This is a genomic window from Glycocaulis albus (assembly GCF_014639075.1).
GTDB classification, from domain to species: domain Bacteria; phylum Pseudomonadota; class Alphaproteobacteria; order Caulobacterales; family Maricaulaceae; genus Glycocaulis; species Glycocaulis albus.
The window spans coordinates 166,894-222,476 of the sequence record NZ_BMFS01000004.1; the positions used below are offsets into that span (position 1 = coordinate 166,894).

A 55,583-nucleotide genomic window follows, 5' to 3' on the forward strand; every position below is an offset into this window, starting at 1 on the left:
CGCGATGATGGCCTGTTCCGGTGTCATGCCGGCTTCGACCATCAGTTCAAACTCGCGCGCATTGTCGCCATGACGGCTGACGCCTGAATCCGTGCCGAAAGCGATCTGTACCCCGCCACGATGGGCGCGGCGCAGCATATCCACCATTTGCGGGCCGACCTGCAGCGCCTTGGCGCGCTGGAAGGGCGTCATCCAGGGCGCATTGGCTTCGGCCTCCAGGGTTACGAACTCGCCCGCCATGACGGTGGGGACGAGAAAGGCGCCGGAGCGGCGGAACAGGCGGATCGATTCCTCGTCCAGGAATGTGCCGTGCTCGATCGAATGCCCGCCTGCAGCCAGGAAGGCGTTGACACCGGTCACGCCGTGGGCGTGCGCGGTAACCCGCCGGCCCATCATCTCGGCCGCCTGCACGATCGCGGTGAGTTCATCGTCCATGAACTGTACTTCGAGACCGGCTGCGGTATTGGACAGAACCCCGCCTGTAGCCGTGATCTTGATCGTATCCACACCGGCCTGGACAAGCGAGCGGACCGCCCGCGCGCAGTCCGCCGGGCCGTTACACGCGCCCGGGCTGGAGAAATTCCGGATAACCTGCTGGTTATAGCCGTTCACATCGCCATGTCCGCCGGTTGGCGTGATGGAGGGGCCTGCGACGCGCATGCGCGGACCGGCCGCATCGCCGTTACGGATGGCGTTGCGCAAGGCGAGGATAGCCTCCAGATCGCCGCCCACATCCTGCACGGTTGTGAACCCTGCCTCCAGCGTGCGCCGGGCATGACGCGCGCCGACAAAGGCGCGGTCCGCGCTGGAAAGGGTGAAGGTGTCGAGCCGGCTGCTGGCTCCGCGCTCGCTCAAGAGGTGGACATGGGCATCAATGAGCCCCGGCAGCACCCAGTGGGCTGTCAGGTCGATGATCTCCGCGCCATCGCGCGTTACATAGCCGTCCTCGATCGTGTCGATGCGTCCGTCGCGGATGATAATCGATGCGCCTTCGCGCACCCGCTCGCCGGGCACCGCAATGAGATGGCCTGCATGGATCACCGTGACGGAGGAAACGTCGTTCTCCGCCTGTGTGACGGTGCCCGCAGACACCAACATCCACGCCGCCAGCAGCGCGCTCGCCAGTCCCGTCATGTCAGCCTCCCCGCAACGGTTTTTCGTTGCGCGCTATTTCGGCGCCCCGGGGGCGGGCTGTCAAACAGGTGATAACATAACGGGCGGGCGGTTGCGTTCGCCGCACCAAATTAGTTGCAAATGATACTAATTTCCGGCAGAAAGGCCGGGAGTTTGCCGGACGGGAATGGCGGCTGCGCCTCGTCCCGGCTCCGGCCCGACCCCCAAAGATGAAGGAGCCCTGCCATGGCTGACCTGTTCGAGAACCCGCTGGGTACCGATGGTTTCGAGTTTGTCGAGTATACCAGCCCGGAGCCGGAAAAGCTCGACAAGCTGTTCAGGCTGCTGGGCTTCACGGCTGTCGCGAAACACAAGACCCGCGACATTGTCCGCTACAAACAGGGCGACATTACCTTCCTGGTAAACCGCGAAAAGACGGGCCAGGCGGCCGATTTCCGCGCCGAGCACGGCCCGTCTGCCAACGCCATGGCGTTCCGGGTGCGCGATGCGAAGCAGGCCTATAAGGACGCGATTGCGCGCGGAGCCGAGCCCTATGGCACCCCGCTCTGGGGCGATGACCAGAACCTGCCGGCCATCAAGGGTATTGGCGGCTCGGTGCTCTATCTGGTCGACCAGTATGGCGCCAGCACCATCTATGACGAGACATTCGAGCCGATCCCGGGCGCTGAAGACAAGGGCGGTGCGGGCCTCGAAACCCTCGATCACCTGACCCACAACGTCTTCATGGGCCGGATGAACCATTGGGCGAGTTTCTACGAGAACGTCTTCAACTTCCGCGAAATCCGCTATTTTGACATCAAGGGCGCCCATACCGGCCTGCTCTCGCGCGCCATGACCGGCCCGTGCGGCAAGCTGCGCATCCCGCTGAACGAAAGCTCCGACGACAAGTCCCAGATTGCGGAATACCTGCGCGAGTATAACGGCGAGGGCATCCAGCATATCGCCCTGACGACATCGGACATCTATTCCACCGTCGAGCAATTGCGCGCCAATGGCGTCGAGTTCCAGTCGACACCGCCGACCTATTACGAGCTCGTAGATGAGCGTGTGCCTGGCCACGGGGAAGACCTTGAGCGCCTGAAAAAGAACTCCATACTGGTCGATGGTGACCCGGAGAGCGGGCAGGGCCTGCTGCTGCAGATCTTCACCACGACCAATATCGGGCCGATCTTTTTCGAGATCATCCAGCGCAAGGGCAATGAGGGCTTTGGCGAAGGCAATTTCAAGGCGCTGTTTGAATCGATCGAGCTCGATCAGATCCGCCGCGGCGTGCTCAAGCCCGACGCGGCCGAGTAGGCTGTCATGACGGGGCGGGCAGACAGGGCAAATCCCGTGCCCGCCCTCGTTCTTTCCGAATATTTGCCTTACCGGCTGTCGGTCGTGTCCAACAAGGCGTCCGGCCTGATCGCGCGCGCCTATCAGGCCCGGTTCGGCCTGAGCATCTGGGAATGGCGCGTGATCGCGGTTCTGGGCGGGGGCGAGGCTATTACGGCCCAGGCCATCTGCGAAGCCACCGCCATGGACAAGGTGACGGTCAGCCGCGCCTTGCGCGCCCTGGCCGAGCGGGCGCTGGTGCGCCGCCGCACCAGCCCTTCGGACAAGCGCGCCGCGCTGGTTTCCCTGACACCGGAAGGTCAGTCCATATTTGACGAGATCGCCCCGCTGGCGATGGAATGGGAACGCTCCCTGCTGGAAGGTTTCAGCGCAGAAGAAAAGCGCCAGCTGGGCGGCCTGCTTGACCGCCTCTGGCAACGTGCCGACGAACTGGCCCGCAATGACGGCGGATTGCCCTAATCCTCGATATCACGCTGGTCGTCGCTATATTCGGGCGTCTCGATGCGTTCCGGCTCCGGCGCTTCTCCGGTCAGAAGCTCCACGGCCTGGTCGGCCGCGTCCTGGAACGGAAAGAGGATCAGGTCTGCTCCGGCCTCCTGGAGACGCTCCAGCGCGGCGCCGCGCTGGCTGGTCACGGCAATTTTGCCAGCAAAGCCGAACTTGCGCAGCGTGGAGATCATCGCGATGCGGGTGTCTTCATGGGTGACGCCGGTTTCCAGGTCCGAGGTGGTCGAGATGACCCAGCGCACCTGGCTAAGCGGCAGATGGGTAAGAAACTCCTGATCTGTCAGATCGCCATAGACCGCGTCCAGCCCCCGTTCGCGCCAGAGCTTCACCGCTGAAGGATTGAAATCCACTCCCAATGTGGAAACCCCGCGATTGAGAAGGCGCTGCGCAATCGCCCCGCCATAGCGGCCCAGCCCGAACAGGACAATGTCATGGTGCTTCTGCGCGGTTTCGCCATTATCCGTCTCGGCGTGATTGATATTGCGCCGTTCAAAGGGCGAGAGCAGGGGTTCGACCAGCGGATAGAGCCGGTGGGAATAGGTGATCATGTAGGTTGAGGCCGCAATCGTAATCAGGCCCACCAGCGTGACCAGACCCAGCGCCTGGTCATTGACGTGGCCGAGCGACAGGCCCATCGCCATGAATATGAGCGAAAACTCGCTGATCTGAGCCACGGTGAGACCGGCCAGAAAGCCGGTGCGGCGGCGATAGCCCATCACGCCCATGATGATGACAACGATCAGCGGATTTCCGATCAGTACGAAGGCGGAGAATATCGCCGCTGCAGGGATGTTCTCGCCCAGCAATGAAAGATCGAGGCGCGATCCAAGGCCGATGAAAAAGAACAGGAGCAGGAAGTCGCGCAACGGGGCCAGCCGGGCCGACACCGCTTCACGGTAGGGGGTGGACGCAAGCGCCACGCCTGCCAGCAGACCGCCCAGCTCCTTGCCGAGACCGAACAGGTCACCCAGCGCCGCAAACATCGCTGCCAGGGCTATCGCAAACGACAGCAGCAACTCAGGTGACCGCGCAAGGATGGCTGTGAGCGGGTTGGCAATGAAGCGGATAAACACGATCACGGCTGCGACCATGAGTATGCCGGCCAGCAGCACGCCCAGCAGCGCCCCTGCACCGCCATTTTCCGCGCCGCCTATGCCGATGGCTGACAAGACGATCATGGCCAGCACGACGACGAGGTCCTGAACGATCAGGAAGCCCAGCGCGATCCGCCCATGCAGGGAGTCGATCTCGCGCTTGTCGGACAGCAGCTTCACGATGATGATTGTCGAGGAGAATGTCAGTGCCACGGCGATATAGATGCTGGTGAGCGGGTCAAACCCGAGCCCCAGCGCGATGGCAAAGCCGATGATCGAGGTAAAGGCGACCTGTCCCAGCCCAGTGGCGAGCGACACCATGCCGAGAGACTGGATCAGCTTCACGTCCAGCTTGATACCGACCAGAAACAGCAGAAGTGCAATGCCGAGCTGGGAGAGCAGCTCTACATGGTCGCTGGAGCGTACCAGATCTAGCCCGGCCGGGCCGACCAGAATGCCGACCAGAATGAAGCTGACGATCAAGGGCTGGCGTAACATGTGGCCCGCGAGACCGACTGCCGCCGCTATCACCAGCAGGACCGCGACCTCGTAAAAGACCGATGCAGAAACCAGATCGGCCAGCATGCGCACGCCCCTGTCAGCCAGATGCCTGAATCACCAAGTCACCACAATGACATGGGGCAGACCAGCGACCAAGCAGGATCGGGTGTCCGCCTGTCCGGCTCTCTGCCTACCCCGTCACCGCGATCAGCGAGCGGGCGTCGTAGGCGTTGGGAGCGTCCGGTGTTTCGCCGTGCCGGGCGATAATCTCCAGACTGACCAGCGTGCGCCCTTCCTGACCGGGGCTTATGCTGATGCCAAGCCCGACGCCGGATGCCCGGTAGCCGCGCGAGCCGACACTCGTACCGGCCGAGCCGCCAACCCGCACCGGATTGCGTCCGGTGGTGGATTCAATCCGGCGGTCGGTGATCTCGAACCAGTCATAGCCGTTTTCCAGCGTCAGTTCTGCCGCCCGGCGCAGGGCAAGGCGCTCTGCACCGGCGGTGGAAACATCTGGTCCCGCAGTGAAACTGACGCGCCAGCGATTGTCGGTGATGCGAAGGGAGTCAAAGCCGATGGCCTGCCCCGCCGGTCCGGTGGCCGGGCCATAAGTGGTTTGCGTTGGTGAACAGGCCGCCAGCGCGGCGGCGCCAAGGGTGGCCAGAACGGTGAGTTTCATGGTCATGGGGAGCGCTCCTGATGGCGTGGCCGTTCGGGCAACAACTATAGCAGGGATTACGCGTTGACGCCCGGAACGGTTTCGCTTGGCGCGGTATCGGTGTAGCCGAGCTGTCCGATAAACCAGCCTGCCATATAGCCGGCGATCAGTCCTGCGGGCAGGGTGACGAGCAGGGCGATATCCGGGTTCTGTCCGACATCCTCCATGATCAGCCGACCGTTGAAAAGGTACAAAACGGCAAAGATCAGCCCGGCACCCGACATGGCCAGTCCCATTCCCAGCGGTGTCCGCCATTTGGCGAAATGGGCGATGGCCCAGGCCGCCAGCATGACCGGTGAACCAAACGCATAGCAGACGAAAACGGCGATGATCACGCCGAAGATCGACGTGACCAGTCCCGTACGCAGGGTTTCGAGAACGGTGAAGTCGGCCAGAAGCTGAAAGCTGAGCCCGAACGATACCAGCATGCCGCCAAGAAATCCCGCGATCAGCGGCGACAGGGCCATGGCGAAGGCCAGTTGGAGCGGAACGGGTTTGCGCATCTGCTTAGCGGCCGGCGCGCTCAAGGCTGGTGAAGACCAGTCCTCCAATGGCGCCTGCCGTAATGCCGATCAGGGGCAAGGCGAGGCTGAAGAGGCTTTCGGCCAGGGGCAGTTCGCCGAGCGGCACACCGCCCGTCAGCTGCATTTCCAGATCAGCGCCATAAATGCGATAGAGATAGGCGAGCATGGCCACCAGACCCGCCGCTGCGCCTGCCAGAAGGGCTGTGAAGCTGCCCCAGAGACGCAAACCCCTCAGGATGAGCCATAACGGCGCAAACAGCGCGATGGCTGCCGGGTAGGCAAACATCAGGGCCGAGAACCACACGCTGACGGCCATGGAGGCATAGTCGGCCAAAGGTACGTCTGCTGCTGCCGGATCCGTCAGGTGAAGATGTCCGATAAGACCCAGTACGGCCAGGGCGGCGGCGAAGGCCGGCGCTATGGCAAAGGCAGCAAACATGCCGCCTGGCGTGGCGGACATTCTCATCTCCGCTTGCCCCCGATTTCACTGCAAGACATTGCAGTCCCCCTTTCCCCGCTCGGTCCTTACTCAAGCGCGCGACTGCGCCTGACGCAAGGCCCATACCCGGCACGCGCTTGCCAGGCCCGCATCATCCCCCTTCAGGACACGTTCCTCGTCAATCTCGCCGATCAGGCTCGCCAGCGAGCGGCCCTGCGCGGCGCAGGCGGCGTCGAGCACCGCCCAGAACTCCGGTTCCAGCGCAAGACTGGTGCGGTGCCCGGCGAGGGACAGGGAGCGTTTGATCTGGCTCATCGTTTGAAGAAGATCAACGCTGCGCCCGCCGCAATCAAGGCAAAGCCGGCAAGATGGCGTAATGTGACAGGTTCTTTCAGGTAGATCGCCGCAAAGCCGACGAACACGGTGAGCGTGATCACCTCCTGCATGGTTTTCAGCTCCGCGGCAGAATAGACGCTGTGGCCCATCCGGTTGGCAGGCACGGCCATCGTGTATTCCACGAAGGCGATCAGCCAGCTGAAAAATATCACCATGAATATGCTGGAGCCGATCAGCAGGATGACCGGGATGATATGGGGCCAGGAGATGGTTGGCATGGCAGGACCGGGGCAAGGGCAGCGGGACGTGCTATTGCACAGCACCGCGCGGGCCTGTCCATAAACAAAAAAAGAGCCGGAAGGCGCATAGGCGCTCTTTCCGGCTCAGTCTTGCATATCCGTTCGGGGAGGAGACGGTATGCGAACTCGAAACGGGGAAAACCGTTCGCGGCTGATATGACGCTAACGCCCGCCCGCTTCAAGGCGTTCCAACGAATATCAGCTATGCAAAAATGCAGCATTACGGCTTTGCGAAAGATATGTGACGCAATGCTGGGCGCGGAAAGCCGATATTATTCAGCCGCCTCCGCTTTCCAGGCTTTGGCCGTATCGACCAGAAACTCCCGGAATGCGGCAACTCGCCGCGACCCCTTCAGCTCTTCTGGAAACACCACATAGACGTCGAAAGTGGGGCCATCAGTGTCAGGCAGTACGCGCACGAGGCCGGGATTTTCCAGCGCCACATAATCGGGCAGGCCGCAAATGCCAAATCCCGCTTCGGTAGCGCGCATCATCGCCTTGATCGTGTTGGCCTCAATGATGGCTGGGCGCGCCGGCGAGCCAGGTTCGTGGCCGATGGTCAGTTGCCAGTTCAGATTGGGGATCGGTGCCAGCTTCTTTGGTCCGTACGCGATAAAGCGATGGCCCTTGTCCAGATCGGCTAGCGTCTGCGGAGTGCCGCGCTCGGCAAGATATTCAGGCGCGGCATAGAGATGCTGCTCCACCTGCATGAGGCGGCGCTGCACCAGCTCGTTCTGGGTCGATGGCCAGGGGCGTATGGCAATGTCGGCCTCCAGCCCGGCCAGATCCAGTTCATGGTCCGCCAGCAGCAGCTTGAGCTGAATCTTCGGGTAGAGGAGCTGGAACTGCTTCAGACGCGGGATCAGCCAGATCGACCCCAGCGCGGTGGGGGCGGTGATACGCAAGGCCCCTGTCGGCTTGTCGCGGCTGTCCTGCACACGCGCTTCGGCCACGGCTACCCGGTTGGCAATCTCGCTGGCGGCTTCAAACAGCAGCCGCCCCGGCTCGGTCAGCAGCAGGCCGCGCGCATGGCGGTGGAACAGCTTGATATCCAGCTCGGTCTCGAGCGCGGATATCTGGCGGCTCACTGCCGATTGCGACAGGCCCAGCGTATCGGCTGCCCCGGTCAGTGACCCCGCATCCGCCGCAGCATGAAAGGTTTTAAGCTTGTCCCAATCCATTCGCAGACGTTAGAGCGCTTCGCCGCCCCCGTCAGGTGCGAATTGTCATTCCGTCTGCCAATGAATTGCGGAAAGCGGCCCAGGCGGGAATGAAGCCGAGAACGGCAGATGCGCCGGTCACCACACCGATGAGCGCGAGATCGTAAAGGCCGGGCAGCGTATCGCCCAGATGCACGCCATAGCGCTGCTCAAGCACGGGCGCTCCGAGTGTCAGGGCCGCGTAGGTGAGGCCCGTGCCGATAATGGCCCCAGCCAGCGCCAGAAGGGCGCTCTCGCTGACCAGCAGCACGAAGATGTGGCGGGGCCGGGCGCCCAGCGCACGCAGTATGGCCATCTCCCGGCGGCGCTCGTTGAGGCTGGTCAGGATTGCAGTGAGAATGCAGATCAGGCCCATCAGGACGACGAAGGCGGCCACCGCCGCCAGCGTACGCTCGGCAACGCCGACCACACCCCAGAGCTGGGACAGGGCAACGCCCGGAATGATCGCTTGCAAGGGCTCCACCCGGTAGGTGTTTATCTGGCGCTGCAGGCGCAGCGCGGCTACCGGCGTTTCCAGACCGACCAGAAAGGCGGTGATCTGGTCAGGCGAGAGGTCCATGGCGCGCAGCTCGTCCATGGAAAGGCTTGTGCCAGCGCCCGTGGGCCCCTCCATGTGGATGGCCTCAATGGCTTCGAGACTGACAAAGACAGACCGGTCCACCGGCGTGCCCGTCGGCTGCAGAATGCCGACAATGCGAAACGGGTTGTTGTCATGCTCGACAAAGCTGACCCGCCCGGTGCCGTGGGCGACGACGATTTCCTGATCCAGCAAATAGCCCAGCTCACGCGCTACACTGGCACCAATCACCGTGTCGAACAGATCGTCCAGCGGGCGGCCAGCCGCAAACTCCAGCTGCCGCCGGCCGGCATAGCGGTAATGCTCGAAATAGCGGTTGTCGGTGCCGACCACGCGGAAACCGGCATGGGAATCGCCCAGCGATATCGGCACGGTCCAGGCAACACCCGGCGCGCCTGCAACCTGCTGATAGGTTTCCCAGGTGATATTGTTCGTCGCATCGCCGATATGGAAGATCGCGTAAAGCAGCAGGTTTACCGGGCTGGAGCGCGCGCCGACGATCAGGTCTGTACCTGAAATCGTGTTCTCAAAGCTCGCCCGCGCGCCATGGCGCACCTTCTCCACCCCCAGAAACAGCGTCATCGCGATGGCGACGGTGAGGATGGTCAGAAGGGCCGTGCCGCGCCGGTTGGCGATGGAGCGCCAGGCCAGCGATAGGATGGGGAAGCGGTTCATGTGCCGACCCTCGCGGCGTTGAGCTCGGACAGGTCAACCGCGCGGTCGAACTTCGACGCCAGTGAACCATCATGGCTGACGAACAGCAGGGCCGCGCCGCTCGCCGCGCATTCCTCGATCAGGAGGGACAGGAAGGCATCGCGCGCGTCTGCATCGAGCGCCGAGGTCGGTTCGTCCGCCAGTACCAGGCCCGGACGCCCGATCAGCGCGCGCGCAGCGGCCACGCGCTGTTGCTGGCCCACCGACAACTCGGTCGGCGGGCTGGACCAGTACTGCTTCGGGTCAAGCTGCAGGCGGCTCATCAGGCGGCGCGCCTCGGCCTCTGCGCCGCCAGCCACCTTGCAAGCCTCGTTGCGCCGTGGCGAGAAACGCGCAGGCAGCATCACATTCGCGCCCGCAGGCAGATAGGGCAGCAGGTTGAACATCTGAAAGATGACGCCCAGCCGTTCGGCGCGCAGCGAGTCGCGCCGGCCGCCGGAGAGCTTTGACATGGGCCGGCCCAGCACATCGATGCGTCCTGCTGTTGGCGCCATGATACCCGCAATCAGGCCCAGAAGGGTGGATTTGCCCGATCCGCTCGCCCCCTTGAGGAACACTTTCTCGCCGGCCGCGACTTCGAACCGGTCCATGTCGAGCACGACAGGGCCTTTGCGCGCATAGGAAAAGCGCACACCGTCAAGGTATATGGCGGGTTCAGCGCTCACGCGGCGTCGGACTTTGCGGCTTTGCCTTCGCTCGCGGCGTGATGTTCCATCTCGGCCAGCCAGCGCTCAGCTTCCAGTGCCGCCATGCAGCCCATGCCGGCTGCCGTGATGGCCTGACGGTAAACATCATCGGTCACATCGCCCGCGGCGAACACGCCGGGCACCGAGGTGAGGGTGGTACCGGGTTTGGTTACCAGATAGCCGCCGTCCTTCATCTCCAGCTGGCCTTCGAAGAGCGAGGTCGCGGGCGCGTGCCCGATGGCGATAAACACACCATCGGTGGGCAGCTTCGTTTCTTCGCCGGTTTTGAGGTTCTTCACCCGCACGCCGGTCACGCCGGGCACGTCACCTTCTGCGAGGATTTCCTCCACCACGCTGTCCCAGATGACCTCCACCTTCTCATTGTCGAACAGGCGGGCTTGCGCGATTTTTTCGGCCCTCAGGCTGTCGCGGCGGTGGATCAGGGTCACCTTGCTGGCAAAGCGGGTAAGGAACAGGGCTTCCTCGACGGCCGTATTGCCGCCGCCGACCACAACCACTTCCTTGCCGCGATAGAAGAAGCCGTCACACGTAGCACAAGCTGAAACGCCAAAGCCCTGCAGGCTCTGCTCGCTTTCAAGGCCCAGCCATTTGGCGCTCGCGCCGGTCGCGATAATCACGCTGTCTGCAGTGTATATAGCGCCGCCATCCCCCTTCATCGTGAAGGGGCGCTTGGAGAAGTCGGCCTCGACGATGATGTCGGCAATGATCTCGGCGCCGACATTTTCGGCCTGCGCCTTCATCTGCTCCATCAGCCAGGGGCCTTCGATGACGCTGGCAAAGCCTGGATAGTTCTCCACTTCGTGCGTGATCGTCAGCTGGCCGCCCGGCTGCAGCCCTGCGATGACAATCGGCTCCAGCATGGCCCGCGCTGCGTAGATGGCCGCGGTGTAACCGGCCGAACCGGACCCGATAATGACAACTTTGGAATGACGGGTTTCGGTCATGGCAGGCTGATGTCCTCTGGCGTTGGCTGTACTGGCTTGTTCGCCCACGGGCGACGAAAAGTTACTGGGCGGATTCGGTGCCAGGCGTCTCTCCCAGCAGACGTGACAGGAGGTCCTGATTCCATTCGCGTTCCGGGTCGATTGTGTGGAGCTGGTCGCGGGTAATGTTGCCGGCCCGGATCTGGCTGGCGGCATAGACATGGCTGGCGCGCGTTGCGCTGGCGCAATTGATGATCACCGGCCCGTCGGTTTCCGCCATGATGCGGGCCACCGCGTCGGCCGCCTCGGTCCCTGTCATCCGCCCCACTGGCACGTGCGCGTAGATCATACCGTTCTGCATGACACTTCCGGCATAGTCGAACTCGAGCGCTTCAATCTCCGGTTCGGTCAGCAGGTTGATGACCGTGGTGTGGCCTTCACGTGCCCAGCTGCGCGCATCTGTAGCGTCAGGCCGCGCCTCGAAACGAACATCGCCGGGCAGTGGCGTCATCCGGCTTTCCTGCGCGATGGCATGAAAACACGGTGCGGCGGTCAAAAGCGTGGCAGCGAGAATGGAGCGGAGCATGTCGGGCTTCCTTCGGGCGCGCAAAAACCTGTCAGCGTTCAGATGTCGCCTTTGCGGGCCATGATTTCAAGGACGCGCTGCGCCGCCCTCTCGGTTTCGTGAAGCGGCCGGTAGGTCCAGCTATCCAGCCGCCCGAGAAAGGGCCGGACCGCTCCGTGTGCTTCCAGCGCGCTGTATAGCCGGGCGAACTTGCCGGGTTTGCCGTCCAGAAGCAGCCGGTAGACCGGCATGCCTGTGGCTGCAGCCTCGGTGAGCATGTTGGTGGAGTCTTCGGTGACGAATATCCAGTCGGCACCGGCCAGAAACGCGAAATACGGGTTGGGCTCGCCGCCCGTGTGCAGCCAGACCCCGTCATCGGTTGCGAACGCTTCACCAAGCGCCGAAACGAAATTCTCTGGTGTGCGGCGGGAGGTGGTGATCATGAGGCCGATGCCGTCGCCGCGAAGGCGCCTCAACCGCGCCAGAAGCTCTCCGGCGACTTCGGGCGTGAAGCGGTGGTGCCGGGAATCGCCGCCGATAAGGACGGCTGCGCGGGGGGCGGGCAGGGCGGCAATCTGCCCCGCGAAGGCGCGTTCGGCGGCGGCCAGCCTCTCGCCCGTGATGCGGTTTGGCGATCCGGTGATGGCAAACACATTGGCGCCGCGCATCCGGTCATGCTCGGGCGGTACGACGAGATCAAAACGATGCGCCGCCATTTTCGGGTCCTGCACATAGACAAAGACCGCGTCTGGAAAAGCCTTGCGGTGCTCGCTAGCTGCGCGGACAGCTGCCATGCCGCAACCGATCCACAAATCCGGTGCAATCGGTCCGGGGTCGGGCAGATCGCCGGTGCGCGGCACCTGGACAGGCAGAATGCGCATGGGCGTCAGCCGGGCCACGGCTTCGGCCAGGCCCAGCGCCTGATTCTCCATGCCCCGCCGCCCGTCAGTGACGACAAAGCAGGCGCGTTCTGCGTGTGTGGTCTGATCCGCCATGGTTCCAGTTAGCCTGTGCCCGTGGCGCACGCCAAGGGGGAAGCGGCAGGCTGAAAGCCCGAAACGCAAGAAGCCGGCGGAGCGATCCGCCGGCTTCGGTCATTTCACGCAAGGGCAAAACGCGGTTCGCCTATTTCCACTCGACTTTCAGGATTTCATAGGTCTTAAGCCCGCCAGGTGCGTTCACCTCGACGACATCACCCGTTTCCTTGTTGATGAGCGAGCGCGCGATGGGCGAGGACACGGAAATCTTGCCCGACTTCACGTCAGCTTCGTCATCGCCGACGATCTTGTAGGTGGCTTCAGCCTCGGTGTCTTCGTCCAGCACGGTCACCGTGGCACCGAACTTCACCTGATCGCCGCTCATGCGGGACACATCAATGATCTGCGCGCGCGCCAGCTTGTCCTCAAGCTCGACGACACGGCCCTCAATCCAGCTCTGGCGCTCCTTGGCCGCGTGATATTCCGCGTTCTCTGACAGATCGCCATGGTCGCGGGCTTCGGAGATCGCCTGGATCACCGCCGGGCGCTCAACCGATTTCAGATGCTTCAATTCTTCGTCGAGGGCCCGGTGACCCTCGGCGGTCATAGGGATTTTTTGCATAGGGAAGGACTCGTTTCTTTTTACGCCTGCGAGCGTAAGACCCAAATGATCCCGCTATCAAGCGCTCTTTGCGTTCTCCTGGAACGTTCTAATAACGATAGGATTGCAGAGCGCGCGGTTCAAGCTCTCCTGCATCAATCGTCGCGATCGCCTTCACCGCGGCGCGGCTGGCCGAGGCGGTCGTGTAGCAGGGAATTTTCAGCTCCAGTGCCGTGCGGCGGATGGAATAGCTGTCGATCTGGCTCTGGCGGCCCTCAGTGGTGTTGAAGATCAGCTGGACCTCGCCATTCTTGATCGCGTCGACAATGTGCGGACGGCCCTCGAACACCTTGTTGATGCGCGTGACGGGCACCCCCGCATCCTCCAGGGTCTTGGCGGTGCCGCCCGTCGCCAGCAGGGAGAAGCCCAGCCCGGTCAGCTGACGGCAGGGCTCGATCATCTGCGCCTTGTCGGACTCCTTGAGCGACACAAACACGGCGCCAGACCGGGGCAGGCGGACACCGGCGCCAAGCTGGGCCTTGGCGAAAGCCGCCTCAAAGCGCATGTCGATGCCCATTACCTCGCCGGTTGAGCGCATTTCCGGGCCCAGCACCGGGTCGACCCCCGGGAAGCGGGCAAAGGGCATGACGGCTTCTTTCACAGCCACGTGCTCGGGCGTGTCATTCCACATCTTGAAGCCGGACAGCTTCTCGCCAGCCATGACCTTGGCCGCGATACCGGCAACGGGTGCCCCGATGGCCTTTGCCACAAACGGTACGGTGCGGCTGGCGCGCGGATTGACCTCCAGCACGAAAATCTCGCCGTCCTTGACCGCGTACTGCACGTTCATCAGGCCCTTCACGCCGATGGCCTTTGCCAGCGCGACGGTTTCGGCGCGCAGTTCGGCAATCGTCGCTTCCGGCAGGGAATGAGGCGGGATGGAGCAGGCGCTGTCGCCGGAGTGAACACCGGCCTCCTCGATATGTTCCATGACGCCCGCGATGCGTACCTCGTCACCGTCGCACACGGCGTCTACATCGACCTCGGACGCGTCGGTGAGATAGCGGTCGAGCAGAAGCGGGCTGTCGCCGGAGACATGAACCGCGGCGCGGATATAGCGCTCCAGGCTTTCCTGATCGCGCACGATCTCCATGCCGCGCCCGCCGAGCACGAAGGAGGGCCGCAAGACCAGCGGGAAGCCGAGTGCCTTGGCCGTTTCCAGCGCCTCTTCTTCTGAACGTACGATGGCGTTCGGCGGCTGGCGCAGGCCCAGCTTGTCCAGCAGGGCCTTGAAGCGTTCACGATCCTCGGACAGATCGATCGCGTCCGGGCTGGTGCCGAGGATCGGTATGCCCGCCTTCTCAAGAGCGCCGGCGAGCTTCAGCGGGGTCTGGCCGCCATACTGCACGACGACACCCAGCAGCGTGCCATTGGCGCGCTCGGTCTCGATCAGCTCCAGCACGTCCTCATCGGTCAGCGGCTCGAAATAGAGCCGGTCTGCCGTGTCATAGTCGGTCGAGACGGTTTCCGGGTTGCAGTTCACCATGATGGATTCAATGCCCATCTCGGCGAAAGCAAAGGCCGCGTGGCAGCAGCAATAGTCGAACTCGATGCCCTGGCCGATCCGGTTCGGACCGCCGCCCAGAATGATGGCCTTCTTCGCCTCTGTCGGGCGGCTTTCGCAATTGCCGGTCTCGTAGCTTGAATACATGTAGGCGGTGGGCGTCGCGAACTCGGCGGCGCACGTGTCCACCCGCTTGTAGACCGGGCGGACATTCAGCGCGCGGCGCGCCTCGCGCACCTTTGCTTCGGTGGATTTCGTCAGTTGGGCCAGGCGCTGGTCGGAAAAGCCCATGGCCTTCAGGCGGCGGAAGGCCTTAGCGTCGGCCGGCAGGCCGAGCGTGGCGATATCCTCCTCTGCGTGGACGATCTCCTCGATCTGGCGCAGGAACCACGGCTCGTAGGCGCAGGCCGTGTTGATCTCGTCCACGGAGAGGCCCTCGCGGAAGGCCTGCGCGATCACGCGCAAGCGGTCCGGCGTCGGGCGGGCGAGGGCGGCGAGCACTGCCTGACGGCGCCCTTCCGGCCCGTCGGCGGATTCAAAGCCCTCGATCTCGATCTCGTCAAAGCCGCAAAGCCCGGTCTCCAGGCTGCGCAGGGCTTTCTGCATGCTCTCCTGGAAGGTCCGGCCCATTGCCATCGCCTCGCCGACCGATTTCATGGAGGTGGACAGCAGGTTCTGCGCGCCCGGATATTTTTCGAACGCAAAGCGCGGGATTTTCGTGACCACGTAATCGATGGACGGCTCGAAGCTTGCCGGGGTCGCGCCGCCGGTGATGTCGTTGTCGATCTCGTCGAGCGTGTAGCCGACCGCCAGCTTCGCGGCGACCTTCGCAATCGGGAAGCCCGTAGCCTTGGACGCCAGCGCAGACGAGCGCGAGACGCGCGGGTTCATCTCGATAACGACCATGCGGCCATCAGCCGGGTTCACCGCGAACTGCACGTTCGATCCACCCGTTTCCACGCCGATCTCGCGCAGGACCGCGATCGAGGCGGTGCGCATGCGCTGGTATTCCTTGTCGGTCAGCGTCAGGGCCGGGGCGACGGTGATGGAATCGCCGGTATGCACGCCCATCGGGTCGATATTCTCGATGGAGCAGACGATAATGCAGTTGTCTGCGCGGTCGCGCACCACCTCCATCTCGAACTCCTTCCAGCCCAGCACGCTTTCTTCCACCAGCACCTCGGTGACCGGGGAGGCGGCAAGCCCGGTGCCGACGATCTCGCGGTATTCCTCAACATTGTAGGCGATACCGCCGCCCGTGCCGCCCAGCGTGAAGGAGGGGCGGATGACAGCCGGAAGGCCCAGCTCGTCGAGCACCGCCTCGGCCTCAGCCAGCGAATGCACGGTGCGTGATTTCGGGCTTTCCAGGCCGATCTTGTCCATCGCATCGCGGAAGCGCTGGCGGTTTTCCGCCTTGTCGATGACATCGGCCTTCGCGCCGATCATCTCCACGCCGAAGAGCTCCAGCACGCCGCGCTTTTCCAGCTCCAGCGCGCAGTTGAGCGCGGTCTGCCCGCCCATGGTGGGAAGCAGCGCATCAGGGCGCTCCTTCTCGATGACTTTCGCCACCATTTCCGGCGTGATCGGCTCGATATAGGTGGCGTCCGCCAGGCCCGGATCGGTCATGATCGTGGCGGGATTGGAGTTCACCAGTATGACCCGGTAACCCTCTTCCTTCAGGGCCTTGACCGCCTGCACGCCCGAATAGTCGAACTCGCACGCCTGGCCAATCACGATAGGGCCGGCACCGATGATGAGGATGGAGCTGATATCGGTGCGTCTGGGCATGGGTGTTGCTCCGTTCGTTGCGCGCGCGTATCCGCGCTGCCGGTCTTGTGGGGCAAGTCCGGGCGCGGGTCGACTCTGATTACATGCTAGAAGCGGGTGTTAGCGCCTATTTGCCGTCATGGCGAGGGGGTAGGTGTCGGGAAGCTGCGGATTGCAGCTCGGGTGTAATCATTTGCCTCGCTAGAACGAGGACACCCAATCGTCGTCGCGGTCCCAGTTGCCGGTGATTAACGCCTTTAGGTGCTGGGCTGGTAGATCGTTTAGCACCGGTGGCCGAACGTGCAGGTGCTCGCAGATGGCCGAGACGACGCGATGGCAGCCTCGTATATAGGCCTCTATTTCTTGTGCGGTAACACCGGCCTTCTTGAACGAGTCGCTATAGCTTTGCTGTCGAGATCGGTGGCCAATGGCGTTGTTGCGGATAATCGCGATCTTTTTATGTGTCTCTACGATAGTTGCTAGGTCGCATTCCAATCCAGTTTCTTTGGCTATTTTTCCGAGATGGGTAGCATCTCTCGGCTTATCCAACATCGCATGACAATGAATTATCATGGAACAAAACTGAGCGTGGGAGTCAAAGCAATAAAATTCGCTGTGCTCTTGCATCCTGTCCAGTAGGCCGGCCCGCGTTTCGGCACCCTCGTAAAGCCACCAGCATGTGTAGAAGATGTAAGCTCGTTCAACGAGCTTTTTCAGGTTTTCCACTCGCTCTTCTAGGGGCAATAATTCGCCGGATCTCTTAACCATCACCCCAAACTCAAATCCCGCCAGAGCTGGGGCTGCAAGGTCTCGTCCCGGCGCCTTACCCGGTCGGAAATCATCCAGAAGGCCCGCTCGTGCAGCAGGGGCACGTTGCACTGGTACTCCAGGAACACCGCTTCGGCCTCGCGGTGAACGGCGATGCGTTCAGAGCGCGAGACACGTCCGCGCGCCTCTTCCATCAGCTGCGCGAAGCGATTCCGGCCCGGCCCGGACCAGCCGGTATCATCGGCAAATCCGCCCGGTGCGAACGGCTCCAGCATGAAGTCCGGCTCCGATTTCAGACCCCGGTTGAAATAGCCCAGCGTCATGTCGAACTCGCCGCCCGCGACCGCCTGATTGATATCATGCGGGTAGGAGGAGAGGATTTCGATATCGAGGCCCGCATTGCGCAGATCATCGGCGATGGCAATCGCGATGCGCTCCCGGCTTCCGGACGATACCCGCAAGACCAGCCGCAGCGGATTGTCCGGCCCGTATCCGGCCTCGGCCAGCAGCGCGCGGGCGGCATCGGCGTCAGCTCCCGGCGCGGTCTGCCCGTTTTCCCCCAGCGCCTGCGCGGTGATCACATGAATGGTGGGCGTGGCCTCGCCGCTGAAGAAGTTCTCCGCCAGGAATTGCCGGTCTACGGCTAGCGACAGGGCACGGCGCACGCGCACATCATCGAGGCCTGGGCGCCGGTGATTGAGCTTGAGATAGGTCAGGATCGGAGCATCAAAGCCGTGCAGCCGGTCGCCGATCTCGCGGCGCAGAAAGCCGATCTGTTCAGGTGGCGGCCGGTCGGCCAGGTCCAGATCACCGGCGCGGAACAGGCGCGCCCGCGTGGCCTCGTCCTCCACTACATCGACGCGGATGCTTTCGATGGAGACGCTACCGGCGGCATGAAAGCGCGGGTTTTTCACCAGCAGATAGGTCAAGGCGCTGGCCTGGCGCAGGGTGTATGGCCCGGCGCTGACCCAGTTTTCAGGGCGCACCCAACGATCCCCGCGCGCTTCCACCACATGCCGGGGCAGGGGGTAAAACTCGCGCATCAACACGGGAAATGCGCCGACAGGCGTATCCAGCTCAAAAAGGATGGTGCGCGCGTCGATGGCAGTAACCCCGATCTCGCTGGCCGGTGCCCGCCCGGCAAGGGCGTCGCGGGCGCCGCGCACAGCGAAGAAATCGCCCAGATTGGCAAAGCCGGTGCGGGGGTCTACCGCACGCTGTGCCGTCCACACCACGTCGTCAGCCGTCAGCGGCATGCCGTCGGACCATTGCAGGCCGTCCGCCAGCCGGAAGCGCCAGATGCGCCCGTCTTCAGACCGCCAGCTCTGTGCAAGGCCCGGGGCCAGCCCGCCGGACGGGCTGTACTCGGTCAGCGGCGCGTGAAGCTGCTTGTAGAGCAGGGCGGAGGACGCAAACTGGCCTTTCAGCGGATCAAGACTGTCCGGCTCGGTGTCGATGGCGACGCGCAGAAGACCATTGTCCTGGCCTCCGCGCGGCGTGCAGGCCGCAATAGCCAGCGCACTGGCACTGGCCGCGCCGCCGAGAAGTGTCCGCCGTGAGAGCGGCAGAAGGATTCGATTGCTCATGCCCGCAGTTTTGCGGGCTGGAACCGGCTCTGGCAATGCCTACCAGCGCGCGCGGATCGCCGCCCAGCCAAGGCCTTCAGATGGCGCATTGGCAACATGGCCCGGCTGGTCAGTAAAACGCGCGGCGAAGGTGACGTCGACGCGATCGGTCAGATCGCGCCGCCAGGATGCCTCCAGCGACATTTCCCGGCCAGAGGGCGAGAGCGAAGCGGTTCGCTCCTCGTAGACATAGGCGTAGTCCTCATCCAGCCCGACGGGCACCATCACGCTGACCGCGCCGCGCTCTATCCGTAGCGGCTGGTTCAGGGTCAATCCGAACTGGCCTCCGGCAAGCGGGCGTTCAGCGCCCACGCTCCACGCGCTGGCACTGATATCGCGCGTCATCGCAATACCGTCGGGAAGGCTGGCATCGGCGCTAGCCTGCTCGAAGCGCGCAGACGCCTGCCAGCCACCGCCTGCCGGTCCAGACCACATCCAGGCAATGAAGCGGGTATCGGTTTCGTCCCGGCCGCCAAACCGGCTGGCCAGCGGCCCGCCCAGTGCGCGGAACGCTTCCTGAGAACTGCCGGTTTCAAACCCGAGCGTGTGACCACGGTGGTTCAGGTGAAAGCCTGCTGCCGAAAACGAACCCAGCCCGGAGCTGGACGTGCGGGCCGAAAAGCCCAGCATTCCTGTATCAAAGCGCACTGACGACCATTGCTGGCTGCCCGTGAGCCCTGCCACTGCGCCCGATGCCGGGGTGCGTGACAGGACCGAGCCACCAGCCATCCGCACGGGGGCTTCAGCGGTAAAACCGCGCCCGGCTGCCAGAGATAGCCCGCCCTCGCTATAGCGGAACGAGATGTCAGGCTGGCTCGCATAGGTTTCGGCGGGCAGATTGGCCAGTACGTGCGGCCGGTCAGGCTGTATCCGCAGACTGACGTTGGCCGGCCCCATTTGCATGCCGCTCACGCGCGCCAGCGCGTTTTCTGCAGCCGTCTCGAAGGCGCCCAGCGCGCTGTCACCACGGGTGCGGGGCGCTGCCAGCTCGAAACTGAAGGCGCGGCCGTAGCGATCTTCCAGAAGGGCGCCGTCAAGAAGACCGTCTGCCCATATCCAGTCACCACCGGCGCCACCGGGGTCGTCGAGGAGTACATCCACCGGAACGGGTGCTGCCGCAGTCCCGGCGAACGCCACGCTGGTCGTGCCGACCGGCTGGAAGGCCGCTTCAAGGTCGACAAGGCCCATGCCGTATTCGGCATCCGGACCCGGCGCGCCCAGATCCAGTGCCGTGTCGAACAATATCTGGAGCGCATCATTGCCGCTCAGGTTGGGAAACGCATCGATCAGAAGGGCTAGCGCGCCTGCGACATGCGGTGCTGCGAACGACGTGCCGGAGTAGAGCACATAGCGGGGCTCGCCCTCATCATTGTTGAGAAACGGCGTGAGAATCCGGCGCCCGGGAGCCGAGAGAAAACGCGTTTCAGCGCCCAGCGCGCCGTTGGAGAATTCCGCCCGGTCGCCATTTTCATCCACCGCGCCTACGGCAACGGCAAAGCCGCGCGCTCCGGGATCGTTCACGAAATTGGCAGGGTAGGAGGGAAAATCTGTGGGAGGTGTGTCGGCGTCTTCGCGATTGCCTGACGAGATGACGAGAAACACGCCGGCATCGGCCGCTCGCCGCATGGCGGCATAGGTCTGGGTCCGGTTGTCATTGCTGCCCGGTGACCGTCCCAGTGACATGTTGATCACACGCGCGCCGTTGGCCACCGCATAATCGATCGCGCTGGCGGTATTGCTGTCACTGAACCGGCATCCTTCGCCTCCGTCTTCCTCGCAGCTGCCCGGATTATCGGTCCGGAGGGCCAGGATGGTCGCCTCGAACGCGACACCGTGACCGCGGACATTGTTGCGCGCTGCCGCGATCACTCCAGCGACGCCGGTTCCATGGCCGTCCGTATCTTCCACCCCCCGGCTGCCAGCGATGTCGCGGCTTGCGGGGGAGATTCTGCCGGTAAATTCCGGATGGGTCTGGTTGATGCCCGAATCTATGACGGCAACCGTTATGCCGGCGCCGGTGGCGCCAAAGGCATAGGCGGTCGAAGCGTTGATGAGGCCCAGCCCGTACTGTGCGTTGTACTCCGCCGTCTCGAAATCAACCGGATTGCCCGGGGGTGGCGGCGGCGGTGGAGGGGGTGGAGGGGGAGGTGGCGGCGGCGGGGGAGGCAAGGGTGATGGGGAAGGGGTCACGCTGGGGCTTCCGCCGCCGCCGCCACAGCCCGAAAGGCCGATCGATACAGCGGCAAAAACCGTGACAAGCAGAACGCTGCGCCGGACCATGCCGACCCCTCCTCAAGCTTCTGACCCGTCCCTGACCGGAATAATAGACCGGAAATCGCGGGATGGAAAACAGGCTGGGGCAGGCTGGCTTAACGGGCCGTCAATCGCCAGACAGGCGGCCTACGAACTGATCGAACACGCCAAAGGAGTCCTGAGGTCCCGGGCTGGCTTCGGGGTGGTGCTGCACCGACATGACCGGCTTGTCCTTCAGACGGAAGCCACAATTGGTCCCGTCGAACAGCGAGACATGCGTTTCCTCGGCATTGTCGGGCAGGCTGTCGCGGTCCACCGCAAAGCCGTGATTCATGGAGACGATCTCCACCTGGCCTGACAGGATGTTTTTCACCGGATGGTTTGCGCCGTGATGTCCGTGGGTCATCTTCGCCGTCCGCGCGCCAATGGCAAGTGCCAGCATCTGGTGGCCGAGGCAGATGCCAAGCGTTGGCACGCCCGCCTCGATGATGCCGCGAATGGTGGCCAGTGCATATTCGCCGGTGGCAGCAGGGTCACCCGGGCCGTTCGATACCACCACGCCCGCCGGCGACAGGGACAGCACGTCTTGTGCACTCGCGGTCCCGCGCACCACTTTCACGCGCGCGCCGGCTCCTGCGAGCCGGCGCAGAATGTTGGCCTTCACGCCATAATCGAGCACCACGACCAGCGGGCCATCGGACGGGCCGATACCCGGCCCGTCCGGCCACACCCAGTCTGATTCCGTCCAGTCGCTGTCTGCGTCGGCCAGCACGTGCCGCGCCAGTTCGGCGCCTTCCATGTCCGGCGCATCAAGGGCGGCCTGGCGCAAGGCGTCCGCATCCAGCTTGCCATCCGGCGAATGGGCAATGGCGGCGATGGGCATGCCCAGCTCGCGGATGCGGGCCGTCAGGGCGCGGGTGTCTACCCCTGTCACGGCCACGATGTTGCGCGCGGTCAGCCATTCGGAAAAACTCTGTTCTGCACGCCAGCTGGCAGGCGGTGTGATGGTGGCGCGGCTGACCATGCCGACGGCGGCCTTGCGCGCACGAACGCTGCTGGCCTCTTCGTCCTGGGCATTGGCGCCGACATTGCCGATATGGGGAAAGGTGAAGCAGACAATCTGGCCCGCATAGGACGGGTCTGCCAGAATTTCCTGATGCCCGGTCATGGCCGTATTGAAGCACAGCTCACCGGCGGCGATGCCGCTTGCGCCGGCGCCTTCCCCCGGGATGATCGTCCCGTCGGCCAGCACGATGGCGCCGGTGGCGCCGTCCAGATCGCTGTCGCGCCAGGGGTTTGCGGTCAGTACTTGATTCCCGGCCCGTTCCATCATATCTCACCGCCTGATTACGCGTGCGCCGCACAACGAAGGGCGGCCTGTGAACAAACGCGCGGACGGTATGTGAGCCTTGCCCCGACGTCAAGCAAGCTAGAAGCCAAAAAAGCAACTCAAAAACAACGGGTTATGCGGCGTCGCTGTAACTCGTGCGAATGGATGAAAAATGTCGCTGCGCGACCAGATTGCTGAAGACCTGAAAAACGCCATGCGGGCCAAGGACGGGCTCAAGCTGAGCACGCTGCGCCTTGTCCAGGCGGCCATCAAGGACCGTGACATTGCTGCGCGGGCCGAGGACCGCTGCCAGGGATGCGGTGAGGGCGAAATCATGGCTCTGCTTCAGAAGCTTGTGAAGCAGCGCGAGGAAAGCGCCGAAACCTACGAGAAAGCGGGCCGGCTGGACCTTGCCGAGCGCGAGCGCGCGGAAGCCGAAATCGTGCGCGCCTATCTGCCCAAGCCCATGTGCGAGCAGGAGATCGAGCAGGCCGCCGAGACGGTTGTGGACGAGCTTGGTGCCACGGGCCTCAAGGACATGGGCAAATGCATGGGCACGCTCAAGCAGCGCTATACCGGCCGCATGGACTTCTCCAAGGCGGGTGAAACGGTCAAGACGCTGCTGCAAAGCCGCGCCTGAGACTGCCCGCCTGCCGATAATGGGCGATGCAGTCCGTTAGCCATGCTAAGGTAAATCATGGCCCTGCCCGACGGTTTTATTGACGAGATAAAAGCGCGCATCCGCCTGTCCGACCTTGTCGGACGGACGGTGGCGTTGCGCCGTCAGGGCAGGGAATTTGCCGGCCTGTCTCCGTTCAAGAAGGAGCGCACGCCCTCCTTTTTCGTCAATGACGAAAAGGGCTTCTACCACTGCTTTTCCAGTCAGAAGAACGGCGATGCCGTCAACTGGCTTCAGGAAACGCAAGGTCTGAGCTTCATGGAGGCGGTAGAGGCGCTCGCAGCCGAGGCCGGGCTTGCCATGCCGGCGCCCGATCCTGAAGCCGCGCGCAAGGACGAGCGCCGCAAGGAGCTGGCCGAGTGGAACGAGCTGGCCCAGCAATACTTCGTGCGGGAGCTGAACGGTCCGCGCGGAGGCGAGGCCCGTGCCTATCTGGAGCGCCGGGGGCTGTCCCCGCGCGACTGGGAGACATTCGGGCTGGGATACGCGCCGGAAATGCGTACCGGCCTGAAGGATGTCCTGGTCAACAAGGGCGCAAAACCTGACGAGCTGGTAACCGCTGGTCTGCTTATCGCACCGGAAGATGGCGGCGCGGCCTTCGACCGCTTCCGCGGCAGGGTGATGTTTCCGATCCACGATCCGCGCGGGCGTCTGGTCGCGTTTGGCGGGCGGGCCCTGTCAAAGGATGCACGCGCCAAATATCTCAACTCGCCGGAGACGCCGCTCTTTCACAAGAGTCATGTCCTTTACCGCTACCCGGAAGCGCGTAGCGCTGCTTCCGATCCCAAGGCTGGCATTCGAGGCCTGATCGTGGCCGAAGGCTATATGGACGTGATCGCGCTGAACCGGGCTGGCCTTGCCCATTCGGTTGCCCCGCTGGGCACGGCTCTCACCGAAGACCAGATACGCCTTTTGTGGCGCGCCGGGCCAGAACCGGTGATCTGTCTTGACGGCGACAGCGCAGGCCAGCGGGCAGCGGGCCTCGCGGCGGACCGTGCCTTGCCACTCCTGGAGCCAGGCAAGACCTTGCGCTTTGTTTTCCTGCCGGACGGGCAGGATCCGGATGACGTGCTGAAAGCCAAGGGGGGCGAGGCGCTGCGTGCGCTAGTTGGCGAAACCCGCTCGCTCGCCGAACTCATCTGGGACCGGGAGTTTGCCGCCGAACCGCTGACCGACCCGGATCGCCGGGCAGGCTTCCGCCGGCGCCTGCGCGCGCTGACGGCAAAGATATCCGATCCTGACGTGCGCGAGGAGTACAAGGCAGAGTTTGACCGGCGCCTCGCCTCTGCCTTCGGCCGCAAGCCCGTTCGTGCCCCCTGGCGCGGACGTCAGAATCCGGGCGGCGTTTCCGACGGCCCGCCAGTGGCCGAAACGCGCAAGCTCGCGCAGACGCGCCGCGCGCCGCCGGCGGTGCGCCACCTGCTGCTTGCTGCCATTGAATGGCCCGAACTTGCAGTCAGTGAGACCGAAACCCTCGCCGAGCTGGACTGCGGTCCGCTTGACAGTCTGCGTGACGCTATTCTAGACGCATGCTCAACTGGTCAGATTGCGGATCATCAGGCCTTGAAGTCCGCTCTGGTCCGGCAGGGGCATCATCCGGTACTTCGCAAGCTGGAGGCTGAACGGGCACCGATGCGGGCGGCCATGGGGGGAGAGGATGCCGGCTCTTCCAGCAGGTTGGACGCTTGGCGGAAAGCGGCGGCTTCCTATATGGAAAGGGTTGAAGAGGAACGCATCCGGGGTGAAGCGCGTCTTCTTGAAAGCGAGGCGCTGGCGCGCGGCGATGCCGCTGAAGTGCACCAGCTGATCGCAGGGTATAAGGCCAGCCGCCGTCGCAGATAGCGCACGGGCGGTCAATTTTGTTTGTGGCAGCCGGTTTTCCGGCAGCCAAGGGAGTTCAAGTCAGGCATGACCAAAGCAGCGACCGAGACGGCTGAAGCAGCCCCGGAAAATCAGGACGGCCCGCTTCTCGATCTCAATGACCTGTCGGTCAAGGCGATGGTGAAGACCGCCAAGAAGCGCGGCTATGTCACCCATGACGAACTCAACAAGGTTCTCCCTTCCGAGGAGTTTTCCTCCGAGCAGATTGAAGACGTACTGTCCCAGCTTTCCGAGATGGGCATCACAGTCGTCGATTCTGAAGACGAGGTTGAAGAGGGCGAAGCGGCAGGCGGCGATGACGAGGACGAGGATGACGGCCGCTCCCGCGCGGTAGCCGCCAAGTCGAAAACCGCCGTCGCCGGTCAGAACACCACATCGGCGCAGGACCGCACCGACGATCCGGTGCGCATGTATCTGCGCGAGATGGGTTCGGTGGAGCTGCTTTCGCGTGAAGGCGAGATTGCCATTGCCAAGCGCATCGAGGCAGGCCGCAACGCGATGATCCGCGGCCTGTGCGAAAGCCCGCTGACCTTTGAAGCCATCATGGTCTGGCGCGAGGAACTGCAGTCCGGCCAGGTGCTGCTGCGCGATATTATCGACCTTGATGCCACCTATGGCGGCGTGCGCGAGGACCATTCGGAAACCGGCGCGCCCGATGCGGGCCGCGGTCCGGCTGCCAATATCCGCGCCCAGGTGCGATCGCGCGCCGAAGAGAGCGAGGAAAAGACCGGCGAAGAGGGAGAAGAGGGCGAGAACACAGCCTCCGAGGAGGAGGATGATGACGATGACGGCGCCAACCTGTCCCTCGCGGCGATGGAGGCCGAGCTGCGCGAAGGCGTCATGGAGACGCTGGACGCCGTAGCTGCTGACTTCACATCCTTCCGCAAGCTGCAGGACAAGCTTGTCGGCCTGCGCATGGAAGGCAAGGACCTCTCCAAGAAGGATCGGGAGACCTATGAGGGCGTGCGCGAAGCCATCGTCGCGAACCTCAACTCGCTGAACCTCAACAACGCCCGTATTGAGGCGCTGGTCGAACAGCTCGACGCCATCAACAAGCGTCTCGTCGTACTGGAAGGCAAGCTCTTGCGTTCGGCCGAGGCGCACGGCGTGCCCCGCCACGAATTCATGCAGGCCTATCAGGGCCATGAGCTGGACCCGAACTGGCTGGACGCGTGGAAAGACAAATCCGCTGCGTGGAAGAAGTTCGCCGAGCGTGAAGAGAAGGAAGCCGCCCAGATCCGCGAGCAGATCGCGGAGCTGGCGCAGGAATCCGGGGTGCCGATCGATGATTTCCGCCGCATCGTCGCGACCGTCCAGAAGGGCGCGCGCGAGGCGCGTATAGCCAAGAAGGAAATGGTCGAGGCAAACCTGCGCCTGGTTATTTCCATCGCCAAGAAATATACCAATCGCGGCCTGCAATTCCTGGATCTGATCCAGGAAGGCAATATCGGCCTGATGAAGGCGGTCGATAAGTTCGAATACCGCCGCGGCTACAAATTTTCCACCTATGCCACCTGGTGGATCCGTCAGGCGATTACCCGCTCCATCGCCGACCAGGCCCGCACGATTCGCATCCCGGTGCACATGATCGAGACGATCAACAAGATCGTGCGCACCAGCCGTCAAATGCTCCACGAGATCGGCCGTGAGCCGACGCCGGAGGAGCTGGCTGAAAAGCTCTCCATGCCGCTGGAAAAAGTGCGCAAGGTGATGAAGATCGCCAAGGAGCCGATCTCGCTCGAAACGCCGATTGGCGATGAGGAAGATTCACACCTCGGCGATTTCATCGAGGACAAGAACGCCGTCCTGCCCATCGATGCGGCGATCCATTCAAACCTGCGCGAGACCACCACGCTGGTGCTTGCCAGCCTCACCCCGCGTGAGGAGCGTGTGCTGCGCATGCGCTTCGGGATCGGCATGAATACCGATCATACGCTGGAGGAAGTGGGTCAGCAATTCTCGGTCACCCGCGAGCGTATCCGCCAGATCGAGGCGAAAGCGCTGCGCAAGCTGAAACACCCCAGCCGCAGCAGGAAACTGCGCAGCTTCCTGGATAGTTAGACCGTCTCCGTTTCCGGTGAAATCTGAACGCCACCGAACATCATTGTTCGGCGGCGTTGTCCATTCGGGCACAATTTGCGGGCAGGCCTGGCCGGCACGCCACGCGGTTGCAGCAAGGCCAGTGTTTTATTGAAAGCAAGGGGATAGCGTCTTGAGCAGCAAGGCACTGGACAGGCTTGCTGGTGCGCTGCAACATATTTTTCTTGAAAAAATGAACGTTGTTCACTTTTCAAACGCCCGTCATAGCCCTATCTTCCCGGTGCAAGTTCAACGCGAAACGCCCGGTCAACAGGGCGCCCATTATTCGGAGACTGACATGTCCTTCAAATTCTCCTCCCCGATCCTGATGACCGCCGCCGCTGCCATGATGGCTGCCGGCCTGTCTGTGGCCAGCGCCTCCTCTGCCGGGGCGCAGGTGTGTGAGCCGGTATTCGTGTCGCAAAGCACGGCGCACCGCTCGGTGCGGGCATCTGTCCAGCGCTTTGACCGTGGCCAGTGGCGTGAGGCGGCTCACTTCGCCAATGAAGCCCTGTCGCGCCGTAATGCCGCTCCGACCATGGCTGCGGCCCGCACCAATCTGTGCGGCGCGCTCGCCAATCTGGGCGATGAGGGTGCGATGGAGGCCTGCAACGCGGCTGTGGAGGCCAATGAAGGCGGCTGGGAAGCGCTGAATAATCGCGGCGCGGCCTACGCGCTCGCTGGGAATTCGGCTGCCGCTGCCGAAGATTTCGCTGCGGCTGCTGCCATCGAAGGCGCTGGCCCGGAAGCGGCCGCCAACGCTGCCAGCTGCCCCTAGAATAACAGGAATTTCCGCTGACCGGGCATAGATCCCCCCGCCCGGAACAGCGATGTTGAGCCGGACGCCCGTCGCGCGGAGTCCGGCTCTTTTTTTGTCTACTCCGCTGCGCGGGCGGGTTCTGCCGTCATCAGGGCAGGCAGCCAGTTTTCGTGCGCCTGTTTGAGGCGGATGAGATCGAGCGCATGGCCGCCATTGATGGAAATGGCGCGTCCGCCCGCGATGCCGGCCACACTGACCGGTATATTGGCCGTAATGGCGTTCTGGCGGATGGTCTCGGCGGTAGCGGCATCCGCCGCTATCAGATAGCGGGCCTGATCCTCGCCGAACATCCAGGCATAGGCGGGCAGGGAGCCATTATAGGCGAGCTTCACGCCTATGCCTGAGGCCATGGTCATGTCGGCAACCGCGCAGGCGAGACCACCATCGGAAATGTCGTGGACCACACGCGCGCGCCCTGCGCGTATCTCGGCGCGTACAAAGTCGCCATTGCGCTTTTCGGCTGCCAGATCGACATGAGGCGGCGCACCGTCCTCTTTCTCCTCGACATGGCGCATATAGAGCGAGGCGCCGAGCTCCCCGCGCGTCTCGCCGACGAGCAGCACCACATCGCCCTCTTTCATGCCGCCAAAGCCGGCGCGCTTTGAAAGATCGGGCAGAAGGCCCACGCCGCCCACAGCCGGGGTGGGCGGGATCGCCTTGCCATCGGTTTCGTTATAGAGCGATACATTGCCCGACACGACGGGGAAGGAGAGGGCGCGGCAGGCTTCGGCCATGCCTTCCACGCAGCCCACGAACTGCCCCATGATTTCCGGGCGCTCGGGGTTGCCGAAATTCAGGCAGTCGGTAATGGCAATAGGGTCGGCCCCCACGGCCGTCAGGTTGCGCCAGGTCTCGGCAACTGCCTGCTTGCCGCCCTCGAACGGGTCGGCATAGCAATAGCGCGGCGTGCAGTCAGTGGTGATCGCCAGCGCCTTGTTCGTGCCGTGTACGCGCACAATGGCCGCGTCCGCCGGGTCTTCGGAGCTTGCTATGGTGTCGGCCATGACGTGGCGGTCATACTGGCCCCAGATCCAGCGTTTGGACGCCATGTCGGAGCTCGCCATCAGGGTCAGCAGCGCTTCGCCCAAGTGCTCCGGCCCTTTCATGGAGCGCGGATCAATGCTGGCGCGCGCTTCGGGCTCGAACCAGGGGCGGGTATAGGCCGGGGCCTCCTCGCCGATGGGATCAAGCGGCAGATCGCAGACGGTTTCGCCCTTGTGTTTGAGGACCATGCGGCCGGTATCGGTCGTCTTGCCGATGGTGGCGACGTCCAGATCCCATTTCCTGAAAATGCGCTCGGCAATCGGCTCGGCGCCGGGCTTCAGGATCATCAGCATGCGTTCCTGGGATTCCGACAGCATCATCTCGTAGGCCGTCATGCCGGTTTCGCGCTGCGGTACATGGTCGAGGTCAAGCTCGATACCGAGCCCGCCGCGCGATGCCATCTCCACCGATGAGGAGGTAAGGCCGGCTGCCCCCATATCCTGAATCGAGCTGATCGCGTCTTCGGCCATCAGCTCAAGACACGCCTCGATCAGCTTCTTCTCGGTGAAGGGGTCGCCCACCTGCACGGTCGGGCGTTTTTCTTCACTGCCCTCGCCAAACTCGGCTGACGCCATGGTCGCGCCGTGAATGCCGTCCCGGCCGGTCTTCGCGCCGACGTAAAGGACCGGGAAGCCGGCTTCCTTGGCAGCCGCCGTGAAGATGCCTTCGCGCTTGGCCAGACCGACCGCCATCGCGTTGACCAGGATATTGCCGTTATAGCCCTTGTCGAAATTGGTCTCGCCGCCCACCGTCGGCACGCCCACGCAATTGCCATAGCCGCCAATGCCCGCGACCACACCGGAGACGAGCTGGCGGGTCTTGGGATGATCCGGTGCGCCAAAGCGCAGCGCATTCATCAGGGCCACGGGCCGTGCGCCCATGGTGAACACATCGCGCAAAATGCCGCCCACGCCCGTAGCCGCACCCTGATAGGGCTCGATATAGGAGGGGTGGTTGTGGCTCTCCATCTTGAAGACAGCGACATCGCCATCATCAATATCGATCACGCCCGCATTCTCGCCGGGGCCGTAAACGACGCGCTCGCCGGTCACGGGGAATTTCTTCAGGTGCACCCGGCTCGACTTGTAGGAGCAATGCTCTGACCACATGACCGAGAAAATGCCGAGCTCGACCATGTTCGGCGCACGGCCCAGCACGCGCAGGATCGTCTCGTACTCGTCCGCCGTGACGTGCTCGAGCGCGATCTCTTCAGTAATGCCCGGGGCGTATCTGGGAGAGATGTCCGTCATCAGGCTGTCCCTCCCAGAAGGCTTTCAAATACGCCCAGCCCGTCCGTGCCGCCATGGACCGGATCAACCGCGCGCTCGGGGTGGGGCATCATGCCCAGCACATTGCCCTTCGCATTGGTGATCCCGGCAATGTCGCGGATCGAGCCGTTGGGGTTGTTCAGATAGCGGAAGGCCACCTGGCCTTCACCCTCAAGCCGGTCCAGCGTCTCATTATCGGCGAAATAATTGCCGTCATGGTGGGCGACGGGGATGGTCACTTCGCGCGTCTCGCCATAGGAGCGTGTGAAGCGCGAATTGGTGTTCTCGATCTGCAGCGGTGTGCGCTCGCACACGAAGAGCAGACCGGCATTGCGCATCAGCGCGCCGGGCAGAAGCCCCGTCTCGATGAGGATCTGGAAGCCATTGCACACGCCCAGCACCGGCATGCCATCTTCCGCGCGCTTTACCAGATCGCGCGTGATCGGCGAGCGCGCGGCAATCGCGCCGGAGCGCAGATAGTCGCCATAGGAGAACCCGCCGGGGATGACGGCGAGATCAAGCCCGTCCGGCAGGCTGGTTTCCTGGTGCCAGATCATGGCCGGGGCGTGCCCTGTAACCATGCGCAAGGCCTCGGCCGCATCGCGGTCGCAATTGGAGCCGGGGAATACAATGACAGCGGTCTTCATGGCGCAGCGTTTAGCAGGGGATTCACGCCAAGGCGAGAGGTGCGCAGTGCTGATTTCACTGGAAATGATGTGAACCCCGGATGGTCCGTCGCCAGCCTGCTGTTCAGGTGTTAGCCTTGGCCCGCTCAGACACAGGAGGAAAGCGATGGCGGTGCTCGGAGTTGGCGGGCTTTTCGTCAGATCGAAAGACCCGGAAGCCAGCATGGCATGGTATCGCGATGTGCTGGGTCTTCAGCTTGATCAGTATGGTGGCATCACATTCAGCCACGGCGAGGCAGCGGCACGCTATGGTGATGGCGCGCGCACCATCTTTGCCCGTTTCAAGGACGACACGGACTATTTCCGGCCCTCTGCCCAGCCTTTCATGATCAACCTGCTCGTCGATGATCTCGACGCGCTGCTGGAGCGCATCAAGGCGCATGGGGTAGAATTGATCGGGGAGCCTGAGTCTTACGATTATGGCCGCTTCGCCTGGATCATGGACCCGGACGGGGTGAAGATCGAGCTGTGGGAATCGGTGGAGCTTTAGGGGCCTACGCGCTCAGCTCGATGTCGTAATTCTCGATCACCGGATTGGTCAGCAGCTTGTCGCACATCGCCTTCACGCGCTCGCTGGCTTCTTCGGCGTCGACGCTTGAGAGGTCCAGCTCGATAAGCTTGCCCTGGCGCGCGCCGGTCACTTCTTCAAAGCCGAGGGTTTTCAGCGAATTGGCAACGGCGGTCCCTTGCGGGTCCAGCACGCCGGGCTTCAGATAGACGTGGATTTTCGCTTTCATCGACTCTTTGATCCTATTCGCTTTCTACAGACTCTGGCTGCGTGCCGTTGGCAGCGTCCATTTCGCGCATGATGCCGAGGCGCCGCGCGACTTCGGCGTAGGCCTCGGTAACATTGCCCAGATCGCGGCGGAAGCGGTCCTTGTCCATCTTCTCGTTGGTGGTCATGTCCCACAGGCGGCAGCAATCCGGGCTGATCTCGTCAGCCAGCACCACGCGCGCCATGTCGTTCTGGTCGTAAAGACGGCCGAACTCAAGCTTGAAGTCGATCAGGCGGATGCCGGCACCGGCAAACAGGCCGGAGACGAAATCGTTCACCCGCAGCGCCAGCGCGATGATCTCGTCGATTTCCTGCGGGCTGGCCCAGTTGAAGGCCGTCACGTGTTCTTCTGAGACCAGCGGATCGCCCAGCGCATCATCCTTGAAGTAGAACTCCACGATGGCGCGGGGCAGGGGCTCGCCCTCAGGGATGTTGAAACGCTTGGAAATGGAGCCGGCGGCGACATTGCGCACTACGACCTCAAGCGGAATGATCTCCACTTCGCGTACCAGTTGCTCGCGCATGTTCAGGCGGCGGATGAAGTGGGTCGGTACGCCAATCCGGTTCAGGTGCTCCATGATGAACTCGCTGATCCGGTTGTTCAGGACGCCCTTGCCCTCCAGCGTCGCGCGCTTCTGGGCATTGAAGGCGGTCGCATCATCCTTGAAGTGCTGGATGATCGTGCCCGGCTCCGGGCCCTCATAGAGGATCTTGGCTTTACCTTCGTAGAGTTTCTTGCGGCGTGACATGGGGGTCATCGCTCTCCGCTGGGCGTTGGAAAATCGTATCGCTGCGCCATGAGGCCCTTCATGCGCGCGAGTCCTGTGCTTTAGTCAAACGTCGTGGTGTCAAACGCGAAGCGGCCCGTCAATACGGGCCGCCTTTCACTGTCAGGATACGCGCTTGTCCGGGTGCCCGCAATACTGGCCTGCAATGCGCTGCAAACGATTGATAAAGCGGGCGCGGCGCGATACCCATGAGTTCAAACGCTCCCCGTTCCAACAAGATCAGGAAACATCTCATGTCCGGCTTTGATGATCGCGAAAAGGCTCACGAAAACCGCTATGCGCGCGAGCAGGAGCTTGAGTTCAAGGCCGGTGCGCGCCGCAACAGGCTGCTCGGCCTGTGGGCGGCGGAAAAGCTCGGCCTGTCAGGTGATGAGGCCGACGCCTACGCCAAAGAGGTCATCGCGGCCGATTTCGAGGAAGTGGGCGATGAGGACGTGTTCCGCAAGGTGCGCGCCGATTTCGATGCCAAGGGCGTCGCGGTCTCCGATATCGAACTGCGCCACGAGATGACCCGCCTGCTCGATGTCGCGCGTACACAGGTGCAGGCAGGCTAGTCAGCGCCTCTATCGCCGCCATCGTGGTGTGAGGGCTTGCTGCGCAGCACATCGCGCTCGACGAGCTTGAGAACCGCCAGCACGATCAGGGCCAGGATCACGGCCGTGCCGCCGAGCACGAACGCGCCCGCCCCGAAGGCCACGCCTACCGCGCCTGCAAGCCACAGCGCCGCTGCGGTTGTCACGCCATGCGTGTTGCGGCCGGCCCGGATGATGGCGCCGGCGGCAATGAACGCCACACCGGCTGTCACTGCCTCAATCACACGCACCGGATCGGCCATGATGCCCGCCTCGTCATCGCCTGCTGACATGGCGATCTGAAAGGCCAGGAGCGTAAACAGGCAGGCTGCCAGAGAGACCAGCATGTTGGTGCGCAGGCCCACATGACGGCGCGGCCGCTCGCGCTCCAGCCCGATGCAGGCCCCGGCCAGCGCTGCCAGGCCCAGACGCATCATGCTTTCCAGTATGCCGCCGGGCGGGCCGGGGTCATTCAGCCATTCGGGCATGCTCTCCTCCGTCCTGGTAACGGGCAGGGGGAGGGGAATGTTCCGGTTTGGTGATGCCTGGTTAGCAGCAGACAAACGGACGATGGAGCAAGGCAAATCAAATGTTTCACTTGGCCATCTTGGCTTGACCGTTACACTGATCAGGCAAATCTGGAGGGGCCATGTCTGTTCATCTGCAACGCGCTTTAGGTGCGATCATTGTTGCAATAATGCTGCCATCGCTTGCCGCGGCGCAGGGCGAGTCGAGCGTTTATACAAATATCGATGAAGCCTGCGCCCGCCGCTGGTTGCCTGATGAGCCTGTCATGGAGATTGCGTGCGCCGGAGCGGAAGGCTGGAGTCTCTACGTGTTGGCATCTGATCATGGTCAGGCGACGGCGTATGCCTCCCCAGATGGTGTTCGGTCGGACTGGACCAGCCCGCCTACACGGTCGCCGTTCGGTGATTTTCACGATGTCGTGGAATGGCGTGTTCGCGATGGCGCGCCGATGGCCACGATTCACCGGTATCGGCATCACACACCGGCGGATGCCATGGAGCCAGGTAGCGCGGACCAGACACTACATACCCTTGTTGTTACAGCGCTGGATAGCAGCGGCGAACCCTCAGCCTGCCCGGTTGCTTTCGTCAACGCGTCAGCAATTACCAATGCCAACGAAGTCGCCCGTTTCGTAGCCGACAATGCCGCACCGGGCTGGGATTGTGCGCGTGAGCCCATGCGCATCGAATCTGCTGCGGATGCCGCCATCCGTTGATGTGGACAGCCTGGCTTCAGCGTTTGCCGCCGGCCCTACCCGAACACCCGTGCGAAGATCGTATCGACATGCTTGAGGTGATAGGCCTCGTCAAAGCAGGCATCGATTTGCGCATCCGAGAGCAGGGCGGTCACTTCAGTGTCGGCTTTCAGATGATCGGCCAGCTTGCCACCCTCATCCCAGGTTTTCATGCCATTGCGCTGGACGAGGCGGTAGGAGTCCTCGCGGCTTGCCCCGGCCTGGGTGAGCGCCAGCAGCACACGCTGGGAATTATGGATGCCGCCATGAGCTTCGAGATTCTCGCGGCAGCGGTCAGCATGCACGATCAGGCCTTCAATCATTGAGGCGGTGCGGTGCAGGGCAAAGTCCAGATGCACGGTGGCATCCGGGCCGATGCCGCGCTCCACCGAAGAGTGCGAGATATCGCGCTCATGCCACAGGGCGACGTTCTCCATCGCAGGCGTGACGGCAGAGCGGACAAGGCGGGCAAGCCCGGTCAGGTTTTCGGTCAGGATCGGATTGCGCTTGTGCGGCATGGCCGAGGAGCCCTTTTGCCCCGGCGAGAAATATTCCTGCGCCTCGCGCACTTCAGAGCGCTGGAGGTGGCGCACCTCTACCGCGATATTTTCAATCGCCGAGGCGATCAGGCCCAGCACGGCGAAGAAATTCGCATGCCGGTCACGCGGGATCACCTGGGTGGAGATCGGCTCCACCTTGAGGCCAAGCTTTTCAGCGACGTGAGCCTCCACCGCAGGGTCGACATTCGCAAACGTGCCGATGGCCCCGGAAATGGCACAGGTCGCGACCTCCGCACGCGCCCGCACCAGGCGTTCCCGGTTGCGGGCAAATTCGGCGTAGAAGCGCGCAAATTTCAGACCCATCGTGGTGGGTTCGGCATGGATGCCGTGGCTGCGCCCGATACACACGGTCATCTTGTGTTCCAGCGCGCGCTTTTTCAGCGCCGCCAACACCCGGTCCATCCCCTCCAGCAGGATATCGCTCGCGCGGGTGAGCTGCACGGCAAGGCAGGTATCGAGCACGTCGGAGCTGGTGAGCCCCTGATGGACGAAGCGGGCTTCCTCGCCAACAAGTTCGGAGAGATGCGTCAGGAAGGCGATGACATCGTGCTTCACCTCGCGCTCGATTGCGTCGATGCGCGCGACGTCAAACTCCATGTCTTTCGCTTTCCACACCGCCTTCGCGGCAGAGGCGGGCACTACGCCCAGCTCGGCCAGCTTGTCGGTTGCGTGCGCCTCGATCTCGAACCAGATGCGATAGCGGGTCTCAGGAGACCAGATCGCTTCCATTTCGGGCCGGGTATAGCGGGGGATCATGGGCGCGCCTCTTCAATCCGTGCAGGGAGTGCGCGCTCTCTCGCCCCTCAAGGGCGCAAGGTCAAGGGGCGGGGGTGTCCGCCTCGTCCTTCAGCGCCGCGATTCCTGCACGTGCCAGCGCGTCGGCGCGCTCATTGCCGGGATCGCCATTATGGCCCTTCACCCACACCCATTCGACGGTGTGGCGCCTGGCGGCTTCATCGAGTGCCTGCCATAGATCGGCATTCTTTACCGGCTTCTTCGCCGCCGTTTTCCAGCCGTTCTTCTTCCAGCCGTGGATCCATTTCGTCACCCCGTCGCGTACATAGACGCTGTCGGTGACGAGGCGAACGTTTGCTGGGCGCTTCAGGGCGTTCAGCGCCTGAATTGCGGCCATAAGCTCCATGCGGTTATTAGTGGTCTCGGCCTCGCCGCCGAACAGCTCCTTCTCATGGCCCTTCCATTCGAGCAAAGCCCCCCAGCCGCCGGGGCCGGGATTGCCTGAACATGCGCCATCGGTGTGGATGGTGATGAGCGTGCTCATCGCGGATGCACCGTCCACTTGGCATCAAGATCCTTCAGTCCGGCCGCGATCAATTCAGCGAGCACATCCATGTCGATATCGGACAGGCGCTTGACGTAAAGACAGGACTTGCCCGTCGAATGCTTGCCCAGCCTGTCGAGAATACCGCCAAAATCAGTGTAGCCGGGCAATATGTAGATGGAGTGCTGCGCCTTTCGCGGGGAGAAGCCCGTGGCCAGAAAATCGCCCTCACGCCCGCTCTCATAGACATAATGATAGCGTCCATAGCCGATGATGGACGGCCCCCACATGACCGGCTCATAGCCGGTTACCCGGCGGAACAGCGCGTCAAGCTGGCGGGCCTCTTCGCGCTTCTGCTCCGGGTCGATCGTGGCGAGAAAGTCTTCTACCGCCACCGGCGTGACGTGTGTCTTGTTGGCACTCATCAGGCAACTTCGCGCGGCAGTTTGAATACAACGTCTTCGCTGGCTACGCGCACTTCCTCGATTGTCAACTTCCGGAAGCCTGCAAGCTGGGTCAGCACATCCTCAACCAGTTCCTCGGGCGCCGAGGCACCGGCGCTGACACCCAGCGTCTGCACGCCGTCAAACCAGGTCCGGTCAAGGTCTGCGGCGCTCTGGACCAGGCGCGCATCAGGAGCACCGGCGCGCTTTGCAACCTCGACGAGGCGAACAGAGTTCGACGAGTTGGGTGCGCCGACCACCAGCACCAGGTCCGAGCGCGGGGCGAGCGCTTTCACGGCTTCCTGCCGGTTGGTGGTGGCGTAGCAGATATCTTCCTTGTGGGGTGCCGCCATGGCGGGAAAGCGCTTCTGCAACACGTCCACAATGGCGGCCGTGTCATCTACAGAGAGCGTCGTCTGCGTGACATAGGCGAGCTTTTGCGGGTCTTGTGCCTGGAAACTTTCCGCATCGCTGACCGTCTCGATCAGGTGGATCGCGCCTTCGGGCAGCTGACCCATCGTGCCTATGACTTCCGGGTGTCCGGCATGGCCGATAAGAACGATCTCAAGGCCATTCCTGTGATGGCGGCTGGCCTCCACATGCACCTTTGAGACAAGCGGGCAGGTGGCGTCCACATACAGCATGTTGCGCGCCCTGGCCGTTTCCGGCACGCGTTTTGGAACGCCATGGGCAGAGAATACGACCGGACGGTCGTCCGGGCACTCGTCCAGCTCCTTGACGAAAACCGCGCCCATCGCCTTCAACCTGTTCACAACATGCTTGTTGTGCACGATCTCATGGCGGACATAGACCGGCGCGCCATAGCGCTCCAGCGCCCTCTCCACGATCTGGATGGCGCGGTCCACGCCCGCACAAAAGCCCCGCGGGGCTGCGAGCAGGATGTGGAGGGGTGGCAACGTGCTCACGGTTTTCCTCAGTGGCGGGGGCGCGACAGCGTTGCTCTCGCGCGGTGCACGGCTTAGAGACAGGGGTGTAGCAGAGTCCGGCGCGCCCGTAACCCGTACTGCCTGTCTCTGAAACATAGTGACGAACTGGTTCCTCGGGAGACCCCATGCGCTCAATCGCCGCTGTATTTGCCGCCGCCCTTGTCCTGTCCGGGTGCCAGAGTGTGCGCGACCGCTTCGACGGGCCGCAGCCCAATCCGGGTCCGTGTCCCAACGCCCTGTCGCTATATGACGCGCACCGGCTGGTGGAGTTCAATGGCGAGGAACGGGTGCTGCGCAATGTCGGTTTTACCGGCGAAATCCTGAATGTGCGCGGTGCCTGCACCTACACCGATACGCGTGTGTCACCGATCGATATGGAAATGGCGATCCGCTTCGCGTTCGGCAGGGGCGCCGCGGCTGAAGGCAGCGAGAAGACATATTACTATTTCGTCGCCGTGACCCGAACGGACAGCGCCGTGATCGAACGTGAAGTCTTCCCGATCACCGTGCGTTTCCCGCCGGGGGAGAACCGGGTCGAGCTGACCGAGGAAATCAGTTCCATCGTGATCCCGCGCGCAGAGGCCACTACGTCCGGTGCGAATTTCGAAGTGATTGTCGGTTTTGAACTGACGCCGGAACAGGTTGAGTTCAACCGATCCGGCCTGCGTTTCCGCGTCCCCGTCGAATAAATCCTGGACCGTCATGACCCGTCTTGCCGATCAGCTCAGCGCCCTGCTGGGCGATGCCTTTGCCGCTATGGAGCTCAACCCTGCTCTCGGACGTGTGTCGGAAAGCGACCGTCCGGATCTGGCGCCCTATCAGTGCAATGGGGCGCTGGCCGCCGCCAAGGCTGCGGGCAAACCGCCGCGCGTGATTGCTGAAAGCGTGAAGGCTCACCTGGCCGCTGCTGCGCCTGATCTCGATATCGAGATCGCCGGGCCGGGCTTCCTGAACATCACGCCTTCGCCGCAGCTTTACGCCGCGCGCGCCCGCCTGCTGGCGGACGATCCACGGACCGGCGCCGGGCAGGTGGACTCAACACAAAAGGTGATGATCGATTTTGGTGGCCCCAATGTCGCCAAGCCGATGCACGTGGGACATTTGCGCTCCTCGGTCATCGGCGACAGCCTGCAGCGCGTCTTCCGCTTCCTGGGCCACGAGGTCACCAGCGACATCCATCTCGGTGACTGGGGGCTGCAGATGGGCCAGCTCATTACCGAGCTGGAGGATGAGCAGCCGGACCTTCCCTATTTCGACGCGGCATTTACCGGGCCTTATCCGGAGCATGCGCCGGTGACGATTGAAGACCTCGCCCGGCTCTATCCGCAGGCGAGCGCCAAGGGCAAGGAAGACCCGGCCCGCCAGGAGCGCTCGCGCAAGGCAACCGCTGAATTGCAGGCCGGCCGCGCGGGCTACCGGGCATTGCTGAGGCACTTCATCAATGTCTCGATTGCCGCGCTGAAGGAGGATTTCTCGGCGCTAGGCGTGGATTTCGACCTGTGGAAGGGCGAGAGCGACGTCAACGATCTGATCCCCGGCCTGGTCGAGAATTTCAAGGCGCGCGGCGTGGCCGAGCTATCGGACGGCGCCTGGATCGTCCGCGTGGCGCGCGAGGATGACAAGAAGGAGCTGGCTCCGCTCATCCTGGTCAGCTCGCAAGGCTCTGCCCTCTACGCGACAACCGATCTCGCGACCATTCTCGACCGCCGGGAGAGCATTGATCCCGATCTGATTCTCTACGTCGTCGATCTCGGCCAGTCCGACCATTTCGAGCAGGTTTTCCGCGCGGCGGTAAAAGGCGGCCTTGCCGGGGAAGGCGGGCTGGAGCACGTGAAATTCGGCACGGTGAACGGGCCGGACGGCAAGCGCCTGCGTACCCGTGCCGGCGGCACATTCCGTCTGGCCGACCTGATCGAAGAAGCACGCGAGCGCGCCCGTGCCCGTCTGGCCGAGGCCGGGCTCGGCGAAACACTCGATGCAGACGCGCTGGAGGATGTCGCGCGCAAAGTCGCCAATGCCGCGATCAAGTTTGCCGATCTTCAGAACTACCGCACCACCAACTACATTTTCGAGATGGACCGGTTTGTCTCGTTCGAGGGCAAGACCGGGCCATACCTTCTCTATCAGGCGGTACGCATCAAATCCCTGATGAGAAAGGCCGCTGGCGAAGGGCTGGAGCCGGGCCCGATCAGCGTTGCCGCGCCGGAAGAGGCCGCTCTTGTGCGCCGGCTCGACGGCTTTCACGCTGCGCTGATGCGCGCCCATGATGATCGGGCGCCGAACCATATCTGCGAGCACGTCTATGGCCTGTCGCAGGCGTTTTCGAGCTTTTATGCGGCCTGTCCGATTCTGCCCGAGAAAGACGAGGGGTTACGCCGCTCGCGCCTTGGCCTTGCCGCGCTGACGCTGAAGCAGCTCGAGCTGGGCCTCTCCCTGATAGGCATCGAGGCGCCTGAGCAGATGTAGGGCGTTTCCTCCGCTCCCCCCGATTGACTCATGCGCGTGCAGGACTAGTTTGCGCGGCGAACAGGGAAACCTGTTCGACATAAGGCACCCAAGCGGGAGAGACCGGCCGAAGATGCCGGCGCCGAAGGCGCAACCGCCCCGGAAACGCTCAGGCCGCAGGACCGCTGGGACCGCCGACGCTGGAAAGAGGATTTTGCCTTCGGGCAGCATCCCACCGAAGGAGCAAGCTGCACGGACGGGTCAGCCCTGTTGCAGCGGGAATCTCTCAGGTCACACCGACAGCGGGGGCAGGACTGCCACGTGAGGCGATCTCACGCACGGCAGTGATTGCAAACCCGCGTTCAGGATTTCGTGACCCATGGCCGACACCGCAGACCTTAACAAGACCCCGCTTTACGACCTGCACGTCGAACTTGGCGCACGCATGGTCGAGTTCGCCGGCTATGCCATGCCGGTGCAGTACCCTTCGGGCATCATGACCGAGCACCTGCACACCCGCGAAGCGGCGGGCCTGTTTGACGTTTCCCATATGGGCCAGGCGCGGGTCACGGGCGATGAAGCCGCGCTCGAAGCGCTGATTACGGCTGACCTGTCGGCACTTAAGCCCGGTGAGCAGAAATATACCCTGCTGCTCAACGCCGATGGTGGCATCATGGATGACCTGATGGTCTCGCGGCCCTTCGGCGCGGACGGCGGGCTTTTCGTGGTCGTGAATGCCGGCACGAAGGGCAAGGATTTCGCCCATATGCGTGAGGCCTTCGCAGGCAAGGCTGAGCTTCACGAACTCTCTGACCGCGCTCTGCTGGCCCTTCAGGGCCCCGCAGCGGCCGCGGTATTCACCGGGCTTGTTCCCGATGCGGCCAAGCTGGTGTTCATGCAATGCGGCGTGTTCACGCTGGACGGCGTGGAGATTTACGCCTCGCGCTCGGGCTATACCGGAGAGGACGGGTTCGAGATTTCCGTTCCCGCCGACAAGGCCGGCAAGATCGCGCGCCTGCTGCTCTCTGACGCGCGTGTGAAGCCGATCGGGCTTGGCGCGCGTGACAGCCTGCGCCTTGAGGCTGGGCTTTGCCTTTATGGCCACGATATGGATGAAGACCGCACGCCGGCCGAAGCCGCTTTGACCTGGGCTATTGCCAAAGTGCGCCGCGAGCGCGTGGATTTTCCGGGCGCTGCTAAAATTCTCAAGCAGATCGCTGATGGGCCGGCGCAAAAGCGCGTCGGCATTAAGCCGCATGACAAGTCACCGGCCCGCGAAGGCGCGGAAATCGTCCATGAGGGCGAAGTGGTCGGTGTCGTCACGTCCGGCGGCTTCGGCCCCAGCTTCGGCGCGCCGGTTGCCATGGGCTATGTCCGCGCGGATCTCGCCAAGCCCGGCACGCCGCTGGAGCTGATGGTGCGCGGCAAGGCACGCGCCGCCGAAGTTGCCAGCCTGCCCTTCACGCCCCACCGCTTTTATCGCGGCTGATATTTCATTTTTTCGACCGGGAGTAACCGCCATGACCACACGCTTTACCAAAGACCATGAATGGGTCCGCCTTGAGGGCGATATCGCCATTATCGGCATCACCCAATACGCCACCGAGCAGCTCGGAGACGTCATCAGCGTGGAGCTGCCCGATGTCGGCAAGAGCTTCAAGAAGGGTGACGAGATCGCGGTTGTCGACTCGGTGAAGACCGCCGCCGAGGTCTATGCGCCCTTATCCGGTGAGGTCATCGAGATCAATGACGGGATCGAGGACGCGCCGCAGCTGGTCAATGACGAGCCGCTGGCTGGTGGCTGGTTCGCCAAGCTGAAAATCGCCGACAAAGGCGAACTGGACGGCCTGATGGACGAGGCTGCCTACGCGAAACACATCGCCTGATCATCCCTGCACGCCCCGAAGGTTGAAGACCGCCATGCGCTATCTGCCGCTTACCCCTGAAGACCGCAGCGAGATGCTGGACGTCATTGGCGTCAGCTCCATCGATGCGCTGTTCGCCGATGTACCTCAGGCTGCGCGCCTTGACGGGCCGGTAAACCTGCCCCGCCGGGCGACGGAGCTGGAGGTGGAGCGTGCCTTTGCCCGAATGGCAAAGAAAAATACGGCAGCCAGCGAGACCGCCTTCTTCGTCGGGGCAGGGGCCTACAAGCACCACATTCCGGCAACCGTGGATCATCTGATCCAGCGCTCGGAGTTCCTTACCGCCTACACGCCCTACCAGCCGGAAATCAGCCAGGGCACGCTGCAGACCCTGTTCGAGTTCCAGACCCAGGTGGCGCGCCTGACTGGCATGGATATCGCCAATGCGTCCATGTATGACGGCTCCACGGCCTGCGCCGAAGCGGTACTGATGGCCGCGCGGGTGACCAAGCGCTCGCGCGCAGTCCTGTCGGGCAATCTCCACCCGCACTATGCCGAGGCGACCCGCACGCTCGCCCGCTACATGAATATCGACATTGCTGCCAACGCCCCGGTGCCGGGCGGGCTGGACGATGTCATCAGCCAGATCGACGGGGAAACAGCCTGCGTCGTGGTGCAGAACCCGGACGTGTTCGGCAATATCCACGATCTGCGCCCGATTGCAGAGGCCGCGCACGCCAAGGGCGCTTTGCTGATTGCCGTGTTTACCGAGATTGTCTCGCTCGGCCTGATTGAAAGCCCCGGCGCAATGGGCGCGGACATTGTGGTTGGCGAGGGCCAGTCCATCGGCGTCGGCCTGCAGTTTGGCGGACCGTATGTGGGTCTCTTTGCCTGCCGCAATGACAAGAGCTTCATCCGCAACATGCCCGGCCGCCTGGCCGGCGAAACGGTTGATGCCGATGGCCGCCGCGGCTATGTGCTGACGCTCTCCACGCGCGAGCAGCATATCCGGCGTGACCGCGCGACGTCCAACATCTGTACCAATTCCGGGTTGATGGCGCTGGCCTTCACGATCCACATGACACTGCTAGGCGAGAAGGGTCTCAAACACCTCGCCGCGCTCAATCATGAGCGGGCGGTGGAACTGGCCGATGCGCTCGGCGGTGTGCCGGGCGTGAGCGTGGAGACCGATGCCTTCTTCAACGAATTTACGGTGAAACTGCCCAAAAACGCCGCTGACGTCACCGAGGCGCTGATCGCCAAGGGCGTGCTGGCGGGCGTGCCTGCGAGCCGTCTCTGGCCTGGTGGCGGGCTGGATGACCGTCTCATCATCGCCGCGACCGAAACCAATACTGATGCCGATATCGCGCTCTTCGCGTCCGCCCTCAAAGAGGTGCTTTAACCCATGGCCATGAACCAGCAGGGACGTCCCACCCGTCCGAACACCAATGCCGCGACCGGCGGCTACGCCGACACCATCTCCGGCAGCCGCGGCCTTGATCAGGCTGAGCCGCTGATCTTTGAACGCGGGCGCACCGATCTCACCGGCGTTGACCTGCCGGAACCCAAGGGCGTGAAGACACGCCTTGGCGGGTTGGAGCGCAAGAGCGAGATCGGCTTGCCCGGCCTCGCCGAGCCTGAAGCCATGCGCCATTATGTGCGCCTGAGCCGCAAGAATTACGCGATCGATCTGGGCATCTATCCGCTCGGCTCGTGCACGATGAAGCATAATCCGCGCCTCAACGAGAAAATGGCCCGCTTGCCGGGCTTCGGTGACATTCACCCGCTGCAGCCGCAATCGACCGTGCAGGGTGCGCTGGAGCTGATTGGCGAGCTGGCCCACTGGCTGATGACGCTGACCAACACGCCCTGCGTGGCGATGAGCCCGAAAGCCGGTGCACATGGTGAGCTGTGCGGCATGATGGCCATTCGCGCAGCGCTGGACGCGCGTGGCGAAACCGGCCGCCGCCGCGTGCTGGTGCCGGAAAGTGCGCACGGCACCAACCCTGCGACGGCCGTGCAGTGCGGCTTCCATTGTGACGAGATCCCGGCCGGCCCCGATGGCCGCGTAGACATGGAAGCCTTCAAGGCGAAGCTGGGCGATGATGTGGCCGGCATCATGCTGACCAATCCCAATACGTGCGGGCTGTTCGAGCGGGACATTCGCGAGATTGCCGACCTCATCCACGAGGCGGGCGGGTATTTCTACTGTGATGGCGCGAACTTCAACGCGATTGTCGGCCGCGTGCGCCCGGGCGATCTTGGCATAGATGCCATGCACATCAATCTGCACAAGACCTTCTCCACGCCCCATGGCGGTGGTGGTCCCGGCTCCGGCCCGACAGTGTTCTCGCAGGCGCTCGCGCCGTTCGCGCCGGTGCCGTACGTGGTGAAAAAGGGCGAGACCTGGCACATGGTCGAGCATGAGGAAGAGGCCCGCGCTGATGGCGCCGAGCCCTTCGGCCGCATGGTCGCCTTCCATGGCCAGATGGGCATGTTCACCCGCGCGCTCAGCTACATGATGAGCCATGGCTCTGACGGGCTGCGCCAGGTGGCAGAGGATTCCGTGCTCAACGCCAATTATGTGCTGGCGCGCCTGAAGCATGTGATGACGCCCGCCTTTGATGGCACCTGCATGCACGAAGCGCTATTTGATGACCGCTTCCTCAAAGACACCGGCGTCACCACGCTCGATTTCGCCAAGGCGATGATCGACGAGGGCTACCACCCGATGACCATGTACTTCCCGCTAGTGGTGCATGGAGCCATGCTGATCGAACCGACAGAGACCGAGAGCAAATCCGGCCTCGACCGGTTCTGCGACGTGCTCGAAGGCCTCGCGCAGGCCGCGAAATCCGGCGATACGGCGCGGTTCTCCTCTGCCCCGGTACATGCGCCGGTCAAGCGCCTCGACGAGACGCGTGCGGCCCGTAGCCCTGTTCTGGTGTGGCAGGAGCCGCAAGACCAGCCGCAGGCGGCGGAGTAAGTCTGTCAGCTATCCCTGGATCCGGCCTGTCCTGTCTGGACAGCCGGATCTTCATGGGCCGCCGGCGCGCGCCGTGGCCTCTGCGGCCCCTCGAACAGGCGGTCACCCAGCCGGCGCGTCGCTTTCAGGGCCGGGAATTCCAGCAGGCGGAAGCCGGCCCCTGCCACGGCCACGCTCAGCGCTATCGAGACGATCAGGAAGGCGAGGCTTGCCAGCGGCCCGAAATCGGGCAGTACCGCGACCCACATGCGCACAAGGCCTGACAGGACGAGCAGGTGGCAGAGATAGAGCGCGTAGGACCAGTCGCCGAGGATCACCAGCCAGCCCGGCGGCCTCATCCGTCCCTGCATTTCAAGGCTTATGGCGCCGTAGACGATTAGCGCGGCGGGAATGCCAAATGCCGCAACGCGCATCCAGCCTGCCGGAAAGGCCTCGGCATTGTCGGGCCACAGGAGCCATGCGGCAGCGGCTAGCCAGAGCGCTGCCAGCAAAAGTGCCGTGCGTGCCAGGCGGCGTTCACCCGAGCAGATCAGGATGCCGGCCAGGGCGCCCAGAATGAACTCTATTGTGAGCGGGTTTACTATGAGCGTGCCAATGGCTGGCAGACCCTCCAGCAAGAGCGATCCGGCAATCACAAGCGCGGCCCAGATCGCGAGCAGGGCGGGCAGCCAGCGCTCCGGCATGATGAGAAAAAGGGTGAAGGCGAGATAGAAATAAATCTCGTGCGTCAGCGTCCAGCCGACATGCAGAATTGGCAGTTCGCCCTCGATGGGCCACAGGGTGAAGGAGCGCCATATCTCGAGGTCCGCAAGGTCGCGGTTCAGCGTGTCCGGCACGAGCATGTAGGCCGCCAGCGCCAGCAGTGTGAAAAACCAGTAGATCGGATAGATGCGGGTGAAGCGTGCATAGACGAAGCGGCCGGTAAAACGGGCGTCGCCGCGTGGCTTGCCATGGGTGATGTACACCATCACAAAGCCGGAAATCACGAAGAACAGGTCCACACCCGCGAAGCCCAGCGTCCACTGCCCGCTGCTCACCGGCTGGCTGAAAAACCGTCCGTCGATCTGTGCGGCGTGAGCGGCCAGAACAAGCAGCGCTGCCACAGCCCGCAAGGACTGCAAGGAGTGGAGTGGCATGATGGCAGAGTGCATTCCGGCCCCGTATCTGACGTTGTCCGGACGCTATACAAGCCACAGGAGGCAGGCAATTGGCGTCCGGCCCGGCATGCCTGCTGTGCCGTATGGGAACCGCCGTTAATCCGGGCGGGTTATTCCAGCGTATGCCAGAAACCAGCCGGCCCGTCCGCAATTGCGCCATAATTGGCATGCGGATGATCGCCATAATACAACACCTGCCGGGAATCGGCTGCACGCATCCTTGCAGCTTCGATCCGGCGGCTCACATTAGTCGCGTAAAGCGTTACGCGCCCCCGGGGAGACAGCCTTGGTCATGAATGATGCAGTCAACGAGTTCAGCAAATCCCGCATTGGCGGGGCGATTGTTCTCGTACTGCGTGCCATAGGCGTAGCACTCGGGCTGTTCTTGATGGCGGTCGCGATTCCGCTGTTCTTTCTGCCGATCCCGCTCGGCATCCCGCTCTTCATCCTGGCAGCGCTACTGCTGGCCGCGTCATCACGCACAGCACACGGCGTGGTGACAGGCGTCCTCCGCCGCTTTCCCCCGGTGTGGAACAGGGTAAAGCGCATGTTTGGCGAGAAAGACTGAAACCCACGGCGGCAACCAAAAAAAACGGGGCCTTGAGGGCCCCGTTCTGCGTGTCGTCTTGCACGGCGAGTGGGTGAATTCAGTTGATACGCTCGGCCAGCTCGCCAGCAGCGTCCTTCACCAGCGCGTTGCGCTGGGTCTTGGTCAGCTTCTCTGACAGGAGTTTTGCCGCCGCTTCCACAGCGATGTCGGCCGCCAGCGCCTTCACGTCCTTGGCCGCCTGGGCTTCGGCTTGCGCGATGCGCTGCTCGGCCAGGGCCGTGCGGCGTTCGATGCGCTGTGCCAGTTCCTTGCGAGCCGTTTCGCGGATGAACTCGGCATCCAGCTTGGCCTTTTTCACAATCTCTTCGGCTTCGCTGGCTGCATCGCGCTGCTGGCGCTCGTACTTGGCCAGCATTTCTTGCGCTTCCTCGCGCAGGCGGCGAGCCTCGTCCAGCTCGTTGCGGATGGATTCAGCGCGCGCATCGAGATTCTTGCCGAGCACCTTGTGCACACCGAAGCGCCACAAGAGGGCGAAGAACAGCAACAGGCCGATCAGCGCCCAGAAGGATGTGTCCTGAAGAAGATAGCTCATCGGGCCGCCTCCTGGCTGCGTACCGCGTCGACGGCAGACTCTGCCTCGTCGCGTTTGACCGTAAGGCCTGCCAGATGTTCCGTTACGGCGCCGGCTACGTCGGCAGCGACATTGCGAACCTCGGCAAGCGCCGCATTGCGGGCTGATGTGATACGTGCCTCCGCTTCGGCCTGACGGCCTTCCAGCTCGGCTTCCATCCGGGCAATCTCGTCTGCGCTCTGGCGTTCGGCCTCGGCGCGCGCCTCGGCGCCAACCGCCTGTGCTTTGGCACGGGCGTCGGCCAGGGACTTCTCGTAAGCCTTCACGGCCTCGTCGGCTTGAAGCTTCAGCCCGGCAGCCGCATCCAGATCATCTGCGATACGATCTTTGCGTTCCTCGATCGCCGATCCGATCCGCGGCAGAAGCCAGCGTGACAGGAGGAAATAGAGAATGGCAAAGCTGATCGCGAGCCAGAAGAGCTGCGAGGCAAAATAGGTCGGATCGAAAGGCGGGAAGGCCGCTTCGGCGGCGTACCCGGCTCCTTCAGCGATGTCCGTCTGGGACTCCTGCAAGCGCAAGGCGTCCTCCCTTCAATCAAGTCGTCGAAACCGAAGGCTTCACACGCTCCGGGCCGGACGCTCGCCCGATGGCAGGTCCGGCCGGAACGCGGTAGTCAGATCGCCGTCCGGTTTAGACGACGAACAGAAGCAGGAGGGCGATGAGCAGCGAGAAGATTCCCAGCGCCTCGGTCACGGCGAAGCCGAAGATCAGGTTGCCGAACTGGGCCGGCGCAGCCGACGGGTTGCGCAGCGCGCCCGTCAGGAAGCTGGAGAAGATGTTGCCCACGCCGAGCGCAGCGCCCAGCATGCCGAAGGTGGCCAGTCCAGCGCCGATGTATTTTGCGGCTTCCGCTTCCATGTCGATACTCCTCGAGGATGAACGGTTGAGTTGATGCGGGTTGAAGTCGGGTCCGTCGCGCCTAGTGGTGACCCGGATGCAGCGCGTCGGACAGGTAGATGCAGGTCAGCACGGCGAACACATAGGCCTGGAGGAAGGCTACCAGGAACTCCAGCGCGGTCAGTGCGACGACCATTATGAGCGGGGCGATGGCACCGACAGCGCCAAGGGCGCCGACCGAGCCGAGCATGATGATGAAGCCTGCAAACACCTTCAGCAGGATGTGGCCGGCCAGCATGTTGGCGAACAGACGAACGCCAAGCGTCACCGGGCGTGAAATGAACGAGATGATCTCGATCACGATCACGAAGGGCAGAATCGCGATGGGAACGCCGGACGGCACGAAAATCTTGAAGAATTTCAGGCCGTTCTTGAAAATCCCAAAGCCCACCAGAACCGTCATGACGGCCAGTGCCAGGGCGAATGTCACGATGATGTGGCTGGTAAAGGTGAAGCCGTGCAGGCCCGGTACCGGGAAGTAGGGCAGCATGCCCAGCATGTTGCCCATCAGGATGAAGATGAACAGCGTGAACACGAAGGGGAAGAAGCGCAGCCCGTCATTGCCCGCCGTCGAGCGGATCATTCCTGCAACGAACTCGTAGAGCAGCTCGGCAACCGATTGCGCCCGGCCCGGTACCAGCGTGGCGCGCGAGGTCGCCAGAGCCAGCAAGCCCACCGTCAGCGCCACCGCGGCGACCATGAAATAGCTGGAGTTCGTGAAAGACAGGTTCAACCCGCCCACGCTCAACTCAGCGATGGGATGGATTTCGAACTGCTTGATCGGGTTGGTGTCAGCCACGCCCGGCCCCTTGACTGTGTTGCGGCGCTACGGTCACCCGGCGCACCTTGAAAACGTGACGTGCGCCTATCGCGCCGGAGCGCGAAGCGCAAGAGCTAGTTCTGCATCGACTTCACGGCGCGCACGATATTGAGCGAGCCAGCGGCGAAGCCGAGCACCACTCCGATCAGCAGCCCGATGGGCGACCAGCCGAAGAAATGATCTGCCAGCAGACCCACAAAAACCCCGGCGATGACACCACCGAAGAACTCCGATCCGTAGCGCAGTCCGAGCGCCCAACCCGATGGAGCCGCATTATCCTTGGCTCTCTGCGCCTCTCTTGCCTCAAGCTTGCGGGCAAGACGGTGCTCGAAATCATCCGGGTCTGGAGGGCTCGTATGGTCGCTTGGATAGGACATGAGGGCCTGTGCGCTCCCGTGGGACACCCCCGGAAAGCGCGCGCACACTATAAGCGCGGTATGGGCAAGTCAAGTGAGTGGGCGCGCGCCACAAATGTCAGAAAAACAAGAACTTTTTGCCTATTCGGCAGCAAGGAGCGCTTCTGCCGCACGCAGGTTCACCGAGACGAGCTGCGAGACACCCTGTTCGCCCATGGTCACACCGAACAGGCGATCCATCCGGCTCATCGTCACCGGATTGTGGGTGATGATGAGGAAGCGCGTATCCGTCAGTTCGCGCATTTCTTCCAGCATCCGGCAGAACCGGTCGACATTGGCATCGTCCAGCGGCGCGTCCACCTCGTCGAGCACGCACACCGGCGCCGGGTTGGAGAGAAATACTGCAAAAATCAGGGCTGTAGCGGTTAGCGCCTGCTCGCCGCCCGACATCAGCGACATGGTCTCCATCTTCTTGCCCGGCGGGCAGGCCATGATCTCGAGCCCCGCCTCCAGCGGGTCGTCGTGCTCGGTCAGGCGCAGTTCGGCCTCGCCGCCACCGAAAAGCGTGGAGAAGAGCTGTCGGAAATGACCGTCCACCACCTCGAATGCGGCGAGAAGCCGCGCCCGGCCTTCGCGTGAGAGCGTGTCGACAGCCTTGCGCAGGCGCGCCACCGCCTCGACCAGATCGTCACGCTCTGCGGTTAGCCGGTCACGCTCCGAGGTCAGCTCTTCTGCTTCCTCGTCGGCGCGCAGGTTTACCGCGCCAAGGCGTTCGCGCGAGAGGCGGGCCTCGTCCAGGCGCCGTTCCAGTTCAGCCGAAGAGAGGTTCACATACTCGCTCTGGCTGGACCGGGTCTGCAGCGCCTCGGGCGTCTCGCCAGTGGCATCCGCGAGGCGCTGGGCGGTCTCGGCAATGCGCGTCTGGGCGCCTTCCAGCGTCGCCGCGGCAGCAGCCCTGGCCTCTCTTGCGCTGCCCGCCTCGCGCTCGGCGGCGCGCAAGGTTGCGTCGGCTTCCCGCAAGGCCGCCTCTGCCGCCTCTACCTCGGAGCGCGTCAGGCGCGCGCGCGATTCGGCCTCGCCCAGCTGGTCGAAAATGACGCTGCGGCGCTCTTCCAGCTGACCGGGTTCAGCTTCGGCTTCGGCAAGCGCGCTGCGTGTTTCCGATTCGGCGGTATTGATCTCCGCCAGGCGCCCCGCAGCACTGTCGGCGCGGCGGGACCATTCGGCCTCCTCGCGCTCCAGCCCGGCTATCCGGTGACGGCGGCTCTGCGCATCGCGGCGCACCGATTCCAGCGCTGCCCGGGCGTCTGCCGCGACTGCGCGGGCGCGCTCGGCTCCGGTACGCGCCTGTTCCAGCGCGACACTGCCGTCATCGGCATCCAGGGTGGCTTTCAGGCTGGCTTCAGCGCGTTCCAGCGCGTCCTTTGCACCGGCCGCTTCGCTCTCCAGCCGGCGCGCCGTATCTGCCAGATTGGCCCGGCGGGCCTCGGCACGCACCGCGGCCTCGCGCCCGTCAGCAAGCGCGCGTTCGGCGTCGCGCACACGGCGTTGCGATCCGTCCAGCGCTTCGCGGGCGGCACGCAGCGCGGTTGACGCCTCTCCAGCGGCCAGCCCGGCCCTGTCGTGCTCGCTGCGCGCGTCCGCCTCGCGCTTGCGGGCAGCATCCAGCTCGGAAAGGATGGTCTCGAGCCGGTTGCGTGTTTCCAGCCGGATGGCAGCGCTCGACGGGGCGCCGGCATTGGCGGCAAACCCGTCCCAGCGCCGCAGTGCGCCGTCCAGCGTCACCAGCCTCTGGCCGGGCTTCAGGAAACCCGCCAGCCGGTCGAGATCGGCCTCGTCGACGAGACCGATCGATTCCAGTCTTGCTTTCAGCTCGGAAGGTGCCTCGACGACTTCGCTCAGCGCCGTCACGCCGGACGGCAGGGCCGGTGGCAGGGCGCTTGTGCCGGTCCAGCGGCGCGCCGCACCGGCAGACAGGCCGGCCTCCAGATCATCGCCCAGCGCGGCGGCCAGCGCTTTCTCGGTGCCGGGTTTTGCGCGTACCTGCTCAACCAGCCCGTCATCATTATCGCCGGAGGCGACCAGGCGGCGCAGGCTGTCGGCCTCGCGCGACAGGGACTGTGTCTCGGCCTCGGCCGCACGAAGCGCGTCGCGGGCGGTGCTGGCGGCCTCGGCTTGAACGTGCGCGGCTTGCTCGGCTTTTGCGAAGGCTTCGGCCGCCTTTTCAGCGTCAGCCCCGGCTTCGGCTACAGCGTTTTCCAGCGCTTCCAGGCCGGGCCCTTCATGATCTGGCTGCTCGGCGGCGCGGGCTGCTGCTTCGTCAGCCTCGCGGCGCAATGTCTCGTGACGGCGGCGGGCATTGTCGGTATCGCGCCGCGCGGCATCGCGGGCTGCCTTTACTTCAGCCAGCCGTGCACTGGCGGCATCAAGCGTCTTTTCGGCCTCGCTGCGCTGCTTTTCCGCCTCTGCCATGGCGGTTTCGGCCCTGGCCTGCGCTTCAGCATCACCGGCCAGCTCGTCGCGCAAGGTTTTCAGCGACCCGCGCACCCGCTCCAACGACTGCGTTGCCTCCTGTGAGAGCTCGGTCTCCCGCGCCTTGCTGATGGCCAGCTCTTCAAGCCTTGCCGTCAGGCGCGCGATGTTGGCTTTGGCCTGATCGATATCGCGTTCCAGTGTGTCGCGTTCGCGTTCCAGGAGGCGCAAGGCGGCGGAGGCTTCCGCTTCGCGTTCACGCAAAGGCGCCACAGCGTTGGCAGCGGCTTCGGCGGCACTGGTGGCGGAGGCAGCAATGCGCGCGGCGTCGGCGACGAGGGTTTCGCAGGCAGCCAGATGATCGCGCGCGCCAGACGCGGCCTCGCTCGCCTCCTGCCAGCGGCGCAGCCAGAGGACGGCTTCCAGCTCGCGTATATCGGCAGAGAGCTTGCGGTAGCGGCCTGCCTGCCGCGCCTGTTTCTGCAGGCCCTCATAGCGGCTCTGCAGTGTGTCGACGACCTCCTGCAGCCGGTCCAGATTGGTCTCGGCCGCGTTGAGGCGTAATTGCGCTTCGTGGCGTCGGGCGCGCAGGCCCGCCACCCCGGCAGCTTCTTCCAGTACGCGGCGGCGGTTTTCCGGCTTGGCGTTGATCAGCTCGCTGATCTGGCCCTGACGCACCAGGGCAGGCGAGTTCGCGCCCGTGCCGGCATCGGCGAACAGGAGCTGCACGTCTTTTGCGCGTACTTCCTCGCCATTGATCTTGTAGTCAGACCCTTTGCCGCGCGTGATACGCCGCGTGACCTCCAGAATGTCTGCATCGTTGAAGCGGGCGGGCGCGCGGCGGTCGGAATTGTCGATGGTCAGGATCACTTCGGCGCGGTCACGGGCCGGGCGGGTCGCGGTGCCGGAGAAGATGACGTCTTCCATACCGCCGCCGCGCAGCGATTTGGCAGAGGTGGCCCCCATCACCCAGCGCAGCGCTTCGAGCACGTTGGACTTGCCGCAGCCATTCGGGCCGATGACGCCGGTCAGCCCCGCATCAATGCGCAGCTCCGCCGGATCGACGAAGGACTTGAAGCCCGTAACGCGCAGACGGGTGAATTTCACCAGACGTCTCCTGAAACCCGTCTGAAACCTCGCGCCGCTGCTTTGCAGTCATCCGCTAACGGTTTCACCATGCCACCGAATCGCGCGTCGGCTATTCCTCGGCGCGAGACCGGAAATACTCGATGATTCGCGAGAAGGTGTCGCCGGTGAATTGTGCAGGCACGAAACCCTGATCGTCCTCGATGGCCGTGTTGCCGGCAAAATAGACGACGCCGGAGCCATCGGGCGCGCGGTTCGGTTCGACACGCTCGCCATTGATGATGAAACTCGGCGTGGCGTTAATGCCTTCGCGCGCGGCACGCTGGTTGGCTTCGTTGATCGCCTCCACCGCGCTCTCATCGGACATGCAGGCGCGGAATTCCTGGTCAGACAGACCTGCCGAGCGGGCGATGGTCTGGAATTGCTGGCGTGCCTGACCGCGCTGCGCGGCCATGAAGATCGCCTGCTGCTGTTCGAAAAGCACGTCGACCACGTCGAAATAGCGCTCTTCGCCTGCACAGCGCGCCAGCATGAAGCCGGCGAGCGCCAGTTCTGCCGAGCCGGTCAGCATTTCACGGAATACAAGGCGTACCGTGCCGTCTTCTATATACTGGTTCAGCGTGGGGTAGACGCCCGCATGGAAGGCAGCGCAGCCACCGCAGGCGGTAGAGCCGTATTCAATGAAAACCACCGGCGCATCGACCGAGCCGCGGGCGAAATCACCTTCGCGTTCGAACTCGGTGCGGCCATCGGCGGCCCCTGAGTTCCCGCCGCAGGCAGCGAGCGCCAACGCTGTGGCGGCTGCAAAGGCAGGAATAAAGGAACGGGCGAGGTTGAAAGCCATGGCAAATGCTCCATCCGGTGAGCGCGATGTTCAGGTTGGTGGCACTCTACCCATAGCGTGCGGTGAAGCGCCAGACTTGAGGGCAGGGCGCTTGCGCGCGGGCATGGGCATTGTTACTCAGGCCGCTCGTTTTCCTGACCAGATGGAGTGCGCGTCCCATGTCCGTTACCGAGGACGATGTCCGCCGGATCGCCCGGCTCGCCCGTATCGCCGAACCCAAGGACCGCGTGGCCAAACTTACCGGCGAGCTGAACGGCATTCTGGCCTGGGTGGAGATGCTCAATGAGGTGGATGTGGACGGCGTCGAGCCGATGACCACGCCTGTCTCCACGCCATTGCCTATGCGCGAGGACGCGGTGACCGACGGGGAAATCCCCGAAAAAGTCCTGAAGAATGCGCCGAAGGCCGAAGAAGGCTTTTTCGTCGTCCCGAAGAGCGTGGAGTAGGCGGGTATGTCTGACGTGTTTTCGATGAACCTGCTTGAAGCCCGCGATGCGCTTAGCCGTGGTGATGTCTCCAGCGCCGAACTGACAGCAGCCCACGTAAAGGCCGCTGAGGACGCGCAAGGCGCGCTCAACTGCTTCACCGTGATCGATGCCGATCATGCGCTCGGTATGGCGAAAGCCTCCGATGCGCGCCGGGCCAAGGGCGAGGCGGGCGTGCTGGAAGGCGTGCCGCTGGTCATCAAGGATCTGTTTGCGGTCAAGGGTATCGAGACGACGGCTTCCTCCAACATCCTCAAAGGCTTCAAGCCGGAATACGAATCCACCGTCACGCAGAATTTGTGGGACGCGGGCGCGGTGATGGTGGCGAAATCCTCGATGGACGAGTTCGCCATGGGTTCATCCAACGAGACCGCCGCGACCGGCCCTGTGGTCAATCCGTGGCGGGCGAAGGGCTCCGACGAGAAGCTGGTGCCGGGCGGGTCGTCCGGCGGGTCTGTGTCCGCGCTCGCTGCCGATATCGGCTATGGCGCGACGGGGACTGACACTGGCGGCTCCATTCGCCAGCCTGCCGCCTTTACCGGCCTTGTCGGCGTGAAGCCGACCTATGGCCGCTGCTCGCGCTGGGGCGTCGTGGCGTTCGCCTCCTCGCTCGATCATCCCGGCGCGTTCGGCAAGACGGTACGCGACAGTGCGCTGCTGACGCAGGTCATGGCGGGCCATGATCCGAAGGATTCCACCAGCTATCCGGGCGCCGTGCCCGACATGCTCTCCGCGTGCGAAAAGCCGGTCAAAGGCCTGCGCATCGGCGTGCCGAAGGAATACCGCATGGACGGCATGCCCGGCGAGATCGACACGCTCTGGGCCAAGGGCGTGGAGTGGTTGAAGGCGCAGGGTTGCGAGATCGTCGACATCTCGCTGCCGATGACGAAATACGCGCTGCCCGCCTATTACATCATTGCGCCGGCGGAAGCCTCCTCCAACCTCGCGCGCTATGACGGCATGCGCTATGGCCTGCGCGTCGAGGGCGAAGACCTGATCGACACCTATGAAAAGACGCGCGCGGCCGGTTTCGGCAAGGAAGTCCAGCGCCGCATCCTGATCGGCACCTATGTGCTCTCTGCGGGCTATTACGACGCGTATTACGTGAAGGCACTGAAAGTGCGCCGCCGCATCTATGAGGATTTCCAGGCCGCGTTCGAAAAGGTGGACGCGATCCTCACCCCCACCACGCCCAGCGCCGCGTTTGGCATCGGCTCCAAGTCCAAGGCCGACCCGATCGAGATGTACTTGAATGACATCTTCACGGTGACGGCCAATATCGCAGGCATCCCCGCGATGAGCGTGCCTGCGGGCCTTGATGCGCAAGGGCTGCCGCTGGGCCTGCAGGTCATCACCCGCGCGCTGGACGAGGAAACCATGTTTTCCGTTGCCGCCGCCATTGAAGATGCGGCAGGGTTCACAGCCAAAC

General features: G+C 63.5%; 54 protein-coding genes and 2 riboswitches (2 of these 56 only partly in view). Of the genes, 18 read left to right on the plus strand and 36 right to left on the minus strand.

Features of this window, described 5'->3' with window-relative positions; genetic code table 11:
• Positions 1–1,134 carry the 5' portion of a metal-dependent hydrolase family protein gene (locus IEV75_RS06225; protein WP_188451683.1) on the minus strand. The gene continues 171 nt to the left of window position 1, outside the view, so only the first 1,134 of its 1,305 coding nucleotides appear in the window; its start codon is at positions 1,132–1,134; its stop codon lies off the left edge, out of view.
• Between the two features lie 225 nt (positions 1,135–1,359).
• Here IEV75_RS06225 and hppD point away from each other — a divergent pair, with 225 nt between their 5' ends.
• Entirely contained in the window at positions 1,360–2,430 is a 1,071-nt protein-coding gene (gene hppD, locus IEV75_RS06230; protein ID WP_188451684.1) for a 4-hydroxyphenylpyruvate dioxygenase, read from the plus strand.
• A 36-nt stretch (positions 2,431–2,466) separates the two neighbouring features.
• The gene (locus IEV75_RS06235) at positions 2,467–2,928 is read left to right on the plus strand and encodes a MarR family winged helix-turn-helix transcriptional regulator (RefSeq protein ID WP_217980150.1); all 462 of its coding nucleotides are present in this window, start codon (positions 2,467–2,469) and stop codon (positions 2,926–2,928) included.
• Here IEV75_RS06235 and IEV75_RS06240 read toward each other — a convergent pair.
• The 18 genes from IEV75_RS06240 to carA form a co-directional block, all read right to left on the minus strand.
• Complete coding sequence (locus tag IEV75_RS06240) at positions 2,925–4,655, minus strand: cation:proton antiporter (protein ID WP_188451686.1); 1,731 nt, start codon at positions 4,653–4,655, stop codon at positions 2,925–2,927. The two genes, IEV75_RS06235 and IEV75_RS06240, sit on opposite strands and share 4 nt — an antisense overlap.
• A gap of 106 nt (positions 4,656–4,761) precedes the next feature.
• Positions 4,762–5,256 carry a CC0125/CC1285 family lipoprotein gene (locus tag IEV75_RS06245; RefSeq protein WP_188451687.1) on the minus strand — a complete coding sequence of 165 codons (495 nt, stop codon included), beginning with the start codon at positions 5,254–5,256 and terminating at the stop codon, positions 4,762–4,764.
• A gap of 50 nt (positions 5,257–5,306) precedes the next feature.
• Positions 5,307–5,792 (minus strand): hypothetical protein, encoded by a 486-nt coding sequence (locus tag IEV75_RS06250; RefSeq protein WP_188451688.1) that lies wholly within the window; start codon positions 5,790–5,792, stop codon positions 5,307–5,309.
• A 4-nt stretch (positions 5,793–5,796) separates the two neighbouring features.
• A complete protein-coding gene (locus tag IEV75_RS06255; RefSeq protein ID WP_188451689.1) occupies positions 5,797–6,273 on the minus strand; it encodes a hypothetical protein in 477 nt (158 codons plus the stop codon).
• Between the two features lie 69 nt (positions 6,274–6,342).
• Positions 6,343–6,567 (minus strand): ribbon-helix-helix domain-containing protein, encoded by a 225-nt coding sequence (locus IEV75_RS06260; RefSeq protein WP_188451690.1) that lies wholly within the window; start codon positions 6,565–6,567, stop codon positions 6,343–6,345.
• The gene (locus tag IEV75_RS06265; protein ID WP_188451691.1) at positions 6,564–6,866 is read right to left on the minus strand and encodes a DMT family protein; all 303 of its coding nucleotides are present in this window, start codon (positions 6,864–6,866) and stop codon (positions 6,564–6,566) included. Before IEV75_RS06265 ends, IEV75_RS06260 begins: the two co-directional genes overlap by 4 nt.
• A 293-nt stretch (positions 6,867–7,159) precedes the next feature.
• Positions 7,160–8,068 (minus strand): LysR family transcriptional regulator, encoded by a 909-nt coding sequence (locus tag IEV75_RS06270; protein WP_188451692.1) that lies wholly within the window; start codon positions 8,066–8,068, stop codon positions 7,160–7,162.
• 31 nt (positions 8,069–8,099) lie between these two features.
• A complete protein-coding gene (locus IEV75_RS06275; RefSeq protein ID WP_188451693.1) occupies positions 8,100–9,359 on the minus strand; it encodes an ABC transporter permease in 1,260 nt (419 codons plus the stop codon).
• Positions 9,356–10,063, minus strand: a complete 708-nt coding sequence (locus tag IEV75_RS06280) for an ABC transporter ATP-binding protein (RefSeq protein WP_233351777.1) — start codon at positions 10,061–10,063, stop codon at positions 9,356–9,358. Before IEV75_RS06280 ends, IEV75_RS06275 begins: the two co-directional genes overlap by 4 nt.
• Positions 10,060–11,049 carry a thioredoxin-disulfide reductase gene (trxB, locus tag IEV75_RS06285; protein ID WP_188451694.1) on the minus strand — a complete coding sequence of 330 codons (990 nt, stop codon included), beginning with the start codon at positions 11,047–11,049 and terminating at the stop codon, positions 10,060–10,062. Before trxB ends, IEV75_RS06280 begins: the two co-directional genes overlap by 4 nt.
• A 61-nt stretch (positions 11,050–11,110) precedes the next feature.
• Positions 11,111–11,614 carry a beta-lactamase hydrolase domain-containing protein gene (locus IEV75_RS06290; RefSeq protein WP_188451695.1) on the minus strand — a complete coding sequence of 168 codons (504 nt, stop codon included), beginning with the start codon at positions 11,612–11,614 and terminating at the stop codon, positions 11,111–11,113.
• A 38-nt stretch (positions 11,615–11,652) separates the two neighbouring features.
• Positions 11,653–12,588, minus strand: coding sequence for a mitochondrial fission ELM1 family protein (locus IEV75_RS06295; protein ID WP_188451696.1), 936 nt, complete (start codon positions 12,586–12,588; stop codon positions 11,653–11,655).
• Between the two features lie 130 nt (positions 12,589–12,718).
• On the minus strand, positions 12,719–13,192 hold the full coding sequence (greA, locus tag IEV75_RS06300; protein WP_188451697.1) for a transcription elongation factor GreA: 474 nt from the start codon (positions 13,190–13,192) through the stop codon (positions 12,719–12,721).
• A gap of 88 nt (positions 13,193–13,280) precedes the next feature.
• The gene (carB, locus tag IEV75_RS06305) at positions 13,281–16,523 is read right to left on the minus strand and encodes a carbamoyl-phosphate synthase large subunit (RefSeq protein WP_188451698.1); all 3,243 of its coding nucleotides are present in this window, start codon (positions 16,521–16,523) and stop codon (positions 13,281–13,283) included.
• A 180-nt stretch (positions 16,524–16,703) separates the two neighbouring features.
• A complete protein-coding gene (locus tag IEV75_RS06310) occupies positions 16,704–17,270 on the minus strand; it encodes an AbiU2 domain-containing protein (protein WP_188451699.1) in 567 nt (188 codons plus the stop codon).
• On the minus strand, positions 17,270–18,856 hold the full coding sequence (locus IEV75_RS06315; protein WP_188451700.1) for a peptide ABC transporter substrate-binding protein: 1,587 nt from the start codon (positions 18,854–18,856) through the stop codon (positions 17,270–17,272). Before IEV75_RS06315 ends, IEV75_RS06310 begins: the two co-directional genes overlap by 1 nt.
• A gap of 39 nt (positions 18,857–18,895) precedes the next feature.
• Positions 18,896–21,175 carry a S8 family peptidase gene (locus tag IEV75_RS06320; protein WP_188451701.1) on the minus strand — a complete coding sequence of 760 codons (2,280 nt, stop codon included), beginning with the start codon at positions 21,173–21,175 and terminating at the stop codon, positions 18,896–18,898.
• A gap of 100 nt (positions 21,176–21,275) precedes the next feature.
• Positions 21,276–22,481: a glutamine-hydrolyzing carbamoyl-phosphate synthase small subunit gene (gene carA, locus IEV75_RS06325; RefSeq protein ID WP_233351778.1), complete on the minus strand. Its 1,206-nt coding sequence runs from the start codon at positions 22,479–22,481 to the stop codon at positions 21,276–21,278.
• A gap of 169 nt (positions 22,482–22,650) precedes the next feature.
• On the opposite strand from carA, the gene IEV75_RS06330 reads away from it, so the two are divergent.
• The 4 genes from IEV75_RS06330 (at position 22,651) to IEV75_RS06345 (ending at position 27,895) form a co-directional block, all read left to right on the plus strand.
• Positions 22,651–23,118 carry a GatB/YqeY domain-containing protein gene (locus IEV75_RS06330; protein WP_188451702.1) on the plus strand — a complete coding sequence of 156 codons (468 nt, stop codon included), beginning with the start codon at positions 22,651–22,653 and terminating at the stop codon, positions 23,116–23,118.
• A gap of 57 nt (positions 23,119–23,175) precedes the next feature.
• Positions 23,176–24,999, plus strand: coding sequence for a DNA primase (gene dnaG / locus IEV75_RS06335; RefSeq protein WP_188451703.1), 1,824 nt, complete (start codon positions 23,176–23,178; stop codon positions 24,997–24,999).
• A gap of 66 nt (positions 25,000–25,065) precedes the next feature.
• Entirely contained in the window at positions 25,066–27,099 is a 2,034-nt protein-coding gene (gene rpoD, locus IEV75_RS06340) for an RNA polymerase sigma factor RpoD (RefSeq protein ID WP_188451704.1), read from the plus strand.
• A 316-nt stretch (positions 27,100–27,415) separates the two neighbouring features.
• Positions 27,416–27,895, plus strand: coding sequence for a tetratricopeptide repeat protein (locus IEV75_RS06345; RefSeq protein WP_188451705.1), 480 nt, complete (start codon positions 27,416–27,418; stop codon positions 27,893–27,895).
• 98 nt (positions 27,896–27,993) lie between these two features.
• On the opposite strand, the gene purL is transcribed toward IEV75_RS06345, so the two are convergent.
• Positions 27,994–30,231 (minus strand): phosphoribosylformylglycinamidine synthase subunit PurL, encoded by a 2,238-nt coding sequence (purL, locus tag IEV75_RS06350; RefSeq protein ID WP_188451706.1) that lies wholly within the window; start codon positions 30,229–30,231, stop codon positions 27,994–27,996.
• Complete coding sequence (gene purQ / locus IEV75_RS06355; RefSeq protein ID WP_188451707.1) at positions 30,231–30,896, minus strand: phosphoribosylformylglycinamidine synthase subunit PurQ; 666 nt, start codon at positions 30,894–30,896, stop codon at positions 30,231–30,233. Before purQ ends, purL begins: the two co-directional genes overlap by 1 nt.
• Before the next feature lie 145 nt (positions 30,897–31,041).
• Between purQ and IEV75_RS06360 the strand changes: the two genes are divergently transcribed.
• Positions 31,042–31,425 carry a VOC family protein gene (locus IEV75_RS06360; RefSeq protein ID WP_188451708.1) on the plus strand — a complete coding sequence of 128 codons (384 nt, stop codon included), beginning with the start codon at positions 31,042–31,044 and terminating at the stop codon, positions 31,423–31,425.
• A 4-nt stretch (positions 31,426–31,429) separates the two neighbouring features.
• On the opposite strand, the gene purS is transcribed toward IEV75_RS06360, so the two are convergent.
• Together purS and purC are read right to left on the minus strand one after the other, a co-directional pair.
• Positions 31,430–31,672 (minus strand): phosphoribosylformylglycinamidine synthase subunit PurS, encoded by a 243-nt coding sequence (purS, locus tag IEV75_RS06365; RefSeq protein ID WP_188451709.1) that lies wholly within the window; start codon positions 31,670–31,672, stop codon positions 31,430–31,432.
• Positions 31,673–31,685: 13 nt separating this feature from the next.
• The gene (gene purC / locus IEV75_RS06370; RefSeq protein WP_188451710.1) at positions 31,686–32,459 is read right to left on the minus strand and encodes a phosphoribosylaminoimidazolesuccinocarboxamide synthase; all 774 of its coding nucleotides are present in this window, start codon (positions 32,457–32,459) and stop codon (positions 31,686–31,688) included.
• Positions 32,460–32,731: 272 nt separating this feature from the next.
• Between purC and IEV75_RS06375 the strand changes: the two genes are divergently transcribed.
• Positions 32,732–33,052, plus strand: a complete 321-nt coding sequence (locus IEV75_RS06375) for a DUF1476 domain-containing protein (protein ID WP_188451711.1) — start codon at positions 32,732–32,734, stop codon at positions 33,050–33,052.
• Here the strand turns inward: IEV75_RS06375 and IEV75_RS06380 are convergent.
• Positions 33,049–33,558, minus strand: coding sequence for an MgtC/SapB family protein (locus tag IEV75_RS06380; RefSeq protein WP_233351779.1), 510 nt, complete (start codon positions 33,556–33,558; stop codon positions 33,049–33,051). The two genes, IEV75_RS06375 and IEV75_RS06380, sit on opposite strands and share 4 nt — an antisense overlap.
• Positions 33,559–33,719: 161 nt before the next feature.
• On the opposite strand from IEV75_RS06380, the gene IEV75_RS06385 reads away from it, so the two are divergent.
• Positions 33,720–34,313 carry a hypothetical protein gene (locus IEV75_RS06385; RefSeq protein WP_188451712.1) on the plus strand — a complete coding sequence of 198 codons (594 nt, stop codon included), beginning with the start codon at positions 33,720–33,722 and terminating at the stop codon, positions 34,311–34,313.
• A 35-nt stretch (positions 34,314–34,348) separates the two neighbouring features.
• On the opposite strand, the gene purB is transcribed toward IEV75_RS06385, so the two are convergent.
• The 4 genes from purB to ispH form a co-directional block, all read right to left on the minus strand.
• Positions 34,349–35,647, minus strand: coding sequence for an adenylosuccinate lyase (gene purB, locus IEV75_RS06390; RefSeq protein ID WP_188451713.1), 1,299 nt, complete (start codon positions 35,645–35,647; stop codon positions 34,349–34,351).
• Between the two features lie 61 nt (positions 35,648–35,708).
• Positions 35,709–36,170, minus strand: coding sequence for a ribonuclease HI (gene rnhA / locus IEV75_RS06395; RefSeq protein ID WP_188451714.1), 462 nt, complete (start codon positions 36,168–36,170; stop codon positions 35,709–35,711).
• The gene (locus IEV75_RS06400; RefSeq protein ID WP_188451715.1) at positions 36,167–36,595 is read right to left on the minus strand and encodes a DUF1801 domain-containing protein; all 429 of its coding nucleotides are present in this window, start codon (positions 36,593–36,595) and stop codon (positions 36,167–36,169) included. Before IEV75_RS06400 ends, rnhA begins: the two co-directional genes overlap by 4 nt.
• Positions 36,595–37,539 (minus strand): 4-hydroxy-3-methylbut-2-enyl diphosphate reductase, encoded by a 945-nt coding sequence (gene ispH / locus IEV75_RS06405; protein ID WP_188451716.1) that lies wholly within the window; start codon positions 37,537–37,539, stop codon positions 36,595–36,597. Before ispH ends, IEV75_RS06400 begins: the two co-directional genes overlap by 1 nt.
• A 146-nt stretch (positions 37,540–37,685) precedes the next feature.
• Between ispH and IEV75_RS06410 the strand changes: the two genes are divergently transcribed.
• The 6 genes from IEV75_RS06410 (at position 37,686) to gcvPB (ending at position 44,856) form a co-directional block, all read left to right on the plus strand.
• A complete protein-coding gene (locus IEV75_RS06410) occupies positions 37,686–38,249 on the plus strand; it encodes a hypothetical protein (RefSeq protein ID WP_188451717.1) in 564 nt (187 codons plus the stop codon).
• A 13-nt stretch (positions 38,250–38,262) separates the two neighbouring features.
• The gene (gene argS / locus IEV75_RS06415) at positions 38,263–40,026 is read left to right on the plus strand and encodes an arginine--tRNA ligase (RefSeq protein ID WP_188451718.1); all 1,764 of its coding nucleotides are present in this window, start codon (positions 38,263–38,265) and stop codon (positions 40,024–40,026) included.
• A gap of 83 nt (positions 40,027–40,109) precedes the next feature.
• Positions 40,110–40,200, plus strand: a riboswitch (glycine riboswitch).
• Positions 40,201–40,318: riboswitch (glycine riboswitch) on the plus strand.
• Between the two features lie 66 nt (positions 40,319–40,384).
• Positions 40,385–41,494, plus strand: coding sequence for a glycine cleavage system aminomethyltransferase GcvT (gene gcvT / locus IEV75_RS06420; protein WP_188451719.1), 1,110 nt, complete (start codon positions 40,385–40,387; stop codon positions 41,492–41,494).
• A 31-nt stretch (positions 41,495–41,525) separates the two neighbouring features.
• Positions 41,526–41,891 carry a glycine cleavage system protein GcvH gene (gcvH, locus tag IEV75_RS06425; RefSeq protein WP_188451720.1) on the plus strand — a complete coding sequence of 122 codons (366 nt, stop codon included), beginning with the start codon at positions 41,526–41,528 and terminating at the stop codon, positions 41,889–41,891.
• A gap of 34 nt (positions 41,892–41,925) precedes the next feature.
• Entirely contained in the window at positions 41,926–43,272 is a 1,347-nt protein-coding gene (gene gcvPA / locus IEV75_RS06430) for an aminomethyl-transferring glycine dehydrogenase subunit GcvPA (protein WP_188451721.1), read from the plus strand.
• A gap of 3 nt (positions 43,273–43,275) precedes the next feature.
• The gene (gcvPB, locus tag IEV75_RS06435; RefSeq protein WP_188451722.1) at positions 43,276–44,856 is read left to right on the plus strand and encodes an aminomethyl-transferring glycine dehydrogenase subunit GcvPB; all 1,581 of its coding nucleotides are present in this window, start codon (positions 43,276–43,278) and stop codon (positions 44,854–44,856) included.
• Between the two features lie 5 nt (positions 44,857–44,861).
• Here gcvPB and IEV75_RS06440 read toward each other — a convergent pair whose 3' ends face one another.
• Positions 44,862–46,007: an acyltransferase family protein gene (locus tag IEV75_RS06440; protein ID WP_233351780.1), complete on the minus strand. Its 1,146-nt coding sequence runs from the start codon at positions 46,005–46,007 to the stop codon at positions 44,862–44,864.
• A gap of 292 nt (positions 46,008–46,299) precedes the next feature.
• Here IEV75_RS06440 and IEV75_RS06445 point away from each other — a divergent pair, with 292 nt between their 5' ends.
• Positions 46,300–46,581, plus strand: coding sequence for a hypothetical protein (locus IEV75_RS06445; RefSeq protein ID WP_188451724.1), 282 nt, complete (start codon positions 46,300–46,302; stop codon positions 46,579–46,581).
• A gap of 79 nt (positions 46,582–46,660) precedes the next feature.
• Here the strand turns inward: IEV75_RS06445 and IEV75_RS06450 are convergent, their stop codons facing one another.
• The 7 genes from IEV75_RS06450 to IEV75_RS06480 form a co-directional block, all read right to left on the minus strand.
• Entirely contained in the window at positions 46,661–47,155 is a 495-nt protein-coding gene (locus IEV75_RS06450) for a F0F1 ATP synthase subunit B family protein (protein WP_188451725.1), read from the minus strand.
• Positions 47,152–47,712 (minus strand): F0F1 ATP synthase subunit B family protein, encoded by a 561-nt coding sequence (locus tag IEV75_RS06455; protein WP_188451726.1) that lies wholly within the window; start codon positions 47,710–47,712, stop codon positions 47,152–47,154. Before IEV75_RS06455 ends, IEV75_RS06450 begins: the two co-directional genes overlap by 4 nt.
• A gap of 112 nt (positions 47,713–47,824) precedes the next feature.
• Positions 47,825–48,052 carry a F0F1 ATP synthase subunit C gene (locus tag IEV75_RS06460; protein ID WP_127566146.1) on the minus strand — a complete coding sequence of 76 codons (228 nt, stop codon included), beginning with the start codon at positions 48,050–48,052 and terminating at the stop codon, positions 47,825–47,827.
• 61 nt (positions 48,053–48,113) lie between these two features.
• Positions 48,114–48,890 carry a F0F1 ATP synthase subunit A gene (locus tag IEV75_RS06465; RefSeq protein ID WP_188451727.1) on the minus strand — a complete coding sequence of 259 codons (777 nt, stop codon included), beginning with the start codon at positions 48,888–48,890 and terminating at the stop codon, positions 48,114–48,116.
• Between the two features lie 95 nt (positions 48,891–48,985).
• Positions 48,986–49,288, minus strand: a complete 303-nt coding sequence (locus IEV75_RS06470; RefSeq protein ID WP_188451728.1) for an AtpZ/AtpI family protein — start codon at positions 49,286–49,288, stop codon at positions 48,986–48,988.
• Between the two features lie 120 nt (positions 49,289–49,408).
• Positions 49,409–52,846, minus strand: coding sequence for a chromosome segregation protein SMC (smc, locus tag IEV75_RS06475; RefSeq protein ID WP_188451729.1), 3,438 nt, complete (start codon positions 52,844–52,846; stop codon positions 49,409–49,411).
• 91 nt (positions 52,847–52,937) lie between these two features.
• The gene (locus IEV75_RS06480) at positions 52,938–53,669 is read right to left on the minus strand and encodes a DsbA family protein (protein WP_188451730.1); all 732 of its coding nucleotides are present in this window, start codon (positions 53,667–53,669) and stop codon (positions 52,938–52,940) included.
• A 158-nt stretch (positions 53,670–53,827) separates the two neighbouring features.
• Here IEV75_RS06480 and gatC point away from each other — a divergent pair, with 158 nt between their 5' ends.
• The gene (gatC, locus tag IEV75_RS06485; protein ID WP_188451731.1) at positions 53,828–54,115 is read left to right on the plus strand and encodes an Asp-tRNA(Asn)/Glu-tRNA(Gln) amidotransferase subunit GatC; all 288 of its coding nucleotides are present in this window, start codon (positions 53,828–53,830) and stop codon (positions 54,113–54,115) included.
• A gap of 6 nt (positions 54,116–54,121) precedes the next feature.
• Positions 54,122–55,583 carry the 5' portion of an Asp-tRNA(Asn)/Glu-tRNA(Gln) amidotransferase subunit GatA gene (gene gatA, locus IEV75_RS06490; RefSeq protein WP_188451732.1) on the plus strand. The gene runs 17 nt beyond the window's last position, so the window shows 1,462 of its 1,479 coding nt (coding positions 1–1,462); its start codon is at positions 54,122–54,124; the stop codon falls past the right edge of the window.

Coding starts and splice junctions, on each gene's coding strand:
- IEV75_RS06240 (WP_188451686.1), bottom strand. CDS start 4,655: ATGCTGGCCGATCTGGTTTCTGCATCGGTCTTTTACGAGGTCGCGGTC.
- IEV75_RS06275 (WP_188451693.1), bottom strand. CDS start 9,359: ATGAACCGCTTCCCCATCCTATCGCTGGCCTGGCGCTCCATCGCCAAC.
- IEV75_RS06255 (WP_188451689.1), bottom strand. CDS start 6,273: ATGTCCGCCACGCCAGGCGGCATGTTTGCTGCCTTTGCCATAGCGCCG.
- carB (WP_188451698.1), bottom strand. CDS start 16,523: ATGCCCAGACGCACCGATATCAGCTCCATCCTCATCATCGGTGCCGGC.
- trxB (WP_188451694.1), bottom strand. CDS start 11,049: ATGACCGAAACCCGTCATTCCAAAGTTGTCATTATCGGGTCCGGTTCG.
- gcvT (WP_188451719.1), top strand. CDS start 40,385: ATGGCCGACACCGCAGACCTTAACAAGACCCCGCTTTACGACCTGCAC.
- purS (WP_188451709.1), bottom strand. CDS start 31,672: ATGAAAGCGAAAATCCACGTCTATCTGAAGCCCGGCGTGCTGGACCCG.
- IEV75_RS06270 (WP_188451692.1), bottom strand. CDS start 8,068: ATGGATTGGGACAAGCTTAAAACCTTTCATGCTGCGGCGGATGCGGGG.
- purB (WP_188451713.1), bottom strand. CDS start 35,647: ATGATCCCCCGCTATACCCGGCCCGAAATGGAAGCGATCTGGTCTCCT.
- IEV75_RS06400 (WP_188451715.1), bottom strand. CDS start 36,595: ATGAGTGCCAACAAGACACACGTCACGCCGGTGGCGGTAGAAGACTTT.
- hppD (WP_188451684.1), top strand. CDS start 1,360: ATGGCTGACCTGTTCGAGAACCCGCTGGGTACCGATGGTTTCGAGTTT.
- IEV75_RS06385 (WP_188451712.1), top strand. CDS start 33,720: ATGTCTGTTCATCTGCAACGCGCTTTAGGTGCGATCATTGTTGCAATA.
- IEV75_RS06320 (WP_188451701.1), bottom strand. CDS start 21,175: ATGGTCCGGCGCAGCGTTCTGCTTGTCACGGTTTTTGCCGCTGTATCG.
- IEV75_RS06310 (WP_188451699.1), bottom strand. CDS start 17,270: ATGGTTAAGAGATCCGGCGAATTATTGCCCCTAGAAGAGCGAGTGGAA.
- IEV75_RS06360 (WP_188451708.1), top strand. CDS start 31,042: ATGGCGGTGCTCGGAGTTGGCGGGCTTTTCGTCAGATCGAAAGACCCG.
- IEV75_RS06250 (WP_188451688.1), bottom strand. CDS start 5,792: ATGCGCAAACCCGTTCCGCTCCAACTGGCCTTCGCCATGGCCCTGTCG.
- IEV75_RS06295 (WP_188451696.1), bottom strand. CDS start 12,588: ATGGCGGATCAGACCACACACGCAGAACGCGCCTGCTTTGTCGTCACT.
- IEV75_RS06460 (WP_127566146.1), bottom strand. CDS start 48,052: ATGGAAGCGGAAGCCGCAAAATACATCGGCGCTGGACTGGCCACCTTC.
- IEV75_RS06410 (WP_188451717.1), top strand. CDS start 37,686: ATGCGCTCAATCGCCGCTGTATTTGCCGCCGCCCTTGTCCTGTCCGGG.
- IEV75_RS06450 (WP_188451725.1), bottom strand. CDS start 47,155: ATGAGCTATCTTCTTCAGGACACATCCTTCTGGGCGCTGATCGGCCTG.
- IEV75_RS06440 (WP_233351780.1), bottom strand. CDS start 46,007: ATGCACTCTGCCATCATGCCACTCCACTCCTTGCAGTCCTTGCGGGCT.
- IEV75_RS06330 (WP_188451702.1), top strand. CDS start 22,651: ATGTCGCTGCGCGACCAGATTGCTGAAGACCTGAAAAACGCCATGCGG.
- IEV75_RS06265 (WP_188451691.1), bottom strand. CDS start 6,866: ATGCCAACCATCTCCTGGCCCCATATCATCCCGGTCATCCTGCTGATC.
- argS (WP_188451718.1), top strand. CDS start 38,263: ATGACCCGTCTTGCCGATCAGCTCAGCGCCCTGCTGGGCGATGCCTTT.
- IEV75_RS06260 (WP_188451690.1), bottom strand. CDS start 6,567: ATGAGCCAGATCAAACGCTCCCTGTCCCTCGCCGGGCACCGCACCAGT.
- gcvPA (WP_188451721.1), top strand. CDS start 41,926: ATGCGCTATCTGCCGCTTACCCCTGAAGACCGCAGCGAGATGCTGGAC.
- purQ (WP_188451707.1), bottom strand. CDS start 30,896: ATGAAGACCGCTGTCATTGTATTCCCCGGCTCCAATTGCGACCGCGAT.
- IEV75_RS06345 (WP_188451705.1), top strand. CDS start 27,416: ATGTCCTTCAAATTCTCCTCCCCGATCCTGATGACCGCCGCCGCTGCC.
- dnaG (WP_188451703.1), top strand. CDS start 23,176: ATGGCCCTGCCCGACGGTTTTATTGACGAGATAAAAGCGCGCATCCGC.
- IEV75_RS06245 (WP_188451687.1), bottom strand. CDS start 5,256: ATGACCATGAAACTCACCGTTCTGGCCACCCTTGGCGCCGCCGCGCTG.
- gcvPB (WP_188451722.1), top strand. CDS start 43,276: ATGGCCATGAACCAGCAGGGACGTCCCACCCGTCCGAACACCAATGCC.
- rnhA (WP_188451714.1), bottom strand. CDS start 36,170: ATGAGCACGCTCATCACCATCCACACCGATGGCGCATGTTCAGGCAAT.
- greA (WP_188451697.1), bottom strand. CDS start 13,192: ATGCAAAAAATCCCTATGACCGCCGAGGGTCACCGGGCCCTCGACGAA.
- gcvH (WP_188451720.1), top strand. CDS start 41,526: ATGACCACACGCTTTACCAAAGACCATGAATGGGTCCGCCTTGAGGGC.
- IEV75_RS06470 (WP_188451728.1), bottom strand. CDS start 49,288: ATGTCCTATCCAAGCGACCATACGAGCCCTCCAGACCCGGATGATTTC.
- purC (WP_188451710.1), bottom strand. CDS start 32,459: ATGTCACGCCGCAAGAAACTCTACGAAGGTAAAGCCAAGATCCTCTAT.
- carA (WP_233351778.1), bottom strand. CDS start 22,481: ATGATGGAACGGGCCGGGAATCAAGTACTGACCGCAAACCCCTGGCGC.
- IEV75_RS06480 (WP_188451730.1), bottom strand. CDS start 53,669: ATGGCTTTCAACCTCGCCCGTTCCTTTATTCCTGCCTTTGCAGCCGCC.
- IEV75_RS06375 (WP_188451711.1), top strand. CDS start 32,732: ATGTCCGGCTTTGATGATCGCGAAAAGGCTCACGAAAACCGCTATGCG.
- purL (WP_188451706.1), bottom strand. CDS start 30,231: ATGACGGACATCTCTCCCAGATACGCCCCGGGCATTACTGAAGAGATC.
- IEV75_RS06380 (WP_233351779.1), bottom strand. CDS start 33,558: ATGCCCGAATGGCTGAATGACCCCGGCCCGCCCGGCGGCATACTGGAA.
- IEV75_RS06290 (WP_188451695.1), bottom strand. CDS start 11,614: ATGCTCCGCTCCATTCTCGCTGCCACGCTTTTGACCGCCGCACCGTGT.
- IEV75_RS06315 (WP_188451700.1), bottom strand. CDS start 18,856: ATGAGCAATCGAATCCTTCTGCCGCTCTCACGGCGGACACTTCTCGGC.
- gatC (WP_188451731.1), top strand. CDS start 53,828: ATGTCCGTTACCGAGGACGATGTCCGCCGGATCGCCCGGCTCGCCCGT.
- rpoD (WP_188451704.1), top strand. CDS start 25,066: ATGACCAAAGCAGCGACCGAGACGGCTGAAGCAGCCCCGGAAAATCAG.